The organism is Halobacillus aidingensis (genome assembly GCF_900104185.1).
Taxonomy (GTDB): domain Bacteria; phylum Bacillota; class Bacilli; order Bacillales; family Halobacillaceae; genus Halobacillus; species Halobacillus aidingensis.
The window spans coordinates 173,015-224,655 of record NZ_FNIZ01000004.1 but is presented as its reverse complement, the minus strand read 5'-3'; the positions used below and the strand labels follow the sequence as shown (position 1 = coordinate 224,655).

Genomic DNA, 51,641 nt, shown 5'->3' with positions numbered 1-51,641 from the left:
GCGAGTCGCGCCAAAGAGAGAGCAAGTCGCGCCAAAGGAAGAACGAGTCGCGCCAAAGAGAGAGCGAGTCGTGCCAAAGGGAGAGCAACCCGCCCAAAAGGTCAAGCGCATCACGCCAAAGAACAAGAGAACTACGTCAAACCCTTGCTTTAAGCTTCATCCCATAGTACTCTTGGGGTTCAATGAAGGGAGTGGGAGACCATGACACGAGTGGTCATCTTAGCCGAAAAACCCTCTCAGGCAAAAGCATATGCAGAGGCTTTTACAATACAGGAAAAGACGAAAACATATATTGTTCTAAAACCAGATGATACCTTCCCGAACGGGGCGACGATAACATGGGGCGTCGGTCATTTGGTGGAATTGAAAGAACCGCATGACTATAAACCGGAGTGGAAGAGATGGAAGCTTGATCAACTGCCGATTGTACCTGATCGATTTCTTGAAAAAGTGTCGAAAGGGAAGTGGGAGCAGTTTAAAGAGGTCAAGCGTTTGTTCCAACAAGCAGACGTGCTAGTGAATGCTGCCGATGTCGACCGGGAAGGTTCGAACATTTTCTACAGCATTCTCCGTTTAACAGGCGTGAAAGGGAAGCCGGTTCGCCGCTTGTGGATCAATTCTCTTGAGAAGGATGAAGTGCGTAAAGGATTTAAGAATCTACAAAACAATGAAAAAGATCTGCGGATGTTTGATGAAGCGAAGGCCCGTCAAATTAGTGATTGGATGGTAGGGATCAACGCCAGCCGCCTGTTCACCTTACATTTACAGAAGAAAGGCTTTGGAAGCTATCTGTCCATCGGCCGGGTGCAGTCGCCTACGGTCTACTTGATCTACCAGAGACACAAGGAGATTGAGAACTTTGTGTCCGAGCCTTTCTATCAAATCGAAGGACTTTTTCAATCAGAGACAGGTTCCTATAAGGGTTTAGTGGAAATTAAGGAAAAGGATAAAGCTAAGGTTCAGGCGCTGATGGAGAAGCATGGGCTGAAAGAAAAAGAAGACCATACAGGAATGGTCCAACGGGTCGACAAAAAGACCAAACATCAAAAATCACCGAAACTGCATTCGCTGTCCACGTTGCAAAGTGTTGCGAACAGACGCTGGAAGTACACACCATCGCAGGTGCTGAAGACGATGCAAAAACTCTATGAGAAAAAACTAGTCTCCTATCCGAGGACTGACTGTAATTACATCACGGAAAGCGAATTCTCTTATGTAGTGAACAACTTGAAGTCCTACCAGGATACGCTGAACGTTTCTTTCACACCTATCTCTTTGAAACCTAGAAAGCGGTATGTGGACAGCAAGAAAGTTCAGGAGCACTATGCTATCATCCCGACGAAGTCCATCCCAACGGAAAAGAAGCTGAATGGGCTGAGCCGTGAGGAACGCAACATTTATACAGAGGTCTTGGCTACGACGCTCGCGATGTTCCATAGCGATTACGTGTACGAAGAAACGACCATTTTCACACATGTTCATGACCTGCCTTTCAAATCGACAGGCAGGAGGGAAGTGCATCAAGGATGGAAAGAGCTTTTTCCTAAGCCGTCCAAAGCGAAATACGATAAAGATGCACTTCTTCCGAATGTCCAAAAAGGGGAAGAGGTAGGCGCACGCCTTCATATAAAAGAAAGTATGACGCAGCCGCCGAAACCGTACACCGAAGGACAGCTGATCAACATGATGAAAACGTGTGGAAAGCTAATGGATGACGAGGAAGACGTGGAGATCCTGAAAGAAGTCGAAGGTCTCGGTACTGAAGCCACCCGCTCAAGCATCATTGAAACGATCAAGGCGCAAAAATACATTGAAGTGAAAAAGAACAATGTCTACGTCACGGCCAAAGGAATCACGCTTTGTGAGGCCATTGAAGGGACGCTGTTATCGAGCCCGTCCATGACCGCCAAATGGGAATCGTATTTGAAGAAAATCGGAAGCGGAGAAGGATCGAAACAAACATTCATCAAACAGACGAGTCAGTTTATTGAAAAACTGATCCAAGAGACTCCTGATTCCATTCAACAGGTTCAAATCCGAAATACTGGCGAGAAGAAGAAGTGGAACCAGCCGATCGCCAAATGTCCGGCATGTCAGACGGGCTCCATCATGGACCGTTACAAATTTTATGCTTGTTCCGAATACAAAAATGGATGTAAGGTGAGCTTTCCAAAAAGATTGGCAGGGAAATCGCTGAGTGCAAATATGATTAAAACGCTTTGCGAGAAGAAACGGACGAAGGTGTTGAAAGGGTTTAAAGGAAAGAAAACGTTCAGTACGGCTTTAACACTGGATGAAGATTTCAAAATCAAATTCGATTTTAAGAAGAAAGCGGAAGAAAAAAGTTAGACATGTTATTCGTGCTTGCCTCTCTTTGTGTGAACCCATTAGCATAAGGAGGCAGGCTTTTTTTATTGAGGAAGTGTAGGATATTCATTTAGTTTCACCCCATCTAGGGCAGTCAGTGAGTGCCATTGTGTATCAGAGGAAATGGTGTCATTCATTACAAAACCATACATCAAGGACACTCTTCTCTTTCCGTACATAGGATAAATCAACAAATGGGAAGGGATTTGAGAAAATGTATGTGGGACCCTACACGCATCAATATCCATATTATGTGAATCATCCGGCATATGGCTACAGAAGTTCTGCGGGTTATTGGCCTGGGCCTGTTCCTAACCAAGCATATGGATCTTATTACTATAACAGGTTGATGGCAAAAGATTATGGACCCAGTCCATTCGTCATAGATATCAATGAAGCGACGAAGCAAAATCAAACCTATCGGACGGCTTTATGGACAGGATCAAACTTACAAGTAACCTTAATGAGTATCCCCCCAGGTGGTGATATTGGGTTAGAAGTGCATCCAAATGTCGATCAGTTCCTACGTATTGAACAGGGGCAGGGGATTGTTCAAATGGGCGAGAATAAAAATGATTTAAGTTTTGAAAGAAATGTTTATGATGATGACGCCATCATGATCCCTGCTGGAACATGGCATAATGTAACCAATACAGGTGATACGCCACTTAAACTCTATTCGATATACGCCCCTCCTAATCATCCATTTGGTACGGTTCATGCAACCAAAGCAGAAGCGATGACTGCGGAAGAAGACAACGGTCAAGGAAATGGAAATACCCTTGTTTATGGTAAAACTCCAGACGAATGGGTGAAGTACACGGAATACTTGGTGAATGAAGGGTTAGAAGACGTTAAAAGAGGGATCAATGCTACGCACATCCTTCAAGAGTTCATCTTAATGGGATTGCTTGTAGGGAAGGGATATACTCCTGAAAAAGCCTATGAAACAGTAGAAGAATGGGAAAGGACAGGAAAATCCAAGCTTCTTCAACAAAGTAAAAAGATGCAGTAGTTTAATCTTGGGTAGGTAAAAACACTATCTCCTTACAATGTGGAAGACGTGAAGGGGTAGTGTTTTTTTAATAAAATCAACCATTCTTTGGGGGTCAGATAAATAAAAATAGTAAACAATTTGTCATTTGTGAACAATTTTGTAATTTTTATAAAAACTCAGGAATAAATCATAAAAAGGTGGTAAGATATTTCTCATATCCGATCTTCTTCAAGGATATCCGTTTATTTGAAAGCGTTTTATTAAAATAAGAAGAGGTTGATGAAAAGTTGACATTAACAGTGAAAGAAGCTTCCATCTTTGACCACAAGGGCAACAGGATTATGACAGAAGACCGCGAGATTACGATCATTGCCAAAATGGAAGATCCTAAGATTGCTATATTGGGTAACGTCATCAGTGATGCCGAATGTGACGAGCTTATCCGTCTTTCTAAAAATCGGATGAACCGATCGAAAATCGGGTCGCGTCATGAAGTGAGCAACATTCGGACGAGCAGTAGCACATTTTTGCCTGAGGATGATATTACCACCCGCATTGAAAAGCGGTTGGCGCACATTATGAATGTACCCGTTGAACATGGAGAAGGACTTCACATCTTGAATTATAAACAAGGCCAAGAATATAAAGCGCATTATGACTATTTTAAATCGAAGGTCCAGGCAATGAACAACCCGAGAATCAGCACGCTTGTACTTTACTTGAACGATGTGGAAGAGGGTGGGGAAACGTACTTCCCGAACATGAATTTATCTGTCTCTCCTCAAAAAGGCATGGGGGTCTATTTCGAATATTTTTATTCCGACCCTGTAATCAATGAACGGACCCTGCACGGCGGCTCTCCCGTCTCAATCGGAGAAAAATGGGCAGCGACGATGTGGGTACGGAGAAAACAGTATAGGTAAGGAAAGCGACAGAGAGAAAATGACGTATTTAAACAAAATGAAACACCCAGCACTGCCCCAAGGATGGCAGTGCTGGGTGTTTTCTTATGACAGTAAGGGGAAGACCGCTGTAAGGACCATTACTTCATTCTTGTGTTTTCTACGATTTTATTCGCTCGTTTAAATTCTTGCTGGAACCTTACTTCTTGTGCTTTGGTTAATGTACTTCTTTTTTCTTTGGAAATTTGGGCTTTCGATTTCATTCCTAATCCCTCCTTTACCTGTCATTAGTTTCATTATGAACGGTTTGGGATAAGGTTATTCTATGGCTGGAGGCGTTGGGCCTCCCTCAAAACTCATACCATTGCTTTATTGGTGAAGAAGGCCGACTTGTGGCAGGCATTGGAAGGGTATAGAATATATAGTGTTGATTCGTAGGAAAGTGAGTGATGACGATGGATAGAATCGGTGTGTTGACGAGTGGAGCTGATGCTCCCGGAATGAACGCAGCCATACGATCAGTCGTAAGGTCAGGAATCTATTACGGCGTTGAAATGGTTGGAATCAAGTATGGTTTTCAAGGCCTATTGAATGAAACGTTGGAGAAAATGGATGCATCATCCGTGGGCTCTATTATTCAACGCGGAGGAACGATCCTGCAATCCTACACATGTGATGAAATTCACACGGATGCAGGTCAGGAGAAAGCCATCGAAAAACTGCACAAACAAGGAATCGATTCCTTAGTTGTGATTGGCGGAATAGAAGACTTATCAATTGCTGCTTCATTGCAAAAAAAGAACTTTCCATGTATCGGCATCCCGGCCACGATCGATAATGATATCCCGGGTGTGGCTGAGGCCATCGGCTTTGATACAGGGTTAAATACAATCATTGATTATATTGATCGTATTCGTGATACGGCATCTTCCCATGAAAAATCATCAATCATTGAAGTGATGGGAAGAGATACAGGGAACCTGGCGTTATGGTCGGGGCTTGCCGGTGGAGCAGAGAATATTTTGATTCCTGAGAAAAAAGAGGACATCAACACCATTTTTGAACAGATTAAAAGTGGACCTTCTCGAGACAAAAGGTACAGTATCATCATTGTAGCGGAAGGTAGTGGTGTGAGTGGAATCGATCTCAACACCAAGTTGAAAGAAGAAGCAGGGATTGAATCCCGCGTCACCGTTCTAGGCCATACGCAGCGTGGGGGAGCTCCAACTGCGAGAGACCGAGTGCTGGCCAGTCGGTTAGGTGCATATGCGATTGATCTGCTACTCGCGAAAGAATCTGGCAAGGTCGTCGGTCTTAAAAACAATACGCCTGTGAGCTACATATTTGATGATGTCTTTTCACAAACGTCTCAAATTGATGAAGGTATGTACGAGTTGTCAGGGAGGCTGTCTATTTAAATCGGAATGTGTGCAAGCGTTGTAGACGCTTGCCCTTTCTTTTTTTAATGAAGGAATGGTCATAAAGGGTGAGTGAAACACTTCGACCTTCTATACGTGTTACGATACCCTTAAGAATACATAGGAGGAACGTCCAATGACGAGAAAACTGTACTATGAAGATGTTTATACGATGGATTTTGACTCAAAGGTGGTTAAAACAGATGAAGATGAACGCGGTTTGTATGTAGTGCTCGAAGAAACAGCGTTTTACCCGACAGGCGGAGGCCAGCCGCACGACGAAGGAACTTTGAATGATGTTGAGGTGTTCGGTGTCGAAGAAGTGGACGATGAAGTACGCCATTACATAAAAGAAGATTTGTCCACAGAAGGAAGGGTGCATGGGAAGGTCAATCAAGAGCGACGGCTTGACCACATGCAGCAGCACTGTGGCCAGCATATCATTTCAGCTGTTTTCGACGATCAGTTCGATATCCCGACCACGAGCTTTCATTTAGGAAAAGATACGGTGACGATTGATTTAGATACGGGAAAGCTGTCTGATGAAACGTTGGTAAAAGTGGAGGAACAGGTCAACCAGATCATTCGCTCCAATTACCCGGTTGAAACGAAATGGATGTCTGTTGAGGAAGCGGGAGAGTATCCGCTTCGTAAACCACTCGCCGTTAAGGGTGATGTGCGCCTTGTTATCATCCCAGAGATCGATTACAACGGCTGTGGGGGTACGCACCCTCATTCCACAGGTGAAGTCATGGCTGCCAAGTTTTTAGGATGGACAAAAAACAAGCACCAGGTGCGCTTAGAGTTCGTGTGCGGTAATCGTGTCTTGCAAAAACTCGGTCAGAAGCATCAGGTGTTGACCGAATTGAAGCGGATCGTTCCGAAGCCGGAACAACAGCTTGTCGATGAAGTTGGTGAGCTCATCCATGCAAGTAAGGAAAAGGATAAGAAAATTGCCGAGCTGGAGGGACAACTCCTTCACTATGAAGCGGAGGAAATCCTTTCAGCGTCCAATAGGCAGTCGGTGATCCAGCGTGTCTTTAATGATCGTTCAATAAAAACGCTGCAGTCTCTAGGGAAAGCCATCATCGAAAAAGCTCCAGAAGCATATGTCATTCTGATCAGTGAACAGGAGAAACAGTTACAGTTTGTGCTTGCTCGCGGAGAGGACATCGATAGGAATATGAACGAGGTCGCCAAGCAGGTGATGCCCCTTATCGAAGGAAAGGGCGGAGGAAAACCGAACTTTGTTCAAGGGGGAGGAAAGAGGCTGATGGACGGGCAGTCTTTTGCTGGTCGAATCCATAACCTTTTGTAATTCTTCCTAACAGGATCAAAGAAAGACAATCTGTCGATCACGCAGGTTGTCTTTTTATTTTCCATCCATATGGGCACCCCTCAAATGAATAGACACGTGGCTTCCAAAGGGGGGGAGATGCCTATTTTTCCACTACAAATGTTTGAATTTTAAAAAAGTAAATCCCTATGATGTACAATCCCTATTCACTATCTTGGGATGAAAGCGTATACATAGACGTTTTTATAGGTGCTACAATAAAAATGCGGAAGGGGGACAGAGAGTGGAACTCAATGAAAGAAGCAACAAAATTCTTCAAGAATTGGTTGTCAATCCGAGAATCACAAGTACAACACTCGAAAAGAAGTACGAGTTAACACGGAGGCAACTTGGTTACAGCTTCAATAAAATCAACGATTGGTTAGTGTCTCACAACCTTCCTGAAATTGAGCGTACAAGACAGGGGCAATTCATCATTGATCGGTCGGTCTTCGCTCAAGTGAATGGAGAACAGAAGTCGTCGGTTGGCGTAGCCGTCTTATCTGAAAAACAAAGGATTTATTTCATTATTTTGATGCTTCTGAGCAGAGAAGAGCTATCCCTGAATCATTTTACCTTTGAGTTGGATTTCAGCAAGAATACCATTCTCAATGATTTGAAGCAGGCCCAATCCTTTTTGGAATCGTATGGCGTAACCATCAAATACACAAGGAAACAAGGTTATATGCTGGAGGGGAAAGAGTTCCAGATTCGTCGGGTCCTCATTAAGGTGACTTACGAATTGTTGGTGCATAACGGGGCAAGCAAAGTGGAAGAATTGGCCCTTCTATCTTCAGAACAATTGAGGAGATTCACGCAAAAAATTGAAAAATTTGAAGACCAGCTCAATATTCAGTTCACAGATGAAAAAATGGAAACCATGCCTTACATCCTTGCGTTGATATTAAGAAGGATGGAGAGGGGGTTCGTCATCTCCACCTTCCCTGTGAAGCATGAAGATATATCGAGTACGAACGAATATCAAGTCATTGGGGAAATTTTTGAATCCATTGATATCCCTGAAGAAGAGCGGTTATTCATGACTCTTCATTTATTGACGACAAATGTATATCGTTCAGAAGAACTGTCCGATGTAGGTTCGAGGGGGGACTTGATTCCAGTCATAGAACAAATGCTTCAGCTTTTCGAAAGAAGTGCCTGTATCAACTTCCAAGATCGATCACAGCTGGTCGAAAAGCTTTTTCAACACATTCGCCCGGCTTACTACCGGATCAAATACGGGCTTACAGAAACACAAGTCATTCAAGGTTCCATTACAGAAGAGCTCAAGGAAGTCCATCATCTCGTCAAGCGATCCATTTCTCCACTGAAAGCTTATATTGACGAAGAAATTCCAGATAACGAAGTCACCTATGTGACTATGCTTATTGGAGGATGGATGACGAGACAAGGAGAAAGTATTGAGAAAAAGGTAAAGGCAATAGTCGTTTGCCCTCAAGGAGTTTCGGTATCACGATTACTCTTTAATCAATTGACGGAACTGTTTCCGGAATTTGTTTTTCTGGATTCTTTATCCGTCCGTGAATACATGGAGTATGAATTGGATTACGACTATGTATTCTCCACAACTATGCTGGAAAGTGAAGAAAAAGTGATGGTCTGCAAGGCATTTTTAAATCAGGACGACCGCTTGAGGTTAAGAAAGCAGGTCATGATGGATGTGCAAGGCTACATTCTGAATGACATCCATGTGGATCATCTCATGGATATTATTAAAAATCACACGACAGTCCATGATGAAAAAGCATTGATTGAAGAACTCAACTCTTATGTTCACCGTGATGAAGAGTCATCCATCAAACGTAGCTTAGAGCGCAGATCCCTACATTTAGATGATTTTATCCAAATGGATCACATTACAGTAAGAAGGTCAGTGGACTCTTGGGAAGAAGCTCTTAGAATCGCATCTGAACCTCTCGTACAAAAGAGATACGTAGAAGAAAGGTACGTGGAGACGATGGTCCACCAGATGGTGAGGGATCCTTATATCATTATCGCTCCTCACTTTGCCATTCCCCATGCAGCTCCAGAAGACGGAGTGAATAGAGCAGGGATGAGTCTATTGAAGGTGAAGGAAGGGGTTTCCTTTAATCCGGATGAAAAGGTACACGTTATCGTCGTCATCGCAGCTGAAGATAAGAAAAAGCATATGCATGGATTGATGCAATTGATGAACTTAGCAAGCTCAGAGCTGGATCGGAACCGACTCATGCAAATGGAAGAAACGAAAGAGATCCATGAACTGATCCAGAGTTACTCCGGTGAATGAACGGAGTCAATATCTTATAAATAAGTGGTGAATAAGATGAGCAATATTTACTTTAATGAATCTGTCATTCTACTGAACGTAGAAGCGAAATCCAAAGAAGAAGTATTAGAGAAAATGGGTCAGAATCTAGTGGATTTAGATTTAGTCAAGGAGAGCTTCATTCCCGCAATTATCAAAAGGGAAGAAGAATACGCGACAGGGCTGCCAACTTCAGGTGTAGCGGTGGCTATTCCCCATACGGATGTGGAACATGTTCACCGGAAGACAGTGAGTATAGGAGTGTTGGACAGAGCGGTCGAGTTCGGCGTCATGGGTGATGATGAGGAAACGATTCCAGTCCAAATCGTATTTTTGTTAGCTATGGATGAAGCCCATTCCCAGTTATCTTTGTTGCAGCAGTTGATGGCCGTTTTCCAAAATGAAGAGGTTTTGTTATCCATTCTTGAAGAAAAAAATAAATCGAGCATCAGAGGTCTGTTGGAAGAAAAACTGGACTTTGATGCGCTTGAAGGAGAGAAATAATCATGGCGAAGAAACAAGTATTGGTCGCATGTGGAGCAGGAATCGCAACGTCTACAGTCGTAAACGGAGCAATTGAAGAAATGGCGAAAGAAAACAATTTGGATGTCGACCTTGTCCAAATTAAAATTGCAGAAGTCGGTGGCTATGAAGACACAGCAGACTTACTGGTCACGACAGCTATGACACAGAAGGAATATTCGTTTCCGGTCATCAATGCGAGATCGTTTCTAACAGGAATCGGGACGGATGCTACGAAAAAAGAGATTTTGACAGCGCTTCAAAAATAGGAATCTACTAAAAAAGGAGAGAAATAATCATGGCAAAGAAACAAGTATTGGTCGCATGTGGAGCAGGAATCGCAACATCTACAGTCGTGAATGGAGCGATTGAAGATATGGCAAAAGAAAATAACTTGGACGTCGATCTTGTCCAAATCAAAATCGCAGAAGTGGGCAGTTATGAAGATACAGCTGATTTGCTGGTGACGACAGCTATGACTCAGAAGGATTATCGTTTCCCTGTGATTAACGCGAGATCCTTTTTGACTGGAATTGGAACAGAAGAGACAAAAAAAGAAATTCTACAGGAACTAAAGAAGTAAACGGACGATTGGTCACCTGATAGAACGAGGGAGGATTTTTCATGCAGGGTTTCGTCGACATCGTACAAGGATTCTTAGACTTAGGGGCAACAGTCATTCTGCCTGTCGCCATTTTCTTATTAGGTTTACTGTTCGGACAGAAACCGGGAAAGGCTTTCCGATCCGGCTTAACGATTGGAGTGGCATTTGTAGGGATTTTCTTAGTTGTAGATTTGCTGGTCAATAACTTAGGGCCAGCGGCGCAGGGCATGGTGGATCGATTAGGTGTGGAATTGAACGTCATTGACGTAGGCTGGCCGGCCTCCTCATCAATCGCGTGGGCGTCCGTAGTCGCCGCATTCATCATTCCTTTGGGCCTTATCGTTAATGTCATCATGCTTTTAACGAAAACAACGAAAACGATGAACGTAGATATTTGGAATTTCTGGCACTATACCTTTATGGCCGCCATGGTATATGCGGTTTCGGGAAGTATTATTCAGGGTTTGATTGCAGCGGTCCTTTTCCAAATCGTATGTCTTAAAGTCGCAGATTGGACGGCACCTATGGTCAGTAAATTCTTCGACCTTCCGGGTGTTTCCATCGCCACAGGAAGTACCATTTCTTATGCTCCTGGTATCTTTTTAGTGCAATTACTGAATAAAGTGCCGGTGGTGAAAAATTGGAACGCGGATCCGGAGACGATTCAGAAGCGATTTGGGATTTTCGGAGAATCGATCTTCATCGGATTGTTCTTAGGAGCGACCATCGGAATTCTTGCCGGCTACAGTGTCGGGGAGGTCATTGAAATCGGAATGGCTATGGCAGCGGTTATGGTCCTCATGCCTCGAATGGTCAAAATCCTTATGGAAGGATTAATGCCTGTTTCTGAGTCGGCACGTGAATGGTTATCTAAACGCTTTGGCGATCGGGAAATTTATATCGGGCTTGATGCCGCCGTTGCTCTTGGGCATCCTGCCGTCATCTCTACGGCTCTGATCCTTGTACCGGTTACGGTTGTTCTTGCCGTCGTTCTGCCAGGCAACTCTTTGCTTCCGTTCGGGGACTTGGCTACTATTCCATTTGTAGTCGCTTTCATCGTTGGAGCTGCACGAGGAAATATTGTTCATTCCGTCATTGTAGGGACATTGATGATCGCTTTATCTCTTTATATGGCTACAGACGTGGCACCTGTTTTCACGGAAATGGCTGTGAATGCTGACTTTGAAATGCCGGAAGGGTCTGCAAAGATTTCAAGTATTGACCAGGGTGGAAACTTAGTCAACTGGATCATCTTTAAAGTCTTTAGTTTGTTCAATTAAAGGGAGGGATAATTTTGAAAGCGCTTGTTAAGACAGAACTTGGATACGGTAATTTAGTAGTTCAAGATAAACCAGTACCAGAAGTCGGAAAAGACCAAGTGAAGATCGAAGTTAAATACACGGGCATTTGTGGGTCTGACATCCATACTTATGAAGGCCATTATAAGGTGAAGGTCCCTGTGACACTGGGACATGAATTTTCCGGAGTCGTTGTTGATGTCGGAGAAGGCGTTACAGAGTTTAAAATCGGGGATCGAGTCACTTCTGAAACGACCTTTTATGTATGTGGAGAATGTGAGTATTGCAGAAGCGGGGACTACAACCTGTGTAACCATCGGAAAGGTCTCGGTACCCAGCAGGACGGTGGGTTCGCCAAATATTTGATTGCACGGAAGGAAAGCGTGCACCACCTTCCGTCACAAGTCGATTACCGTTCGGGCGCAATGACGGAGCCGCTTGCCTGTACCTATCATGCTGTTGAAAAAACAGTCATCAATCCTGGAGACCTGGTGGTCGTCATTGGACCGGGACCTATAGGATTGTTTACGGCACAGGTAGCCAAAAGTCGAGGAGCTACCGTGATCATTGCCGGCTTGTCTCATGACCAAATCCGGTTGAGCAAGGCAGAAGAGCTGGGAATTGATTATGCCATCGATATTCAAAAGCGTGATTTACAGGAGTTTGTCCATGGGCTCACAGATGGCTATGGTGCAGATGTCGTGTACGAATGTTCCGGAGCCATACCAGCGGCTGGCCTGGCGTTGGATTTGTTGAAGAAAAAAGGACAGTATGGACAAGTGGGTATATTCGCTAAACCGGAAATCGAGTTTGACTTAGAAAAGATCATCCAAAAAGAAATCCGGGTTGTAGGAAGTCGAAGTCAAAAATCATCGGATTGGGAGCCGTCTTTAGAACTGATGAACAGCGGTCGAGTGAACGCTCGCTCGATGGTAACCCATGAATTTCCGATTACGGAATGGGAACAGGCGTATCAGGCCATCAAAAAAGGGGAAGCAATCAAAGTTCTATTGACGCCTGTCGATTAAGAGTAAAGAAAAGAGGGGTTGTATATGGTCGATGCATTCTTAGAATTTATGCTAGGCCCCATGCGGTCTATCGGAGATGTCTATTTTGAAAACCAAATGATCTTCAACTCTATTATTGTAGGTGGAGCCTGTTTGAAAATCATGAATAAGAGATCCCCCGGTTCCGAACCCGTGGATGATACGGAAAATATGTAGGAAGAAAAAGGTGAGACATATGAAGACCTTGAACCTTTATGGAGCGCAAGATATTCGGTACGAAGAAAAACCGAATCCAGTTGTGAGAAAAGAAGATGAAGTCGTCATCAAAGTGAAAGCTGTTGGTGTTTGTGGTTCTGATGTTTCAAGGTATAAGAAATTGGGACCTTATGTAGAAGGGATGACTTTCGGACACGAGTTTTCCGGTGAGGTTGTCGAAACGGGACCTAATGTCGAAGGCATCAAACCTGGGGACCGTGTAGCAGGTTGTCCGACATTCTATTGTGGAGAATGCCACAGTTGTCTGAAAGGGGATTTGGCCCAATGTGAGAGGTTGACCCTCATTGGAGCGCGTCACCCGGGGGCATATGCTGAGTTCGTAACCCTTCCTGCAAGCCATGTCCTTTCCCTTCCTGATCATGTGGACTATGATGCAGCTGCCATGGTGGAACCGTCATCTGTAGTCGCCCACGGATTTTACCGTACAAGTGTCCAGCCGGGAGCCAAAGTGGCCATCATGGGATGTGGAAGCATAGGACTTCTAGCTGTGCAATGGGCGAAGATTTTCGGAGCTGAACAAGTGATTGCCATAGACATTGATGATCAAAAACTTGAAATAGCAGCAAAAGTCGGAGCAGATGTGCTCATCAATCCAAAAGACGTCCTCCCTCATGAGAGGGGGCTAGAGGTGACAGACCAGTTGGGGGTTGATCTAGCTGTCGAATGTGCTGGCTCTCCTGTTACTTCAGAACAAGTGCTGGCGCTTCCCAAAAAAGGAGGCGAAGTGCTATACATGGGCATCCCTTATGCAAACGTTGATATGGAAAGGTTTTATTTTGAAAGGATTGTCCGTAATGAATTGAAGGTCATTGGGTCCTGGAACGCCATCTCCGCCCCTTTTCCAGGGAAAGAATGGAGTTCAACTTTACACTATATGAGTACAGGACAGCTGAACATTCAGCCACTGATTTCCCATCGATTATCTTTGGAAGAAGGGCCGTCTACTTTCGAGAGCCTGATTAATCAGAACGGTTCTTTCATTAAGGTGATGTTTTACCCCCATTCAGATCAATAGACGTATAGAAAAAAGACCGCTTCCTGCGGTCTTTTTTCTATAGGTATGATGTGATCGTTGGAGCATGAGGGGACAGAGATGAATCATCTGCAGGCAACATCTATGTTATAGAACATTGAACCTGGAAGGATAATAAGATATGATAAATATGAAACTGATTTCATAAAACGATGGAGTGAACAATATGGCCACAATTTCAGATGTAGCCGAAAAGACAGGACTATCCAAAGCGACGGTTTCACGCGTTATCAATAATCATCCTTATATATCCAAGGAAAAACGTGAGCTTGTGTACAAGGCGATGGAGGAGCTTGGTTATCACCCGAATCCCTCTGCTAGAAGATTGCGGGGACAATTGACCAACACAATCGGAGTAATCGTGCCGAGAATTGTGAACCCTTTTTTCTCCTATTTGGTCGACGCTCTTGAGCAGGTAGCTTACGAGAATAATTACCAGGTGCTTATGTTTCAAAGTGATGAAAAAAAAGATAAAGAATTATATTTTCTGAACTTATTAAAGACAAAGCAAGTGGATGGTCTGATTATGACATCCATCGAAAACGACAGGGAAGTAATTGAATCCTATACGAAGTTCGGCCCCATTCTGCTTTGTAATGAATATATGAGCCAATCCGATTTACCTGTGGTACGTGTAGATCAAATGAAAGCGGCCTATTTAGGGACGAAGCATTTGCTCGATCGGGGGTATAGAAGAATCGCTTATTGTACCGGTGGATTGTTCGTCGATGATGGAAAGGATAAAGACCGGAACGTTGGGTTTCAAAAGGCGCTGAACGACTATGATATCCAAATCAATACGAGTTGGGTTTTCATCAATAAGCATACGATTGAGGACGGCAAACAAGTCATGCGTCAGATTGCTGAAATGAGAGACCGACCTGATGCCATCTTCACAGGAAGTGACGAAATTGCTGCGGGTGTACTAAGGGAAGCTAAATCTTTGGGCCTGAACATTCCAGAGGACTTAGCTGTCATAGGATTTGATGACCAACCGATTGCTGAAATGATTGATCCAGCGCTAACAACGATCCGGCAGCCGATTAAGGAAATGGGGAGGGAATCAGTAGATACGCTTTTGCGCTTACTGAAAAATCACCCCTTAGATCAAACCGACCAAGAACTTTCCGTGGAACTAGTCGTTAGGTCTTCCACATAAAAAATATAAAAACGACTGTTGAAACCGTTATCATATATGTGTATAATACGAATTAATAAAGATGCGCATAGTAAGATTTTGTAAACAGGTGGAAGCAGTCGTTTATTTTGGTCGTTTGTGAAACCGATATCATATCTGCCGAATTGTTGGCCTTGATTTTTTAGTTGGATTCACGCAATATTTTTTTACTTATGTATGAAACCGATATCACAAAGGAGTGGATGGTATGAAAAAGAAAGGTGCTGCGTTGGTGTCTGTCTTGTTTGCTGGTGTTCTAGCTGGTTGTTCCTTTGGAGCTGGTTCTTCGTCTGAAAGCTCTGAGGATGCAACGACAATAGAAATCTTCCAAGGGAAAGTTGAGTTCAATGATCAGTTTGAAGAACTTGCAGAGAAGTACGAAGAAGAAAACCCAGAGGTTGACATTAAAATAACGAGTGTCGGTGGAGGGTCTGACTATGCTGGTTCACTGAAGACGAAGTTTGCATCCGGAGATGAGCCGGAAATTTTTAGTATTGCTGGGCCAACGGAGGCTGCCAATTATGAAGAGTATTTAGCGGACCTCTCGGATACGGAACTCGCTGACTTAGCTTTAGAAGGAACATTGAATCCGGTCACGAAAGACGGGGAATTACATGGTCTCCCTTTTAACCAAGAAGGGTATGGGTTGATTTACAACAAAGACATGTTTAAAGAGGCTGGGATCGATCCGTCTGAAATTTTAACTTATGAAGACTTGGAAAAGGCGGTGCAAACCCTGGACAGCCAGAAGGATGAACTGGGGATCGAGACTGTTTTCGCTTTCCCAGCGAAAGAGAAGTGGGTGCCAGGCAATCACTTATCAAATGTCTACCTTGCTCCAGAGTTCAATCATATGGTAATGGAGGCATACAAGGCGGAAGGTGTTCAATTTGAGAGAAATAAAGAATTCAAGCGTATGATCGACTTGCAAAACGATTATTCAATTCAACCAACATTAAGCTTGGACTATTCTCAACAAGTAGAACAATATTTCTCTCTCCAAGAAGTAGCTATTATTCAACAAGGGAATTGGGTCTACCCATCTGTCGAACAGATGGATTCCGATTTTGCGAAAGAAGGAATGGGGATTCTCCCTATCCCTGTAGATGGAGAGGAAGGCAAGCTTCCGGTAGGTGTTCCGAACTACTGGGCGGTCAATAACAACAGTGATGATGAAACGATTCAAGCGGCTAAAGACTTTCTTGATTGGATGTACACTTCCGATGTAGGGAAGGACTACGTGCTTAACGAGTTCAAATTCATACCCGCTTATGAGGGCTATAATACAGACGAAATTTCTGACCCATTGTCCAAAGAGATCTACCAATACGCTTCTGAAGATCAAACGACTGGATGGGTCTTTCTTGGATATCCTGGTACGTGGGGCGATTATGTCGGATCAAACGTTCAGAAATATATTGACGGAGAAATGACATGGGATGAGCTTGTTGAAGATTCGAAGCAAGAGTGGACGAGAATGGACCAATAGAAGGTTATTTAAGAACGGCTAACATTCGGTATTTATCTGAGATGTTAGCCTCTTTTTTTAAAAAGAGGAGGAGGAAATGTATGAGTAATCGGAGTCCTTGGTTTTGGTTGTTCCTTAGTCCTGTGGTTTTAAGTCTTTTATTAGTCGTTGTCGTTCCCTTTGTTTATGGTTTTATCTTCTCTTTTACAGATTGGAATGGTCTTGTAGCGAATTCTTTCGTAGGCTTCCAAAACTATGTGCAGTTATTTCAAGAGGCCGAATTTTTAAATTCGATTTGGTTTACCGTCAAATTTGCGGTCGTCACCGTTCTTTTATTAAATGCCATGGGGTTAGGACTGGCGCTGTTAGTCACAAGGAGTATCCGCTCCAATAACTGGCTTCGAACGATCTTTTTCATGCCGAACTTGATTGGAGGGTTGATTTTAGGCTTCATCTGGCAGTTTATTTTCATTAATGTCTTTTCTGATATCGGAAATAGAATTGGGTCGGAAGCTTTACAAGGATGGCTATCTACGACGAGTACAGGATTTTGGGGCCTTGTTATTTTGACCGCTTGGCAAATGGCGGGCTATATCATGATTATCTATATTGCCTATTTAGAGAATATTCCAAAAGAGTTGATTGAAGCGGCTAAGATCGATGGGGCGAGCAGTGTCCAGCGTTTCAAAAATATCACTTTTCCGTTGGTGGCACCAGCCTTTACTGTAAGTATGTTTTTAACATTATCGATGGGTTTCAAAATTTACGATCAAAACCTTTCTTTAACGAATGGAGGACCTTTCAATTCGACGCAGATGGTGGCGATGGAAATTGTGAGAACAGCTTTTTCAGATAATGAAATGGCCTATGCACAAGCAAAAGCGGTCATTTTCTTCTTGATTGTAGCTGTCATCGCATTGACGCAAGTGTTTTACAACAAGAAACGAGAGGTGGAAATGTAAATGGGAAGAAGTAAAGAGCGTCGGAATTTATTAGGCCTGGAAGTGTTCGGAATCATCCTTGGTTTAGTTTGGCTTGCTCCTTTTTATTTGATGATCGTCAATGCATTCAAGACGAAAAGAGAAATTTTCAGTGGTGTACTGGGCCTGCCTGAAATGTTTACGATAGAGAATTTCATCCAAGCTTTTGAGGAGCTTACTTTCCTGAAATCATTGTTCAATTCGATTCTCATTTCAACATTGAGTATCGCGGTCATCATTTTATTTTCTTCGATGGCTGCCTATGCGTTGAACCGAAACAAAAGTAAGCTGAGTGGCGTATTTTTCTTTGTATTCGTAGCGGCTATGCTAATTCCTTTCCAGTCCGTCATGATCCCTTTGATTTCCATGTTTGGATCCGTGAATATGTTGAATGCGCCCGGTCTTATTTTCATGTACCTAGGCTTTGGATGCAGCCTGTCCATCTTCTTGTACCACGGAGCCTTAACGGGTATACCGAAAGCGTTGGACGAAGCGGCGATTATTGATGGAGCGAATCGTTTCCAATTGTTCTGGTATGTGATTTTCCCTTTGCTGAAACCGATTTCAGTTACGGTCGCTATTTTGAATGTCATCTGGATTTGGAATGATTATTTACTGCCTTCTCTTGTCCTTGGAGAATCGAATGCTACGATTCCGTTGAAGATGTTCTACTTCTTCGGACAGTACACCAAACAGTGGCATCTAGCGTTGGCGGGACTTAGTATTGCGGTCATTCCGGTTATCATTTTTTACTTTTTTGCACAAAAACAAATCATCAACGGTGTTTCGGAAGGCGCTGTGAAATAGATTTAGAGGGGGAGAAGGATGGAGAAGCAATGGTGGAAAGAAGCGGTTGTTTATCAAGTGTATCCGCGAAGTTTTAAGGATGCAGATGGAGATGGAACGGGAGATTTGCTTGGGGTTTTAAGCAAGCTGGATTATTTGCAGGATCTTGGAATCGATGTCATTTGGCTGTCTCCTGTCTATCAATCTCCGAATGATGATAACGGCTATGATATTAGTGATTATCAAAAAATCATGGATGAGTTCGGTACGATGGAAGACTTTGATGAACTTTTGAGAGAAGTTCATAACAGGGGGATGAAGTTGATTATGGATTTAGTCATTAACCATACTTCTGATGAGCATAGATGGTTCCAGGAGTCCAAGTCTTCCAAGCAGAATCCATATCGAGATTACTATATATGGCATCCCGGGAAAGATGGGAAGGAACCAAATAATTGGGCATCGATTTTCGAAGGATCGATTTGGGAGTACGATGAATATACAGAAGAATATTATATGCACGTGTTCTCTAAAAAACAGCCGGACTTGAATTGGGAAAACCCTGAAGTGCGTCAAGAACTGTACAAAATGGTCAACTGGTGGTTGGACAAAGGGATTGATGGTTTTCGAATCGATGCCATTTCCCACATCAAAAAAGTGCCTGGCTACCCGGATTTACCAGAATTGGATGGGCAGACCTTTGTTCCTTCCCATGACGGCCACAGGAATCGTGAAGGCATTCATGTTTTCCTTGAGGAGCTTGTTAAAGAGACATTTTCCCAATATGACATCATGACCGTTGGAGAAGCTAATGGGGTCACTGTGGAAGAGGCTGATCAGTGGGTCGGTGAAAAGGAAGGCAAGTTTGATATGATCTTCCAGTTCGAGCATGTTGGACTTTGGGAGAGAAGCAAGGAAAAGGTGGACATCCATGAATTAAAAGAAATCTTCACCAAATGGCAAACCTCTTTGAACGGGAAAGGATGGAATGCTTTGTTTTTGGAAAATCATGATCTTCCGAGAACCGTCTCCATCCTCGGAGACGATGGGACGTATCGAGTAGAGTCAAGTAAATGTCTGGCTACTCTTTACTTCTTTATGCAAGGAACGCCTTTCATTTATCAAGGGCAGGAAATCGGAATGACGAATGTCCAGTTCCCATCCATTGAAGATTATGATGACGTCGCCATAAAGAATTTTTATAAGAAGGAAACGGAGAGGGGAGTACCTCATGAGGAAGTGATGTCCGTCATATGGAGGACAGGGAGGGATAATTCCCGGACCCCTATGCAATGGTCCGCCGAGGATTCAGCTGGGTTTACTACAGGGACACCGTGGTTAAAAGTGAACCCGAATTTCAGAGAAATCAACGTTGCTGCGGAGCAGAATAATCGCGATTCCATTTACTATTATTATCAAAAAATGATTCAAATACGGAACCAGGAAAAGGCACTTATTTATGGAGACTATACACCTTTTTTAGAGGAACATGATCAGATTTTCAGTTATATTCGTTCGGGTGAAGAAGGGAAGTACATGATTTTAGCTAATTTATCATCTGAAAGGGCCTTTTTTAACTGGCCGGATGAATTTGCAGCGAATCAAGTGCTTTTATGTAATTACACTGGTCCATTGGAGCACTCCCTTTTACAACCGTTTGAGGCAAGGGTGTATAAGATAGGGTAAGGTTTAGATGAATGTTCAAGGTAAGCAAAAGGGGCCCTTCCATTAAATGGGGGGCTTCTTTTTAATGGAAGATATGAAGGTTAGGGATCTTTCTTGGAACGCCTTTCATTAGAAGGCACGCAGTGGATGGTCAATCCATCATCCGCTTAGAACTTATCCCGTTCGGTTACACTAACTTTTAGTAGAACATGTTATGATTAGGACTTGAAAGTTTTTCTGAAATTACTGTAGTGTGAAGGCTATAGCTTGGAGGTTTATATATGGATAATAATGATATACTGATTCGATTACGCTACGCCCTCGATATTAAAGATCAAGATATGATTGAAATTTTTAAGCTGGGCGGCGTCGACATGACGAAAGAAGAAGTTCAAAAGGTTCTCACAAAGTCAGACAGCGAAGATGAAGAATATGACGATGAAGCGTATGAAGACGAAGATCATATCAAATGCACGAACAGCATGCTGGAGTCCTTTTTGAATGGATTCATTACATTCAAGCGAGGGCCTCAGCCGTCTAAGCCTGGTCAACCGAATAAACCCGATCGTTCGATCAAGAATTATTCCAGTGTGAATAATGTCATGTTGAAAAAAGTGAAAATCGCACTGAAGCTGACGAACGAGGATGTCATTGATATTTTAGATGCAGCAGACGTGAAGATCACTAAAGGGGAATTGAGTGGCTTATTGAGAAAAGAAGGTCACAAAAATTATAGACAGTTCGGTGATCAATACGCCAGAAACTTCTTAAAAGGTTTAACGATCAAATATAGGGGTTAAAAAAAGAGGTCAAACCATTCGCTGGTTGACCTCTTTTTTCAGAATCATTGAAAGAGATGGACTAAAACATACGCACATGAACGGGGTCGATGGTACTTGAGAGTGGATATTTCACTCGGAATTTGCGGTTGATGGCATGAATAAGTTCGTGCTTTGCTTCTTCAGAGGCAATTTCGCCTTCTGTTATGTCCTCATGATTCACCCGTACTTCAAAATCAATCTGGTGATGTTTATAATGAATCTTTCCAGATACGACCATGTTCAGATCCTCCTTATGTACTTACTTTTCAAAGAATTATTCTGTGTAATAAGCGGTGACAAGCAAGTATCAATTTCCCTGCTGTATTTATCTCTAAACGTTATCCATAGCAGTAATGGAAATTAATTGGTTGAACAACGAGCAGAATGTAGAGTAAGCTGAAAAGAAGGAAAAGAGCCTTTGCTGCCCGAGCAATCATCACCAGTGGGGATTTTAGGGGAGTTTAAAGGAGTAACGATGCGTTAAGGAGTTTATCTATGAAGCAAGTGAAAAGAGTATTACTCATTATAATCGGAAGTATATCCTTGGTCCTGGGCGTGTTAGGAATCGTGCTTCCACTTCTTCCCACGACCCCCTTTTTACTTTTGACAGGAGCTTGTTACGTACGGAGTTCGGATCGTTTGTATAACTGGCTCATGTCGAATAAATGGTTCGGGTCTTATATCAAAAATTACAAAGCTGGCCGCGGAATTCCTGTGCGGGCAAAGGTATCGCTACTCATTATGATCTGGTTTTCCTTTCTGTTTTCAGCATTTTATATCACATCCCATCCGTTGTTGAGAGCTGGTTTCATTTTTGGTGGAGTCTTCTTCACGGTCCTCATTCTAAGAACAAAAACATATCACCCTGAAAAGCAACAGTCTTAAAGGCTTGCTCTGTCTTGATCAATGAAACTATAAAAGCGGATCCTCACCGAAGAAAGGAGAGGATCCGCTTTTTTTACTTTTTATATTGATCTATGGTCTGCTGCAACTTACGGGCTACTGTCTCTAATGAACCGTTCAGCTCCTGATCAGTGAACGACACTTTCGCACGGATTTCGTCCATTTCCAAAGCTTCGGCAAACAATCCTCCGAGTCCACGTGCCCGGCGATCGACTTCAAGCATCACATCGATACGGTCTTCATGTAGGAAGAAAATGGCTTCCAGTTCATCCAAATAGGAACGGTATTCTCCACCAGGGGCGAATTCAAATTCCTGTACATATCCGTAGCGCTTGGAGTATTCCATTTCGACTTTTCTTAAATGAAAACCCAAATGGCTTTCTAAAGCTTGCAGCACTTGGTCGATGTATGGATGTGGGGCGATTTTGATCGGATCGCGGTCCTCCGGGTCCAACGCCATCGGGATGTCGAGGCCTGTTTCGAACCAGATCGGAAGTCTCCCATGCGAAGCGGGGACGTGATAAGGAAGCTGAATAGAGAATGGGATTTCTTTCGTTTCCCCTTCCTTAATGGTCTCCTGATCGGCGATCGGGTACTTTTGCAACGCCACTTTTTCTTTCACTTTCTTATCATCCACTTCACGGATGGCTTCGGTCATGAGAAAGATATGGATGGAGTCGATGGATTGTTCAACGTCTCCTCCCTGGATGACCACTTTTCCGTGGACGGTTTCACCTGGGATGAATTGGTCTTTTTCTAATTGTGTATCAACTTTGGCAGCGCCTACGCCTACACTCGCTAATAATTTTTTGAACATGCGGATCTCCTCCTTCTTTTGATTATACGAAAGAACAGAAGGAAAAGGTTCAACTTTCTAATGAGAAAATCTTTTTATACGAATGCTTAAGCTGCGAGTCAGGTGTGTTTGGTGGAACGGTGTCTTTCGGCCGTTCGCGAACGCGTTTCGTTTGAGTTAGGTGTAGAATCCTTAGATGAATGTCTGGCATACGATTTTTCTTTCACTACATCTGTTTTACTTTGATGGTCATGGTCTCGCGAAACGGATTCGTGACGAGTAGAGTGATCATGGTTCTGATAATGATTTGGGTACATGGATGAGTTTTCCGTCTTATTGGAAAGGAACGTACGGTAAACTTTGTCCTGTAATTTTTCTGTCGCTTCAACGATGACAATGATTTTTCCATCTTTCAAATGGTTCTCGTACTGATGGGCATCTTTCTCGGACATGCCTGCACCAACAAGCGCACCGACGATTCCACCACCACCAGCGCCTACGCCTGCCCCCGTAAGAGCGGCAGCAATGGGGCCTGCGGCAGCAATCTGTCCGATTCCAGGAATGGCGAGAAGTCCTAATCCTGCAATTAATCCACCAATACCGCCTAAGGCCCCTCCAGATAGGGCCCCGAGTCCTGCTCCTTTTCCGGCATTCTTGCCTCGGCCGCCTTTATTGGATGTGACCGATGTATCCATTTCTTCCTCCAGCACGTTCACTTTGCTTTTGTCTCTGGCAAAAACAGAGATGTCGTTCGAGCCATATCCGTGATGCTGTAAATCTGTAATCGCTTTTTCTGCATGTCCAACTTTTGAGAAAACACCGCCTATGATTCTTCTATCCATGATAAGTATCCTCCTTTAATTTCCGTTAGTAAGCTCATACCCGTTCTACCCACCTGTAACCTTTCTCTGGATAAAATAGTCTCTTAGTTGTGTTTCTGAAATAATAGTAGAGAGATTCCGTTTGTGAAGTCCTTGAAAGCGCAAGTTGGTTTTCTTTCTTTCAGTTTGGGTAACATTTAAGATAGGAATAAGAATCAATCAATCGAGAGGTATAGAAAGGATGAAGAAAATGAAAGTACTCGTTGTAGGTGCAAATGGTCAAGTAGGGAAACATCTCGTCAAGTTTATTCAAGAAACGGATGGGATGGAAGCCAAAGCGATGATTCGCAAGGAAGAACAAGCTTCTTACTTCAAGGAACTCGGGGCAGAAACGGTCTTGGTGGATCTTGAGGGTGATACCGAAACAATAGCCGAAGCCTATAATGGTGTGGATGCAGTCGTATTCACGGCTGGTTCCGGACCGAATACAGGACCGGATAAGACCGTTCTGATCGACCTGGATGCCGCAGTGAAAACGATAGAAGCAGCAAAACAAAAAGGTGTGGACCGCTACATCATGATAAGTTCCTTTGATACGACACGTGAAGCGATTCAAGGGGCCCCTTCGTCATTCGCTCCCTATGTCGTAGCGAAACACTATGCGGATGATTGGCTGAGAAGAACGGACTTAAATTATACAATCATTCATCCTGGTATGCTTACCAATGATGAGGGAAGCGGGAACGTCGAGGCTGCTGAAACCGTCGAAAGAGGTGAAATTCCTCGAGAAGATGTAGCACGCGTGATCTTGTCTACATTGGAGAATGAGTCAACGATTGGAAAAGAGTTTCAGGTCGTAGGTGGGACGAAATCGGTAAAAGAAGCGATCAACTCCCTGTAAAATAAATAGATGAGTTAAAAAGCAGCCTGGTATCATGCAGGTTGCTTTTTTATGTGTAAAAAGCGGACCAGGAATGACCCCTAGTTTCAGTGCACAAATCAGCTTCGGGATGTGTCTGTACATGGTTTAGTAAGAGGGAGAAGGGTAAGGTAAATGAGGATCTATTTTTATCGTAAAGCCATTCTTTGTTTCATGTTGTGCAGAAGATAAGATTGAAAGGGGTGTAAGGGATGACTTCTGTCATTGAAACCGATGTTCTGATTATTGGAGCAGGGCCGGCTGGACTGATGGCTGCCAATGAGTTGCAAAAACGGGACATGGATTTTATCTGCCTGGAGCAGAGATCTGGTCCTTCAGAGCTCTCAAAAGCTCTCGGCATCCAGGCGAGGACGCTTGAAATATTTGAACTCTTAGGCGTTCATCAGGAATTTTTGAAAAAAGGCTATCCGGGACCTGGTTCTAAGCTGCATCTCGGTGGGGAAAACCCCTCTGTGGTGGAACTCTATCATATCAATAGTCAATATCCGTATCTACTAATTATTCCTCAGAGTGAGACCGAAAGTATATTAGAAGACCATCTTTCCTCATTAGGAGGGAGTGTCAACAGGGAACACGAAGTGGTGGAGGTGATAGAAGCTGACGAGGGGGCATATGTCACAGCGAAACATAATGGAGAGCTTAAGAGATATGTTGCAAAATACCTTCTTGCTTGTGATGGTGCTCATAGTAAAGTTCGTCAGGATTTGAATGTGCCTTTTGAAGGAGAAGATGAAGGATACACGTTTTTCCTTGGGGACGTTGATGTTCCTGCCCTGAACGAAATTTATATTAACATGCATTTGAATGACCGCGGAGTTGTCGCTTTCTTTCCATATAAGGACGGCAGTTACCGGGTGGTGGGAATGAATCGAGCCAAACAAGGGCTGCCTCATAAAGATGAATTGTCTTTGGAGGATTTGCAAGAAAGTTTGAATACGGTTTTGTCGGACCCTTACCAAGTAGAAAATCCTAAATGGCTCTCTTACTTTGGAACCGCCCATCGGCAGGTCCCCAACTACAGGAAGGGGCATGTGTTCTTCGTTGGGGATGCAGCACATATCCATAATCCGATTGGTGGGCAGGGGATGAATCTTGGTTTGCAGGATGCAGCAAACATCGTCTGGAAGCTGGATGTCGTTCTTAAAGGCTATGCAAAAGATTCTTTCCTCGACAGCTACCATCACGAACGAGCACCGATCGGATTGGATGTACTGAAAGAAACGTCGCGCATGCTTAAAATCATCGACCTTCAAGGTGCCCAAGGGAAAATACGGAACTGGACGGGAAAAGCAGCATTGACGCAGGACTGGGTTCAAAAAAAGATTGCCAATCACCTTTCCAATATTTACAACGAATATGAAGAGACCTCCAAAAACAAAGCCTTGCAAGACTCTTCTCTTTCTAAGGAAGCGATACGAGCAGGTGAGCGGGTGCCTGATCATCTTTTATTCTTTGATGGTTCCACCGATAAAAGTGTGTACCCTTTGATCCGGACGTATGGATACGTCTGCTTCATTTATATAGACGCACAGGATGAGTCATTGATTGATGAAGCGTATGATTTTTCCAAAAAGGTCTACGAAATGTATGACGGACTTATTAAGGTTTTCCTCGTTGCTAAAGGTGGGACGGTGAGAACAAATGGTGATGAGCTTCCAGTTATTTACGACGTGCACCGGCATCTGGGCAATAAGCTTGGCATGAAGAAAGGACATACCCTCTTCATCCGTCCTGATGGTCATGTGGCTTTTCATGATTCATCTTCCGACCTTGAAAAGACTCTGGAAAAAGTAAGACAGTTTTTTAGTTAGTGGAGAGGAAAGCATTATGAAGAAAGCTTCTTCATAATCGTATATGCATTTATAAGAATTTATTAGGAAATCCCATCTGAAGTTCTTAACTGTTGGTGGGATTTTTTGTCTGTTTTTTAACTTCTATGTAACGGTTATGTCATCTCTTTAAATGAGTTTAACAGTTTTATGATAATGGGATATTTCTATCAAACATGTGTTATGATAAGTTTCGTCGTCATTTACATGCATTTGAAAAAATGATAGTATACGAGACTTAATGATGGAAAGACTGATAAAAAATTAGATAAAGGTTAAATCAACGGAGGTTTGATCATGTTTTCAAAATTAAAAATGAAAATGAAAGACCCCGCGGTTAAGAAGAAAAGTATGATTTACGCTGCAGTGATGGCTATCTTCTGGGCGAAGATGTACTTCATTCAAGGTGGTATTTTTACGCTTGATATTGAAAACGCCAATGAAGCGGCTATACTAGCTTTTAACCCATTGAGCAGTATTTTCCTCTTATTCGGAGTGGGGATTATGCTGGCAGGTCGAAAAGGGATGTTGGCCACGTATATATTTGGTTCCCTTCTATTATATGTAAACGTTCTGTTCTACAGAGAATACAGTGACTTCCTGACGATTCCGATGTTAGGGCAAGCCGCGAACTTGGCTGGTATGGGTGGAAGTATCACTAAAATTCTATCTGTGACAGACATTTTCTTGTTCGTCGATGTATTGATTGCTGCGTTCCTACTATTCTATTTAAAACCGGAACGCTTCCAAAGCTTTATGCCTAAACGAAAAGAGGGCTTGATTTTGGCTGTCATCGCGATTCCTCTGTTCCTTGTGAACTTAGGCTGGGCGACGACGGAGCGTACGGAACTGTTGGAGCGCGCCTTTGACCGCAACATGCTCGTGAAATATATCGGTGTTCTCAACTTCCACGCTTATGATATCGTCTTGCAAGGTCAGACAGAGGCGAAGAAGACGTTTGCTGATAGTAATGAATTGTCACCTGTCTTGAACTATATTAATGAACAAAAAACAGAACCGAATAGTAAGATGACAGGCGTGGCGGAAGGGAAAAATGTCATTGCTTTGTCTCTTGAGAGTACGCAGACCTTTGTTGTCGATAATACGGTAAACGGGAAAGAGTTGACTCCATATTTTAATGATCTGAAAGAAGAAGGGGCTTACTTCAGCAACTTCTACCATCAGGTCAAACAAGGGCGTACGTCCGACTCTGAGTTCTTACTTGATAATTCATTGTATGGACTGAACCGTGGGGCGGCCTTCTTTACTCATTCAGGAAACGAATATCAAGCGACTCCTGAAGTGCTGGGTGAAAAAGGATACTTCTCCTCAACGATGCACGCCAATGATGAAACATTCTGGAACCGTAACGTCATGTATGATTCTCTTGGTTATGATGAATATTTCTCTAAGAAAGATTATGATGTAACCGAAGAGAAGTCCTATGGCTGGGGCTATTTGGATGAGTATTTCTTCAGTGACTCATTGGATAAAATGGAACAGATGGAGCAGCCTTTCTACAATAAAATGATCACGCTGACGAACCACCATCCGTTCACATTGCCTGAAGATAAGAAATTCATCGAAGAAGGAAATACGTCCAGTGAAACCTTGAACCGTTATTTCCAGACGATTCGCTATCAGGACGAAGCACTGAAACAGTTCGTCGAGGAATTCAAAAAATCCGATCTTTATGATGATACAATTCTCGTCATCTATGGGGACCACTTCGGTATTTCCGAAAACCACAAGCAAGCGATGGGAGAGTATCTCGATAAAGACATCAATGAATACGAACAGTTCCAACTGCAGCGTGTGCCGCTTCTTATCCTAGGAGAAGGCATAGAACCGCAGGAAAACGACACCGTTGGTGGACAAGTTGATTTACGTCCGACACTAATGAACCTTCTCGGCGTCGAAGATGAAAACCCTGTTCAATTCGGACAGGACCTCTTCAGTGAAGATCGTCGCGAAATGATGATCACACGAGATGGAAACTTCGCCAATGAAAAGTATGTCGGTGTAAATGGAAACTGTTATGACAGAGAATCAGGGGAACCCGTAGAAGGAGAGGCATGTGCGCCAGGTTTCAAGCAGGCAGAAGAAGAGCTTGCCTTATCTGATTCTGTGGTTTACGGAGACTTACTTCGTTACCTTGATGAAATCGAAATGATTGAAGAAAAGGATTCTTCAAAAGATAAGAAATAAATCACCAGCTTGCAGAGAAACGACCTGTTTCTCTGCAAGCTTTTTTATTTTAAACAACACTATTCCTCTTACATATAAGCTCCCTATTCTTGAAGACTCAGTTTCGAGACTTTTGGTGAATGGATGGGGGCTGCGGGGAATAGCTCGCTTTCCGCGGGAGCGCGGTGAGCCTCCTCGAGCTTCGCTCTGCGGGGTCTCACCATGCACTTTTTTCCCGCAGGAGTCTCGCCATTCCCCTCCGCCCCTTAACCATTTAATTGTCTCGAAAATACTCCCAAAATAAGCAGCTTTCGAGCGTAATAGAAGTTGGTGAATTCACTCTTAAAACAGGAGCACTTGTATTCTGAAGCTTTCTATAGAGCCCTTTTCAACTAGAAATCTTTAGTTTTGGAAGATGCTCCTACTGTGTATGTGGGTTCGTTTCTCACCTACATCGAATGGGGTGGTTGGGAAGCTGCGAGACTCCCGTGGGAGAAGAAGACAGGCGAGATCCGCAGAGCGGTAGCCCGAGGAAGATCGGCGCTCCTCCACAGGAAAGCGAGTGGCTTCCCAACCACCCCTGACGCTCCACACGGCAAACGAACCCCGAAAAAGTCTCGAAATCGAGTCTTCCACAATTCTGCCAGTTAATTAAATAACGTTCTTAGAAAAATAAGAAGGAGTAGGTCATGGTTAGGCGAATAGGTAAGCGTAGAGCAATTTCTAGTGAGGATCAAAATCTAAGTGAAGCAGGTGGGAATGATGGGGAGAGTTGTGCATTTTGAAGTTCATGTCGATGACATGGAACGAGCTAAGAGTTTTTACAGTGAGGTCTTTGATTGGCAATTCGAAGACTGGAGTGAGTACGCGGGAATGCCTTATTTCGGCGTAGTGACAGGTGGAGAAGATGAGCCTGGGATCAACGGAGCTTTAATGCAACGGAAAAGTGCACCACCAGAATTGAACCAGGCGTTGAATGGCTATGCCTGTACAATGGGAGTGGAAGACTACGATACGGTTGAAGGTAAAATCCTGGAACACGGCGGCAAGGTCGCTTTGCCTAAATACACCCTGCCTGGAATGGCCTGGCAGGGATATTATTTAGATACAGAAGGCAATATATTCGGCGTCCATCAACCTGACGAGAATGCAAAATAGCAATAAAAGAACCCTTTAATCAAGGGTTCTTTTGTGTATATTCTTCATTTTTGGCAGGGAGGTCTTTTTCCATTACAACATTTGTCGTTTTGTAAGATAGGTTCTCGTACAATTTTCTTGCGACCGTGTTATGGCCAAATACGTGAAGGCCTATTCTTTGCACCCCGATTTTTCTGGCTTCCTCTTCTGCCAGGATCATCGCTTTCTTTCCATGTCCTTGACCTTGATAATCATCTGAAACTCGAATGTCATAAATAAAGGCTTTATCAGGGGACTGTTTACAAATCCACAAGGCCCCTACATTTTCATCCTTTTCATTCAGGATGGTATAAAGAAAATGATCCTCTGTATGTCTTCCATCAGGAAGCAGTTCTTCATGGCTTGTTTTAGCTTTTTCAAGTGCTTCTTCTTCTGTCCAATTTCCCGCAGCCACCTTTTCCTTCGCATAGGCAGCAATTGAAAAATCATGGTATTGTACAAACTCTTCTTCGGACATCCTGCGTAAAGTTGTCATTTGATGATCTCCTTTTTACGTTATACTTTTCTATACGGTTAAGAATAGGAAAAGTTCCATTCAGTAACCGAGGATCGGGTAAGTTCTTCATCCTGGAGGATACTACTCTTAAAGAAGTATGGAGGAGGTTGGGTTCAATGAAATTGGTGGATATATACCGTGTTAAAACCTTTGTTGTTCCAGAATATGTGGATGCAGTGGTACAGGGAGTACTAAGCATTGATGACTTGAGAGTAGGAAATTACAAAAACGTGATGTGGCAGTCGAAGAGTGGAGTGGAGCAGTTTGTCCCCGGGGAAGAAGCCGTTCCTACAGAGGGGGAGTCCGGAGAAAAAACGACTCTCACTTCGCTTCGGATTGAATTTTCTATCCCAAGGGATGAATCCTTATTAAGAAGGGTGATTGAGGAAGGGATTTATCCGAACCATCCGTGGGATGAACCAGTCGTACAAGTTTCGGAGGAAAGAGAAGCAAGAAAGCAGGAATAGAAGGTGAGCCTCTGTATGTTTCCACATGTGGAGGCTCATTTTTCATTAGGAGGAGAAAGCTTTACTTGCATTTTCACGCCGATTGATCGTCCAAAAGTAAACAAACAGCGCACCGAAGATTAAGATGCTTTTCGTAATAAGGCTTGCTTCTTCGCTTAATTGGAGGATCTGAACAAGAATTTCAGGCGTTACCAGGATCAAAGCAATGATGATCATCACCCATGTTTTTGCCCAGAGGGATGCTCCGATAAAGAAGCTGATGGTCAATAAGGCAGCAATTACATTGCCCAGTGGTGACAGCACAATAACTGGAGAGTCAATCGCTTGATCAAGAGTAATGACGCTGATGAAAAGTGAAATTTTCAGAAAGCCGAAAATGCCGATCATCACATACTCTTTTCTTTTATCAAATTGGTGTAGGGCCGTATAGCGTAAGAGCGCAGTAAGAGAAAGAAGGTACACAATCATAAGAACAGGATAGCCGATGATTTGGATCAACGACAATTGTGCGCCTCCATGAATGATATCCCCTAATAAAAGGTAGGAAAGGGTCCCGAAAAGAAAGACGGTAAAGGCACTGATAAGCGTACGAAAATCAAATGGCATTTCCTTAGATACTTGCTCCATATATTCTTTTGGGGACTGACCGATGATGTCATTTACATCCTTGCCTTCCTTTTCCGCCTCTGTTAAATGATCGCGAAGTTCTTCAACAATCTCATAGGCTTCGGCTTCCTTTTTTCCACTTGATATCAGGTACAGATGCAGACTTTCCAGGAACTTTTCACTCTTCTTTGTCAATGTTTCCATGGAACTCCTCCTTCATTAATTCGGCAACACTGCTGGAGATGGCATCCCAATGTAATTTGAATGCTTCCAGTTCTTCACGCCCTCCTTCTGTAATCGTGTAATACTTTCGCTTCGGACCACCGGAAGGGAGTTGTTTTTGACTTGTCTCTACAAGACCTTGCTTTTTCATTCGTAAAAGCAGGGGATAGATGCTTCCTTCTTTCACCATGGTGAATCCATAATGGTCGAGTTTTTCAATCATTTCGTAGCCGTAGGTTTCACCTTTAGCGATGATGGAGAGTAGACAACCTTCTAAAATACCTTTTAATATTTGACTAGAAGACAAAGTTTCACCACTTTCTAACCTATATTGCATAACAAGGTAGTGGGGTAAAAAGTAACTTGTAATGCAAGGTAGTTTAACTATACCAGGTTATTCCAATAAAATCCATATATGTATGAAAAATAATAGCAAAAGAAAAAACGTGAAAAAAGCTGCCAACTTGAAACAGTTGCTGGCAGCTTTTGAGTTATTTGCTCAATCCTTCTTTAATTGTATTAATATTAGACTCCATCATAGAAATGTACGTATCGCCTTCTTCACCTGGTTCAGCTAAGGAATCAGTGAAAACATCGCCCATGATGGGAACATCGGTTTCTTCCGAGACGGCTTCCATGCTGCGCGCATCGATACTCGTCTCTAAGAACAACCCTGTGATTTGTTTTTCATTGATGATATCTACAATCCTCGTAATTTGCTCTGGAGTTCCTTGATTTTCCTGGTTGATCTCCCAAATGTATTCCGCTTGGAACCCGTAGGCATCACTGAAGTACTTGAATGCCCCTTCACTTGTTACAAGCACACGTTCTTCTTCAGGAATTTCATTGAATTGTTCGACAGCTTTGTCGTGCAACGCTTGCAGTTCGGCGATGTATTCCTCGGCATTCTCTTCATAAATCTCCTTGTTTTCTGGGTCGACTTTGATGAGGCCATCTCTCGCGTTTTCGGCGTATTTAATTCCATTACGTATATCCAGCCATGCGTGAGGATCTTCTTCGCCTTCGTTACCTTCTGACGTCAAGTACATCGCTTCAACACCATCACTCATAAGGAATACGGGGGCATCTTCACCGTCTTTTCCGGCCGTTTCCATCAACTTGTTGAACCAGGCGTTACCAGCTTCAAGGTTTAAGCCGTTGTAGAACACAGCATCCGCATCCGTGGTCTTTTTCACGTCTTCCGGTAGCGGGTCATACTCGTGCGGATTCGAACCAATAGGGGCTAAGCTGTGAATGTCGACCAGATCACCGCCGACGTTTTTTACAATGTCATACACAATCGAATACGTCGTTACGACTTGGACTTTCCCATCCTCTTGCTCTGTGTTTCCGTTCGCTTCTTCTCCACCACAAGCAGCTAGCATGAGCAGGGTGAAAAGGGTGGCTGCTAACAATAAAAACTTTTTCTTCATCATAAAAATTCCTCCTCTTTTATATATGAAAGTTTTCTATTTAAACAAGGGATGCTTTTTTCTTTCTGACTTTCAACATCTTCCATAACCATCCGTGTTTAGGCGAGAACAGGAAGACAAGGACAAAAATCGCTGTTGCTGCCATAACAATTGTCGCTCCTGAAGCCAGGTTATAGGTGAAGCTGAAGTAGAGACCGATGACAGACGAAAGGACACCGATAGCAGAAGCAAGGAAAATCATTACCCATAAACGGTCCGTCAAAAGGTAGGCAGCCGCTGCCGGGGTGATCAGCATCGCCACAACCAGGACAATTCCAACGGTTTGTAAAGAAGCGACAGTCCCCATCGTAAGCAGGGTCATCAGGAAATAATGAATGAGTCGTACGGGCAACCCGTAAGCCGCTCCCATCGTTTCATCGAAAGAGGTGACCAGGAGCTCCTTATAAAAAAGGTACACAGCGGCTAAAATGACGATTCCGATCCCGAGCGTAATCCACATATCAGAGGCTCTGACCGCGAGAACGTTCCCAAACAGAATATGATAGAGATCCGTGCTGCTTTTTAACATTGTAATGATGATAATTCCTCCAGCGAAGGCCGCCGTGAACATGATGCCGATGGATGTGTCGTGTTTAATCCGGCTGTTCTGAGTGACGAATCCGATGGCAATTGCTGTGAGGACACCACTGAAAACAGCGCCAAAAAAGAAATTGATTCCGAACATATAAGAAATCGCCACCCCAGGTAAGACCGCATGAGAGATGGCGTCCCCCATGAGGGCCATTCCTCTGAGAATGATGAAACAACCGACCACTCCACAAATGATTCCGACCATGATCGACGTTAATAACGCCTTTTGTAAAAATCCATATTGCATAACCGCTTCAATAAAAGCCATGACTTACACTCCTATCTCTTTCATGAAAGCAAACTGTCCTTGGTAGGCTTTTTCGATGATTTCTGTCTGGAAGACTTCCTGGACGGAGCCGAAACCAATCAATTCTTTGTTTAATAGAATGAGTTGATTGAAATAATCGTTAGCTTTGCTCAAGTCGTGATGGACGACAATGACCGTCTTTCCTTGCCAGCACAATTCTTTTAAAATTCGTACAATCGTTTCTTCACTTGACACATCCACTCCTACGAACGGTTCATCAAGAAAGAACAACTCCGCTTTTTGTGCAAGTGCTCTAGCTAAGAAGACGCGTTGCTGTTGACCGCCGGATAATTCGCCGATTTGTCTTTTACTGAAATCTTCCATACCGACCCGGCGGAGACATTCCATGGCCCACTCTTTGTCTTTCTTATTCGGGCGTTTGAATAATTTTAAATTGGGATAGGTGCCGATCAGTACGGCATCAAGGACGGTGATCGGGAAATCCCAATCGATATCATTCCGCTGAGGGACATAAGCGATTTTCTTCCGTACTTCTTTCACCGTTTTTCCTAGAAGTTTGATTTCTCCTTTATCCCGTGGAATCAAGTTCAGCATGGCTTTTAAAAATGTGGATTTACCTGCACCGTTTGGACCGATAATTCCGACGAGATTTCCCGGGTGCACGGTTAAGCTGACTTCTTTCACTGCTTCATTCCCATAGTACGAAACGTGCAGGTTCTTTATGGATAGGGCAGCATTCGCCATCTTTTCTCCTCCTTTGACATGAATATCATCTCTCCTTACTTATAAGGTTTAGATATACTCATGGTTTTGTCGTATTATCACAAAAATTTGTGAGGGTCATTTAATTTTCCCTAGTGCAACTTTTTGGGTAAAAAATAGTCCTTTTACTATATGGGGGATACCAAAGAAAGTTGACAAAAATTGAATATCACTTAAAAAGTTTCCTTGATGCAAAATATATAGATTAAACCAATAAAAGTCAACCATTATCAAAAAAAGGTTTTAAAATTTCTGCTGTGTAACTCTAGGTGAGTGGTGGAGGAGAGGAGCATAGAGTCGCTTCAACCCATTCCCTGTGACCTTTGTTTTTTTCTTTTATGCAAAATGTTATTGTGGTTTTGATTTATCGTAAAAATGCTAAGTACAGAAAGAAGAAAGATAGAGAGGGAAGTATCATGACTCAAGAGAAGTTCTGGAATATCGCAGGCCCCATTTTATTAATAGCTTCGGGATGGTTTATGCTATACGCGGCTTATAAATATAACGAGGAACAACACGAAAAAATGGATTGGGAAAACCAAGAATGGGCAGGGGCTTTATCTCAATGGATCCTTCCTGAAGCCCCTTGGTGGGTATTGAGAGTGGTTTTTGCAGCAATTGGAGTCGCATTGATTTCTATAGCTGTTTATCACTGGATCATTATTTTACTGTAAAGGAGGCATTTTATTGGATGTGTGGATTTTTATAAGTGCAACAATAGTCTTGATTCTCCTCTCTATAGTCGTTTCGAAAAAGTGTGAGAAGAAAGGCTTTAAGAAAAGAGCGCTTCTCTACCCGGCGATTGTTCAAGGAGCGGGCTTGGGAATCATCATTGGAACAATGGCAGGGGGAACATTTTTGGAAACCCTCGTTGTGAGTGTGTTTCTTATTCTGTTTGCGTCTTCTCAATTTATCTATATAAAAAGAGCTGCTGAATCATTCAAGTCCATAAGGGGGGAGGAACAATCATGAAGTACTTGAACCACAATGATGAATGCTCCAATCCCCCCTTTGGACATCATTCTAAATAAGAAAAACCATAATTAATGAAGTGATTGATCATGACCGCCATCTCCCTCGGCGACTGATCCATATCTTTTTCAATCCAATCTTTGATGACATGGATTGCTCCACTGATGACAAAGGAGCTTAAGTACTCCGATTCATGCTTATTCGCCATATGCTCGTCCATCCAATTGTTCCTCATGAACCCCCGTGTCAAGTCCATCATTCGTTTTTCAAAAGTCGGAGCAGCTTCTTTATTGAGCAAGGTCTGGAACATGAGTTTGTTTTCAATGACATATTCTAATATTTTTTCTGTCATTTGAATGGATTCTTCTTCATGTTCGTAGTTATAGCTGTGCAGGTAGCGGTTCATATCTTCTGTGATTTCTTCTTCGATTTTGCTGAGCAGGTCGTAATGGTCGGAGTAATGGGTGTAGAAGGTTGAGCGGTTAATATCAGCAAGCGCACACAATTCTTTTACAGTAATGTCGGAAATCGGCTTTTCTGCAAGAAGGCTGATTAAACTTTCCTTTAGTACTTTCCTTGTATATTTTTTTCTGCGGTCGAGTTTTTCGTTCATAGATCTGGCCCCTTTTTGTTACATTTCTGTGACAATCCAACACAAAATAAAGTTGTGTTGGGAAACTGACGCTAGTTAAGAAACTGTTTGTTGAATATCCAACACGGTGTTAATAAAATGATAGAATGTATGAATGTTATTTGCAAGAGAGGTGAGGCCTTATTGGCTGGGCATCAAGAATAATAAAACATAAGAAAAGCATTGTCATCATTTTTATGATTTTAACCATTCTCAGTACGGTGGCGCAGTTCGGGGTATCGGTCAATTACAACATGGTCGATTACCTGCCGAAAAACTCTCCATCCATGCAGGCGATGGAGTTGATGGAGGAAGAGTTTGATGAGCCGGTGGAAAATACCCGGGTCATGATCCAGGACATCTCTGTTACTGAGGCATTAAGTTATAAAGAAGAACTCGATTCGATCGAGGGTGTCACCAATGTGATGTGGCTCGATGATGTCATCGATTTGAAAGTACCGCTCGAGATGGCAGACTCAAACACCGTCGTAACGTATTACCAGGATCGTTCGGCCCTTTTTTCTGTAACGATTGAGGAAGGTTACGAAGTGGAAGCGACCGATGCCATTTATGATTTGATAGGAGAAGAAAATGCGGTCGCAGGCGAAGCGGTCAACACGGCGGTTTCTCAGAAGATGGCAGGCAGTGAGTCGATGTATGCGGCGGCTTTACTTGTTCCGATCATCATCCTTATTTTGGTTTTGTCCACGACATCATGGATGGAACCGGTCTTCTTTTTGACGGCGATCGGAGTTTCTGTCCTGATCAATTTGGGGACGAATATCTTCATTGGAGAAGTATCCTTTGTCACGCAATCGGTCGCTCCCATTTTACAGCTCGCGGTGTCGCTCGACTATGCGATCTTCTTGCTGCATAGCTTTTCTGATTATCGAAAAGAAGTGTCCGACCCTAAGGAAGCGATGCTCCTTGCGATGAAACGGTCGTTCCCTGCGATCATCGCCAGTGCATCGACGACCTTCTTCGGGTTTACGGCTCTCACGTTCATGGATTTCGGCATCGGGGCAGATTTAGGTCTCAACTTACTTAAAGGAATTCTGCTGAGCTTCCTCAGTGTCATGATTTTCCTTCCAGCGTTGACGCTGATGTTCTATCACTGGATTGACCGCACACAGCACCGTCCGTTCGTTCCGGATTTTAAAGGGATTGGCAAACGTGTCATGAAATTCCGTATTCCGAGTTTGATTTTCGTTATTCTGATCATCGTTCCTGCCTTCTTGGCGCAAAGTGAAACTTCTTTCATTTATGGAACAGGTGAACACCCTGAAAGCACAAGGGCAGGGCAGGATGCGAGAGCGATTCAGGAGGAGTTCGGAAAGAACATGCCGATGGTCCTGCTCGTACCTGAAGGTGACCGGGCCAAGGAGGAGGAGCTTGTGCGGGAGTTAGAAAGCCTGCCGCTTGTCTCCAGTGTCATCTCCTATGTCAATATGGTCAGTCCTGCCATACCGCCCGCTTATTTGGAGGAGTCGATCACGGAATCGTTTTATTCGGAAAACTATGCACGGATCACTCTTTACACCGAAACGGATGCCGAAGGGGAAGAGGCTTTTTCTCTCATAGAGAAAATTAAAGAAACCACCGACAATTATTATGAAGAAGCGCACATGCTCGGTGAGAGTGTCACCCTGTATGATATGAAAAATATCGTTCAGGACGATAACAGGCTCGTCAATATTCTGACAGTCGTGACCGTGGCCCTCGTGCTGCTGCTCACGTTCCGTTCGATTTCCATCCCTGTCGTCCTGCTTGTGACGATTCAGGCATCTGTATGGATCAACTTATCGTTCCCGTACTTTATGGATACATCGCTTGTTTATGTCGGCTATCTCTTAATCAGTACCATCCAGCTGGCGGCTACGGTGGACTACGCGATTTTGTTTACGGAAAACTATAATCATTTGAGAAAAGAAATGCCTGCCCTGAAGGCAATCAAGAAAACGATTGATGATAAAATTTTTGCGATTTTCGTATCAGCGGCCATTTTATCGAGTGTCGGATTCATTTTATGGATTACATCCTCTAATCCGATTGTATCCTCCATCGGATTGTTGTTAGGACGGGGAGCTCTGCTTGCCTTCCTTATGGTTGTGTTTGTGCTTCCGGCCCTGCTTGTCATCTTTGACCGTGTGATTAAAAGAACGACTTGGAAAGCTAACTTTTTTAAGGAGGAGAAGTGATAATGAGATTTAAACGTGCGACAGCGATGTTCACAGCATTTCTTCTCGTCTTGCCGACCGTTCCTGTGTCGGCAGAAGAAAATGGAAAAACTGAACCGGCAACGAAAGGATCCTACTCGAAAAAGCATGAGGTCGTGTACACCACGCTCGATGCTACCGGGGATCAAGAAGAAATGTACGTCGTTAACAATTTTACAATCGACGAGCCTGGTGAAATCGTTGATTATGGACCTTATACGAATGTTCAAAATCTAACAGATGTCACAGAAATAGAGCAGCAGAATGAAAAAATTGAGTTGACTGCAAAAGAAGAGGAGTATTACTATCAAGGGAATTTGGAAGGCAAGCCCCTGCCTTGGAATATCAATGTTTCTTATCAATTAGATGGAGAAGCCATGAAACCTGAAGAGCTAGTCGGAAAAGACGGCAAGCTCAAAGTGAGCATTGATACAACAAAAAACGAAGGGGCCGATGAGAGCTTCTTCAATAACTACTTGATGCAGATCACGATGAAGCTGGACTCTATGATTTACGAAAACATTCAGGCTCCTGAAGGAACGGTCGCGAACGCCGGAAAAAACAGGCAAGTGACCTTCACCGTCATGCCGGAAAAAGAAGGGAGCTTCACTCTGACCGCGGACGTCACCGATTTGGAGATGGAAAGCATTGAATTTGCAGCGATTCCATCCTCTATGTCCATTGACGCGCCGGATATCGGCGGAATGAAGAACGACATGGGCTCGTTATCCAATGCCACCGCCGAAATTAACAATGGTGTCGGAGAACTCAAAAATGGAATCGCTGAACTGAATGATGGCGCAGCAAGCCTTTATGATGGATCAGAACAATACAATAACGGCATCCAGGGGTTGAGTAATGGTTCCTCAGAGCTTGTTGAAGGATCAGCTTCAATCAAAAATGCGCTGCAACAGATGAACGAGGCTGTCGCTTCAGGATCTGGCGAAGTGAACGTGAGCGATTTTGCCAAAATGGAAGAGGGGCTGGGCCAACTGGCTGGAGGTCTGAGTGAAGTCGAAAAAGGCCTGACAAACTTGAAGGAACAGTATGGTCAGGCTCATCAGGCATTGAGTCAGTCGATCGAGGCCATCCCTCAGTATGAGATTACGGAACAGGAAATCCAGGCATTACATGAAAGTGGGGCCAACCCGGAAGTCGTCAACAAGCTGGTAGAAACGTACGAGGCCGCTCAGACGGCTAAAGGAACGTATGCCAATGTGAAAGAAGCGTATCAGGCGGTCGGACCGGCATTGGAACAGAGTGCCGGGTCATTGAATGAAATGAGTACAAACCTAAATACGATGTCAGACCAAATCGGTAGCAGCATGGAAAATATGGATATCGGCGAATCTGTCAAACAGTTGCAAGAAGGCTTGCAGTCTCTTTCATCGAAGTATGGGGAGTTTCATTCTGGACTCAAGGAATACACAAGTGGTGTTGACCGGCTGGCAGGATCCTATGCAGACATCCACAGCGGTATTGGAAGTCTAACGAACGGAACCGCTGAGCTCGAGAGTGGAGCCGCAGAACTTCATGACGGCACATCCCAATTAGCAGCCAACACCAGCGATTTACCTGGACAGATGGACTCAGAGATTGAACAAATGGTTGAAGAATACGATAAATCCGATTTTGAACCAACTTCCTTCGTTTCAGAGAAGAATAAAAAGGTTGGATCGGTGCAGTTTGTCATTAAAACAGAAAGCATTAAAAAGGACGAAGAACAAGAAGAGGCTCCAGAGAAAGAAGAGGAAAAAAGCTTCTGGGATCGCTTGTTGGATTTGTTCAGATAACGGGAAACCTTCTCTTAACTTTTGTTGAGAGAAGGTTTTTTTAGTTCCCCAAAGAGGAACACACCCCCGTGCTGAAGAGAATGTTATCGCGCCAAAGCGGGTGTGAGACGCGCCAAAGGAGGGGGAAACACCCCCAAAGGAATCGAGCACCGCACCATAGGAAGTGATGTATGAATTCTCTACTGCACGCTCAAATTAAGGGTAGGATTTGTAGATCAGGCAAAAGAAAAAGGGGTTTAATCATGACCAATAAAAAGATTGATTTAACTGCATCTGAATTAGGAAGCTTATGGACGACCTATTTGTATGATAGTATGAGTCTTCAATTCGTGAAATATATGTACGAAAAAGTGCGGGATGAGGATGTCAAACCGATTATTAAAAAGGCGGTAAAAATTTCAGAACAACATGTTTATAAGATTGAGTCCATATTCAAGAAGGAAAACTTACCTATTCCTTATGGATTCTCGGAGAAGGATGTAGAACTTCAAGCACCTGACCTTTATACAGATACTTTTAAACTGACCTTTATGTTACACATGGGACGGGTTGGGATGGTCGTTCATACGGGTAATTTGGCTGTGGCTTCAAGAAGGGATATCCAGGATTTCTACGGGCATGCCCTGCATCAGGTGCAGGATTTATATCGATCGGCTTCAGAAACGGCGTTAGAGAAAGGTTTGTTTTTAAAAAGGCCCTATATTCCCTACCCGAAACAGTTCTCTTTCGTTAATGATGTCGGATACTTGAAAGGGATAAATCCACTGAAAAATCACCGGATCCTTAACGCGATTGAGATTACCCATTTAAGTTTGAATATCGAAACAAACCAAATTGGAATTATGCTCATTTCAAGCTTTATGCAGTCGTCGCAATCTCACCAGGTCAGCCAATACATGAAACGCGGAAAAGAAATATCTAAAAAACATATCGATATTCTTTCGAAGACGTTAATGAAAGACGATATTCCCTCCCCGATTTCTCCAAATCATGCGATTACAGATAGTACGACACCTGTTTTTTCTGATAAATTGATGATGTTCCAAGTGAGCCTTCTTAACTCTGCAGGGTTCGGGAATTACGCTACGGCAGCCGCTGCCAGTCAGAGGAGCGACCTCACTTTGAATTATGAACGGTTATCTGCAGAAGTCGGCCAGTATGCGCAGGACGGAGCGGAAATTATGATCAAGAATAAATGGCTGGAAGAGCCTCCTGCAGCTCCTGATCGGGACCAGTTGGGCAAAGGGTTGAAAAGAAAATAATGAAATTTTGGTCAAACCTGTTTTCCAAAGTGCATTCTACTTAAGCTTCTTTGGAAAACAGGTTATTTTATATTCAAATAAATGTTTGATTATTATCATTGACGAAGTTAGAAAAGAGGGCATACACTATAATTAAACATTAAAACGAATATTTGAATGAAGGTGAATATATTGAGTGAAAATGTTGTGAAGAAAGCACCGAAAGATACGTGCGATACTTTTTGTTATGACGAAGAACTTGTCCAAAGAGTCCAGCCGAAGATGGATGAAGTCCTTGGAGTGGAGCTGATTTTCAAAGCCCTTTCCGATGCCACACGATTAAAGATCGCTTATGCCCTGACACTTGAAAACGAGCTCTGTGTATGTGATGTAGCCAACATTATTGGTTCAACGACTGCCACCGCTTCTCATCACCTCCGGTTACTGCGAAATATGAAATTAGCCAAATACCGTAAGGAAGGGAAACTCGTTTTCTATTCTTTGGCTGACGAGCATGTACACCAGTTGGTTTCTATTGCGATTCAACACTCGAATGAAGTATAGAGAGAAACAGAGGTGAGAGGAATGAGTGAGGAGAAAAAAGCGAGCTGCTGTTCAAGTTCGGAAGAGGTTTTAAAAGATGAAGTGGTGTCTTGTTGCTCCAGTACTAAGGAGGAGGAACGAGTGGTGGAAGTCGACTGTTGTTCCAGTTCCAGCGCTAAGCAAGATGATAAGACGGAAACGAATTGTTGCTCGAGCGCCAAGGAGGAAAAGGAGCCTGAAGCGACTCAAGACCATTGTTGTGGAAATGTGCAGGAAGAGATTTCTTGTTGTAGCTCAAGTGGGGATGTTGGAAGGTCTGAAAGCTTAAACGTGGCGAAATTCGAGGTGAAAGGCATGGACTGTCCTTCTTGTGCCGCTACAATTGAAAAAGGGCTTCAGAAGGTTAGCGGCGTTCAATCGGTCAGCGTTCAGTACGGGACAGGGAAGATGACGATAGATGCTGAGAATGAATCTCTTTATGAGCAGATTCCGAAACATATTCGTAAATTGGGCTTTGAAGCGGAACCGGTGGATTCTTCTAAGAATAAACAAACCTATAAAATAGAGGGGATGGATTGTGGTTCTTGTGCTATGACGATTGAAAAGCATTTGAGCAAAAATCCTGCCGTTCAAGACGTTCAAGTCCAATTTTCAACAGGGAAGATGCAGATTCAACATACGACCTCCGCGAAAGAAATTGTAAAGGAAGTAGGCAGAGCCGGATTTCAAGCTTCCTTGGAAGGAAAAGATGACGACCAAAATCAGAAAGCTGCCAAAGGTAAAGGGACATCGACAACGACTTTATCTGGTCTGTTTCTTGGTCTCGGTTTTATTGGATCGTTCACAAATCTTCCGGATGAATTCATTCCTGCCTTTTATGCGGTGGCCATACTGATAGGCGGGTTCAAGCCTGCGAGAAGTGCTTTTTATGCAATCAAGAGCGGCTCCTTGGATATGAACGTCCTCATGGCATCCGCCGCCATCGGGGCTGCCTTGATCGGAGAGTGGTTTGAGGGAGCCATGGTTGTATGGCTGTTCGCATTAGGAAATACACTCCAAAACCGATCGATTGAACGAACACGAGAATCGATCAGAAGTTTGATTAATCTCACACCCAAAGAAGCTAGTGTCAAATCAGGCAACCAACTCGTCCGTAAAGCGGTAGAAGACGTTGGGATTGGTGAGGTCATCGTCGTTAAACCTGGCGAGAAGATTCCCTTGGATGGTGACGTCATGACTGGCACATCCAGTGTCAACCAAGCTCCGATAACGGGAGAATCATTGCCTGTAGATAAACAAACGGGAGATATCGTTTATGCAGGTACAGTAAATGAAAGTGGATCGTTAGAGATTGAAGTGACGAAGCTCGTAGAAGATACAACGATAGCAAAAATTATCCACCTTGTAGAAGAGGCTCAAGAGAAAAGGGCCCCCACCCAGGCTTTCGTGGATCGTTTTGCGCGTGTCTATACGCCGATTGTTTTCACTCTCGCTCTGTTGGTCATGATCATTCCGCCTCTCTTTGGCTTTGGTACGTGGGGAGAGTGGCTGTATAAAGGGCTCGCTTTACTCGTGGTCGCCTGTCCTTGTGCTCTTGTCATTTCTACACCAGTCGCGATTGTTTCAGCTATCGGAAATGCAGCTAAGAATGGTGTCCTCATCAAGGGCGGTACGTTTCTGGAAAAAGCGGGAACTATTAAAGCCATCGCTTTCGATAAGACAGGGACACTTACAGAAGGGCGTCCAAAGGTTTCTGAAGTGCACGCATTAGTTGTGAGCGAAGATGAGTTGATCCGTGTGACGCGGACCATTGAAGAACATTCCACTCACCCGATTGCTCAGGCGATTACGACGTATGCATCAGAACGAAACATGACGGCGATAGAAGGCGAAGACTTCCAAGCAATCCCAGGAAAAGGTGCGAAGGCGAAGTTGGGTGGCGTTGAATATTTTGCTGGAAGTCCGAAGTTGTTTGAAGAGATGCAGGTGCCTTTTTCTGAGATTAAAGGTCGGATTGACCAGTTGCAAAAAGAGGGGCATACCATTGTCATTGTAGGAACTTCAGCCAAAGTTCTAGGCCTCATCGCTGTTGCTGATACCATCCGGGATATCACCGTTCAATCGATTCAAAAGCTGAAGCAGGTTGGTATGCAGGAAATGGTGATGCTCACAGGGGACAACAAAGGAACAGCAGATAAGATTGCCAGGGAAACAGGTGTCGATCGCTATTTCGCTGAGCTCTTACCTGAGGATAAAGTTTCAGCTGTGAAAAAGCTCCAAGCGGAAGGAAAGAATGTCGCCATGGTTGGAGATGGAATCAATGATGCCCCGGCTTTAGCGACCTCAGATCTTGGAATCGCTATGGGAGGAGCAGGGACTGATACAGCTATGGAAACCGCAGATATTGTCCTGATGGCCGATAATTTGGAGAAGCTTCCTCACACGATCCGTTTGAGCAGAAAAGCGATGAAAATTATTAAACAGAATGTGTGGTTCTCCTTAGTGACGAAGCTTGCGGCCTTGATGCTCATTTTTCCGGGAGTCCTGACTTTATGGATGGCTGTGTTAAGTGATACAGGGGCAGCTTTACTTGTTATTCTCAACAGTATGAGACTATTAAGAAATAAATAATATAAAAAAGGTGCGATCATTGGATCACACCTTTTTTGTCCTCTATTTTTTATTAACCGAAGCATCATAGATGGAATCTACAGCTTTCTTCAGTTCTGCGTCGAATTCCTCATCAGACTGATTGGCATTCAAGTCTGCGGCCAGGGCGCGGGAGAAACTTGCGATGACGCCATCGTTTTCCTTAAGCTTTTCGTTCGCTTCTTCACGGGAATAACCACCTGAAAGCGCAACAACACGAACGACTCGGGGATGATCGACGAGTTCTTTGTATGCGTTCGGCTGAGTAGGGATCGTAAGCTTCAGCATGACGTTCTCACTATCAGACAACTCGTTTAAGTGTTTCAAAATCTCATCTTGGAGAAGTTCCTCGCACTTTTCCTTGTCACTGCTGTGAATATCAACTTCTGGTTCAATAATCGGTACAAGGTCTGAAGCGATGATTCTTTTTCCAATGTCGAACTGCTGTTGAACGACTTCTTTGATGCCGCTTGGATTTGGCTCATGGATGACGGAGCGCATCTTTGTGCCGAAAATGTTACGTTCATTGGCACGGCGTAATGTTTCATCAAGATCATCAATCGGTTTCATGAGCTGCACGCCGTTTTCTTTTTCCGCAAGCCCTTTGTCGACTTTAAGGAAAGGGACGACCCCTTTGCTGGCTAAATAATCGGCCGTATATTGACCCTCGATTTCCCGGTCCATCGTTTGCTCAAAGAGAATGGCACCGAGGATATGGTCGGCATCGAAAGAAGGGGAGGTAATGATTCTTGTCCGCATTTGGTGGACAAGGTCGAACATTTCATCCTCACCTGAATAGGAATCTTCTGGAACGCCATAAGCGGCCAGCGCTTTCGGTGTACTTCCACCACTTTGGTCAAGCGCAGCGATAAATCCATTTCCGTTCTTCATTTTTTCAAATTGCTTGTTGTTCATGTTTTCCACTCCTTTTTCGTAGTGTGAAAAATTACCCTTTATACTGTTCCCTTAAATTGGATTTGCATAACCTGAAAATGGGAGAAGAGTTTTACTGTGGATGTGGGGGAAGGTGTTTTAACAGAGCATGAAAAGGAATACTATGTATCAATCGGAGTATAGAGGAGGAACTTTTATGGGGAAGTGGATCATGAACGTTCTGGCGTTCATTCTTGTCGTCACTGTGAATGGACTTGCTAATGCTTTGCCCTTGAATGGTCAGACGACAGGTGAAATATCCAACCGTCTGAACGTGTTATTCACTCCTGCGGGGTATGTGTTCAGTATATGGGGACTTATTTACATTTTACTAGGCATCTGGGTGATTCGACAGTTTCCGAAAAGTAGACGGGACCTGCCCATCTACCAAGAGACAAGTGGTCTCTTCGTCTTAAGCAGCCTGCTGAATAGTCTCTGGATCTTTATGTGGCACTATGAATTTTTCGGAATTTCCGTCTTGGTGATGATTGGATTGTTGCTCACATTGATCCGTTTATATCAGACCTTACAGAAAAATGAGGCTTCTTTTTTCGATCGTCTTCCGTTTTCTGTTTATCTCGGTTGGATCAGCGTCGCCACCATCGCGAACATCAGCTATTATTTAACCTACATCGGCTGGGATGGGTTCGGAATTTCCGCGACTGTATGGACGGTACTGTTGATGATTGTAGGCACACTGCTTGCTATTTACTTCATGAAAAGCCAGGATGATTGGGTGTATCCGCTCGTTTTTGTCTGGGCGTTTATCGGCATCGGGGTGAAAAATCAGGGCAGCGACGTGCCTCTTGTAGTGAACTCCGCTTTTATTCTTGCGGGACTGCTGCTTGTGCTCACCATTTTATATGGATTCAGAAAAAAATAAGAGCCACTTGATGCGTTCATCAAGTGGCTGTTTTTTGTTCACAAAGAAACAGGAAGGGAATCCAGGCCTCTTAAAAGGAAGACGGAACGCCATTCGGGTGGGTTTACATCGAGGTTCAGATCGATATCCGGGAATGTCGTTAGTAATTTTTCCAGCGCAATTTTCCCTTCGAGGCGGGCGAGAGGTGCGCCGAGACAAAAGTGGATCCCGAACCCAAATGCGACATGAGCATTTCTTTCTCTTGTAATATCAAACTGAGAGGCACGTTCAAACTTTTCTTCATCACGGTTGGCTGAACTAATCGACGCGACAATGAAATCCCCACGCCGGATGAGCTGGCCATGGAAATCAATGTCCTCATCTGCCCAGCGAGCGGTCGAAAAATCGACAGGGCTGTAATAGCGAAGTCCTTCTTCGATCGCACCAGGAATGAGGGTACAATCATCTTTTACTTTTTCAAATTGGTCAGGATGTTTAAACAGGGCAAACATGGTGTTCCCGATCAAATTGACCGTCGTTTCGTGGCCGGCGATGATCAAAAGGACGATCATAGAGTAGAGTTCATTCCTTGTCAGCTGCTCCCCGTCTTCTTCAGTTTGGATGAGGTGGGAAACCAAGTCATCCTGAGGTTCTGCTTTTCGTTGTTCAAAAAGCTCTGTCAGGTATGTAGTAAAAGCTTCTACATCAACCATAAAGTCAGGGTCCATTTCGTTGGAGGCAGAGACGATGGTGTTGGACCATTGTCTGAATTTATCCCGGTCCTCTGCGGGGACCCCGAGCATCTCACTGATGACGATAATGGGCAGTGGAAAAGCGTAATCATCAATTAAGTCGACCTTCGTTTCTTTTTGTTTCATTTGGTTTAATAGATCATCCGCAATTTCACAGATTCTTGGTTCCAGCTGCTTAATGGTTTTAGGATTGAAGTAAGGTTGGACAAGTTTGCGCAGGCGTGTATGGTCAGGTGGGTCGACGTCCAGCATCATGTTTTGGAAGATGTTGAAGTCGTCTTTTTCGGTGTCTTTAGAAGCAGAAGAGAATAACTTGCTTTGGTCTTTAATGAAACTGGGTGATTTTAATAGCTCTTTCACGTGATCGTATTTGGTAATCATCCAAGAGTGGTTCGTTCCATCACTGTTCATTGGAAAAATTGGCTGCCCTTCGCGAAGATCTTCGTAAAACGAATAGGCTCCTATTTTAAAATTCGACTGATGAAGTGTTTCCAAATTCCCCATTACATATCTCCTCCTCTGAAATGATCTGTCTATCTTGGATTATATAAGGGATTGAAGATAAATGGAAATAAAAGGAGTACCAGGTCATCCAGATTCTGGATGACCTGGTACTCCTTTTATTGTAAGCGTTATTCCTTACGGTTTTGAGGGAAAGTGATAGGATAAGGATAGGTAGGTTAAGAAAGGTGGAAGCAATGTGAAGAAAATTCGATTAGGGAAAAGTGATTTAGAGGTCGGGGAGATTTCACTCGGCTGTATGAGAATGAGTGAACTGAGCACGAAGGAGGCATCGGAAGTGATCACAAATGCGGTCGAGAATGGGGTCGACTTATTTGATCACGCCGATATCTATGGAAAAGGAGAATCGGAGTCTGTATTTGCTGAAGCACTGAAAACGACCGGCGTGCCACGTGAAGACATCAAGCTTCAAACGAAGTGCGGCATTCGTAAAGGGTTCTTTGATTTTTCTAAAGAGCATATTTTGGAGTCAGTGGACGGAAGTCTTAAGCGGTTGAATACAGAGTATGTGGATAGTTTATTGCTGCACCGTCCAGATGCTTTGATGGAGCCGGAAGAAGTAGCGGAAGCGTTCGCCGCACTGAAAGAAAGCGGAAAGGTTCGTTACTTTGGTGTGAGTAACCAAAACCCGATGCAAATGGAACTCTTGAAGAAGTATGTGGGAGAAAGTTTAATCGTCAACCAGCTGCAACTCAGCCTCGTCCATACGCCGATGATTGATGCTGGATTCAATGTGAACATGCAAAACGATCCTGCCGTCGTCAGGGACAGCAATGTCTTGGAGTATTGCCGACTGCATGATATGACCATTCAAGCATGGTCACCATTCCAGCACGGAATGATCGAAGGTCCTTTTGTAGGCAATGACGCTTTCCCAGAGGTGAATGCCAAGCTTCAGGAACTTGCTGAAAAGTATGAGGTGACGGATTCTGCCATCGCAATAGCCTGGATTCTGCGTCACCCGGCTAACATTCAACCTGTCGTTGGCACAATGAATACTCAGCGAATGCAGGACATTGCCAAAGCTTCTCATATTGTCTTGTCTAGAGAAGAATGGTACGAGCTTTACCGAGCTGCTGGTAACGATTTACCGTAATAATGATTGGAGGAGGGGGCTAATCGGGTTCATGGTTAGCCTCCTCCTCGTATGGAGAACCTTTTCTCATATAAAATAGGTATATTCTAGAATGAGAAAATATCTTTAGCGAATGATAATAAGAGCGATAAATCCGTCTTTTTGATTGAAAATGCTGTAAAAAGAACGGGGATTATGAAAAAATTATGATTAAAAGCGTTTATTTTGTAAGAATGTGTTGTGCTTCACAAGATTATATTTTACTCTAGTAACGTTAGCTATAAAATGGCACTCTTACTGTTTTATAACAGGTAGAGCTTTCGTTGCTTGTACTAGTTATTTACTTATAAAAAATGAGCCCCGGGCTCAAAAAAGGAGAAGTGGATATGGCAGATTCATTCACAACAGAAAAAGACGGGCAGACAAACGTTGCTCGTGACGAGCGTGAACTGCTCGACCAACTACTGGAACCAGAAGTACAGGAATCTTTGACTGTTCTTGTGAAAGAGCTTCCGAAGCTTACCGAATTGGTGAAGATTCTTTCAAGCTCCTACGACACCGTTCAATCGCTTGCGACGGATGAAGTTCTGAAAAAAGACACGGTTGAGTTCATGTCAGAAGTGGCTGAGCCTCTTAAACATTCCGTGAAAGAAGTAACGCAGAACGCAATCGAAGCGAAAGATCATGCGGAAAGCAGCTCAGAAGTTATCGGACTATTCGGCTTGATGAAGATGTTGAAAGACCCTCAAGCTCAAAAAATGTTCCGTTTCGTTAACGCATACTTAAAAGTATCCGCTGAACGCAATCACAAAGAGTAGGAAATGGAGGAATCAACATGTCAAAAGAAATCGTCATTCTAGGCGGCGGTTATGGCGGGCTTCTTGCCGCTTTGTCTGTGCGCCAATACATGGACGCTTCAGAAGCGAACGTCACAATCATTAATAAAACCCCGACACACCAAATCATTACAGAATTGCACCGTTTGGCAGCAGGAAACATTTCTGAGCAGGCGGCAGCTCTTCCTCTTGAGAAGTTATTGAAAGGAAAAGACATCAACCTTAAGGTTGCGACCATCGAGTCCTTTTCTGTCAATGACAAAAAGATCTCACTAGAAGATGGTTCTGAACTGTTCTATGATGCTTTGGTCGTGGCACTAGGTAGTGTAACGAACTACTTCGGCATCCCTGGACTGCAGGAACACAGCATGGTCCTTAAATCTGCGGAAGATGCAAATAAAATCCGTGAACATGTGGAAGCTCGCATTCGTGATTATGCAGCGACGAATAACGAGGCAGATGCCCACATCGTCATCGGCGGCGGTGGCTTGACTGGTGTCGAGCTTGTCGGTGAATCCGGTATTGAAGTGAATCGCGGACGTGCGTCTGTGAACAATTATCTTCAGTCTGTATCCCACAAAGACGTATTTGTTGTCGGTGACAGTGCGGTTTATTTCAAACCAGGTGATGAACGCCCACAACCACCGACAGCACAAATCGCTTGGCAAATGGGTGAGACCGTCGGTTATAACCTATATGCCTACCTTGAAGACAAGAGCTTTGAAGAGTTTGAACCTGTCAACTCAGGTACACTTGCAAGCCTTGGCCGTAAAGACGCGGTAGCTTTCATCGGTGCCAACCAGACACCATTGAAAGGTCTTCCAGCTTCTGTCATGAAAGAAGCAAGTAACGTGCGTTACCTATCCCACATCAAGGGACTATTCGCACTTGCCTATTAAGAATATTCTCTAAGGTGAAACACCCTTAACAAACGCCTGCTTCCAGCGCTTCCAAGCGAAAACGAAGCAGGCGTTTGTTGTGCATTTTTTACATTATTTGCCACACCAGGTCATCCAGATATTGGATGACCTGGTGTGGCTATTTTTGGGAATTGATCGCGCAGGTATAAAGGTGAATGGGTGGGTGCAGAATGGGGATAATTGATTTCATGGAGTGGTGGGAAATGTATTTATTATTAGTCATAGTGGTATGGATTCTTTTTGCCTATCGATTTGTTGATTGGAAGCAGGTAGGGAAGCAATACCCGACGATCCTGTTTTTTATTGCTGTGAACATGACCTATAATTTCCTTTATTATAATCACACACTGTGGGCATTCCGCGGGGTGACGATGGAGTGGCTGAACCATTCCATCATCAACATGGCTTTCACTTTTTTCATCTGCCCGATCGGCTTAATTATCTATTTGCAGCGCATTCCCAAAAACCGGAGCAACCAATTCGTCTATATCACGGTTTGGATCGCGTTTTATACGGTAATAGAATGGTTGTTTTCTCTAAAAGGAATGTACGTATATGATCATGGGTGGAACAACTGGCTTAACATTCCGTTGAATGCCGTATTATTCCTCGTCCTTTATCTTCATTACAGAAACCCTGTCCGGGGGCTTCTCGTATCTCTGCCCATTGTTGTCCTTTTCTACGTATTCTTTTCGTTTCCCTTGGACAGTTTAAAATAGAAAGGATGTCATGCAGCCGTGATCATACGTGATGTGTTATCTGTCCCCATGTTTTTGATCCTGCTTTTTTCGAGTTATCTAGTGATGTGGATGTACATCGGCAAGAAAAAGATTAATAAAAAATGACCTGCTCCTTAAAATTAAGAGGCAGGTCACTCTTTTATTTGATTTGCGTCCGTTTCGAAGATGGATGGCTGTCTTCGTATTTTTTAAAAGAAGTTTCCGGTTTAAGCGCAATCGTTTCTTCACCAGCTTGTTTTCCCAGAGATTTATACTTGAGCTGAAACTCATCCTGCACTTCAGGCGGTTCCTCAACGGAAGGTGACTGTTTCATGCCGGCAATCCAAGTGTCGAAGTCGTACATGCCACGGTCGATAATCAATCCCAAATCTTCGAGTGACTGTGTCAATTCGTTCAAGCAATCCAAACCATTCCTTAAAATAATGCCTTTCTCT

General features: G+C 43.6%; 51 protein-coding genes (1 of these 51 cut by a window edge). 37 read left to right on the top strand and 14 right to left on the bottom strand.

Translation table 11 applies throughout. From position 1 onward, the window contains the following. Positions 1–201: 201 nt before the first annotated feature. From BLS23_RS05890 to BLS23_RS05880, 3 genes are all read left to right on the top strand, one after another. The gene (locus BLS23_RS05890; RefSeq protein ID WP_089651613.1) at positions 202–2,349 is read left to right on the top strand and encodes a type IA DNA topoisomerase; all 2,148 of its coding nucleotides are present in this window, start codon (positions 202–204) and stop codon (positions 2,347–2,349) included. A 232-nt stretch (positions 2,350–2,581) separates the two neighbouring features. After that, complete coding sequence (locus BLS23_RS05885) at positions 2,582–3,382, top strand: cupin domain-containing protein (RefSeq protein ID WP_089651612.1); 801 nt, start codon at positions 2,582–2,584, stop codon at positions 3,380–3,382. A 323-nt stretch (positions 3,383–3,705) separates the two neighbouring features. After that, the gene (locus tag BLS23_RS05880; RefSeq protein WP_089651668.1) at positions 3,706–4,287 is read left to right on the top strand and encodes a 2OG-Fe(II) oxygenase; all 582 of its coding nucleotides are present in this window, start codon (positions 3,706–3,708) and stop codon (positions 4,285–4,287) included. Between the two features lie 119 nt (positions 4,288–4,406). On the opposite strand, the gene BLS23_RS21315 is transcribed toward BLS23_RS05880, so the two are convergent. Next, on the bottom strand, positions 4,407–4,529 hold the full coding sequence (locus BLS23_RS21315) for a YfhE family protein (protein ID WP_143015230.1): 123 nt from the start codon (positions 4,527–4,529) through the stop codon (positions 4,407–4,409). 192 nt (positions 4,530–4,721) lie between these two features. On the opposite strand from BLS23_RS21315, the gene BLS23_RS05875 reads away from it, so the two are divergent. The 16 genes from BLS23_RS05875 (at position 4,722) to BLS23_RS05805 (ending at position 20,944) form a co-directional block, all read left to right on the top strand. Next, positions 4,722–5,684 carry an ATP-dependent 6-phosphofructokinase gene (locus BLS23_RS05875; protein WP_089651667.1) on the top strand — a complete coding sequence of 321 codons (963 nt, stop codon included), beginning with the start codon at positions 4,722–4,724 and terminating at the stop codon, positions 5,682–5,684. A 136-nt stretch (positions 5,685–5,820) separates the two neighbouring features. Further along, a complete protein-coding gene (locus tag BLS23_RS05870; RefSeq protein ID WP_089651611.1) occupies positions 5,821–7,002 on the top strand; it encodes an alanyl-tRNA editing protein in 1,182 nt (393 codons plus the stop codon). A gap of 262 nt (positions 7,003–7,264) precedes the next feature. Then, the gene (locus BLS23_RS05865; RefSeq protein WP_089651610.1) at positions 7,265–9,310 is read left to right on the top strand and encodes a BglG family transcription antiterminator; all 2,046 of its coding nucleotides are present in this window, start codon (positions 7,265–7,267) and stop codon (positions 9,308–9,310) included. Between the two features lie 36 nt (positions 9,311–9,346). Further along, positions 9,347–9,832 (top strand): PTS sugar transporter subunit IIA, encoded by a 486-nt coding sequence (locus tag BLS23_RS05860; protein WP_089651609.1) that lies wholly within the window; start codon positions 9,347–9,349, stop codon positions 9,830–9,832. Between the two features lie 2 nt (positions 9,833–9,834). After that, positions 9,835–10,119, top strand: a complete 285-nt coding sequence (locus BLS23_RS05855) for a PTS sugar transporter subunit IIB (RefSeq protein WP_089651608.1) — start codon at positions 9,835–9,837, stop codon at positions 10,117–10,119. Between the two features lie 29 nt (positions 10,120–10,148). Continuing rightward, entirely contained in the window at positions 10,149–10,433 is a 285-nt protein-coding gene (locus BLS23_RS05850) for a PTS sugar transporter subunit IIB (RefSeq protein ID WP_089651607.1), read from the top strand. A gap of 41 nt (positions 10,434–10,474) precedes the next feature. Continuing rightward, on the top strand, positions 10,475–11,734 hold the full coding sequence (locus tag BLS23_RS05845; RefSeq protein WP_089651606.1) for a galactitol-specific PTS transporter subunit IIC: 1,260 nt from the start codon (positions 10,475–10,477) through the stop codon (positions 11,732–11,734). Between the two features lie 14 nt (positions 11,735–11,748). Then, entirely contained in the window at positions 11,749–12,780 is a 1,032-nt protein-coding gene (locus BLS23_RS05840; RefSeq protein ID WP_089651605.1) for a zinc-binding dehydrogenase, read from the top strand. A 24-nt stretch (positions 12,781–12,804) separates the two neighbouring features. Continuing rightward, positions 12,805–12,975, top strand: a complete 171-nt coding sequence (locus BLS23_RS21695; protein WP_167356018.1) for a hypothetical protein — start codon at positions 12,805–12,807, stop codon at positions 12,973–12,975. Positions 12,976–12,994: 19 nt separating this feature from the next. Next, a complete protein-coding gene (locus BLS23_RS05835) occupies positions 12,995–14,050 on the top strand; it encodes a galactitol-1-phosphate 5-dehydrogenase (RefSeq protein WP_089651604.1) in 1,056 nt (351 codons plus the stop codon). Between the two features lie 184 nt (positions 14,051–14,234). Next, positions 14,235–15,227, top strand: a complete 993-nt coding sequence (locus tag BLS23_RS05830) for a LacI family DNA-binding transcriptional regulator (RefSeq protein ID WP_089651603.1) — start codon at positions 14,235–14,237, stop codon at positions 15,225–15,227. A 226-nt stretch (positions 15,228–15,453) separates the two neighbouring features. After that, positions 15,454–16,734, top strand: coding sequence for an ABC transporter substrate-binding protein (locus BLS23_RS05825; RefSeq protein ID WP_089651602.1), 1,281 nt, complete (start codon positions 15,454–15,456; stop codon positions 16,732–16,734). A gap of 80 nt (positions 16,735–16,814) precedes the next feature. After that, positions 16,815–17,675, top strand: coding sequence for a carbohydrate ABC transporter permease (locus BLS23_RS05820; protein ID WP_089651601.1), 861 nt, complete (start codon positions 16,815–16,817; stop codon positions 17,673–17,675). After that, positions 17,676–18,500: a carbohydrate ABC transporter permease gene (locus tag BLS23_RS05815; protein WP_089651600.1), complete on the top strand. Its 825-nt coding sequence runs from the start codon at positions 17,676–17,678 to the stop codon at positions 18,498–18,500. Between the two features lie 18 nt (positions 18,501–18,518). Continuing rightward, a complete protein-coding gene (locus BLS23_RS05810; protein WP_089651599.1) occupies positions 18,519–20,165 on the top strand; it encodes an alpha-glucosidase in 1,647 nt (548 codons plus the stop codon). A 260-nt stretch (positions 20,166–20,425) separates the two neighbouring features. Then, complete coding sequence (locus BLS23_RS05805; RefSeq protein WP_089651598.1) at positions 20,426–20,944, top strand: YehS family protein; 519 nt, start codon at positions 20,426–20,428, stop codon at positions 20,942–20,944. 61 nt (positions 20,945–21,005) lie between these two features. Here BLS23_RS05805 and BLS23_RS05800 read toward each other — a convergent pair whose 3' ends face one another. Next, positions 21,006–21,203, bottom strand: a complete 198-nt coding sequence (locus BLS23_RS05800; RefSeq protein WP_089651597.1) for a hypothetical protein — start codon at positions 21,201–21,203, stop codon at positions 21,006–21,008. Between the two features lie 257 nt (positions 21,204–21,460). Here BLS23_RS05800 and BLS23_RS05795 point away from each other — a divergent pair, with 257 nt between their 5' ends. Further along, the gene (locus BLS23_RS05795) at positions 21,461–21,850 is read left to right on the top strand and encodes a YbaN family protein (protein WP_089651596.1); all 390 of its coding nucleotides are present in this window, start codon (positions 21,461–21,463) and stop codon (positions 21,848–21,850) included. A 73-nt stretch (positions 21,851–21,923) separates the two neighbouring features. Here BLS23_RS05795 and BLS23_RS05790 read toward each other — a convergent pair whose 3' ends face one another. Beyond that, positions 21,924–22,685, bottom strand: coding sequence for a sporulation protein (locus BLS23_RS05790; protein ID WP_089651595.1), 762 nt, complete (start codon positions 22,683–22,685; stop codon positions 21,924–21,926). Between the two features lie 98 nt (positions 22,686–22,783). Further along, positions 22,784–23,506 carry a general stress protein gene (locus BLS23_RS05785; protein WP_143015229.1) on the bottom strand — a complete coding sequence of 241 codons (723 nt, stop codon included), beginning with the start codon at positions 23,504–23,506 and terminating at the stop codon, positions 22,784–22,786. A gap of 229 nt (positions 23,507–23,735) precedes the next feature. On the opposite strand from BLS23_RS05785, the gene BLS23_RS05780 reads away from it, so the two are divergent. The 4 genes from BLS23_RS05780 to BLS23_RS05765 all read left to right on the top strand — a co-directional run bounded on the left by BLS23_RS05780 (position 23,736) and on the right by BLS23_RS05765 (position 29,599). Beyond that, positions 23,736–24,386: an SDR family oxidoreductase gene (locus BLS23_RS05780; RefSeq protein ID WP_089651666.1), complete on the top strand. Its 651-nt coding sequence runs from the start codon at positions 23,736–23,738 to the stop codon at positions 24,384–24,386. Positions 24,387–24,616: 230 nt separating this feature from the next. Then, a complete protein-coding gene (locus BLS23_RS05775) occupies positions 24,617–26,236 on the top strand; it encodes an FAD-dependent monooxygenase (RefSeq protein WP_089651594.1) in 1,620 nt (539 codons plus the stop codon). A gap of 315 nt (positions 26,237–26,551) precedes the next feature. Beyond that, positions 26,552–28,462 carry an LTA synthase family protein gene (locus BLS23_RS05770; RefSeq protein WP_089651593.1) on the top strand — a complete coding sequence of 637 codons (1,911 nt, stop codon included), beginning with the start codon at positions 26,552–26,554 and terminating at the stop codon, positions 28,460–28,462. 741 nt (positions 28,463–29,203) lie between these two features. Continuing rightward, a complete protein-coding gene (locus BLS23_RS05765) occupies positions 29,204–29,599 on the top strand; it encodes a VOC family protein (RefSeq protein ID WP_089651592.1) in 396 nt (131 codons plus the stop codon). Between the two features lie 19 nt (positions 29,600–29,618). On the opposite strand, the gene BLS23_RS05760 is transcribed toward BLS23_RS05765, so the two are convergent. After that, positions 29,619–30,113, bottom strand: a complete 495-nt coding sequence (locus BLS23_RS05760; protein WP_089651591.1) for a GNAT family N-acetyltransferase — start codon at positions 30,111–30,113, stop codon at positions 29,619–29,621. A gap of 137 nt (positions 30,114–30,250) precedes the next feature. Between BLS23_RS05760 and BLS23_RS05755 the strand changes: the two genes are divergently transcribed. After that, positions 30,251–30,601, top strand: a complete 351-nt coding sequence (locus BLS23_RS05755) for a YqfO family protein (RefSeq protein ID WP_089651590.1) — start codon at positions 30,251–30,253, stop codon at positions 30,599–30,601. A 45-nt stretch (positions 30,602–30,646) separates the two neighbouring features. Here BLS23_RS05755 and BLS23_RS05750 read toward each other — a convergent pair whose 3' ends face one another. From BLS23_RS05750 to BLS23_RS05730, 5 genes are all read right to left on the bottom strand, one after another. Further along, positions 30,647–31,411 (bottom strand): DUF1129 family protein, encoded by a 765-nt coding sequence (locus BLS23_RS05750; RefSeq protein ID WP_089651589.1) that lies wholly within the window; start codon positions 31,409–31,411, stop codon positions 30,647–30,649. Beyond that, positions 31,386–31,736: a PadR family transcriptional regulator gene (locus tag BLS23_RS05745; protein WP_089651588.1), complete on the bottom strand. Its 351-nt coding sequence runs from the start codon at positions 31,734–31,736 to the stop codon at positions 31,386–31,388. The genes BLS23_RS05750 and BLS23_RS05745 overlap by 26 nt, the downstream gene beginning before the upstream one ends. 184 nt (positions 31,737–31,920) lie before the next feature. Then, a complete protein-coding gene (locus BLS23_RS05740; RefSeq protein WP_279615116.1) occupies positions 31,921–32,862 on the bottom strand; it encodes a metal ABC transporter solute-binding protein, Zn/Mn family in 942 nt (313 codons plus the stop codon). 40 nt (positions 32,863–32,902) lie between these two features. Further along, on the bottom strand, positions 32,903–33,760 hold the full coding sequence (locus tag BLS23_RS05735) for a metal ABC transporter permease (RefSeq protein WP_089651586.1): 858 nt from the start codon (positions 33,758–33,760) through the stop codon (positions 32,903–32,905). A gap of 3 nt (positions 33,761–33,763) precedes the next feature. Continuing rightward, complete coding sequence (locus tag BLS23_RS05730; protein ID WP_089651585.1) at positions 33,764–34,504, bottom strand: metal ABC transporter ATP-binding protein; 741 nt, start codon at positions 34,502–34,504, stop codon at positions 33,764–33,766. A gap of 434 nt (positions 34,505–34,938) precedes the next feature. Here BLS23_RS05730 and BLS23_RS05725 point away from each other — a divergent pair, with 434 nt between their 5' ends. Then, a complete protein-coding gene (locus tag BLS23_RS05725; RefSeq protein WP_143015228.1) occupies positions 34,939–35,196 on the top strand; it encodes a hypothetical protein in 258 nt (85 codons plus the stop codon). A 13-nt stretch (positions 35,197–35,209) separates the two neighbouring features. Next, positions 35,210–35,494 carry a hypothetical protein gene (locus tag BLS23_RS05720; RefSeq protein WP_089651583.1) on the top strand — a complete coding sequence of 95 codons (285 nt, stop codon included), beginning with the start codon at positions 35,210–35,212 and terminating at the stop codon, positions 35,492–35,494. Positions 35,495–35,540: 46 nt separating this feature from the next. On the opposite strand, the gene BLS23_RS05715 is transcribed toward BLS23_RS05720, so the two are convergent. Continuing rightward, complete coding sequence (locus BLS23_RS05715; protein ID WP_089651582.1) at positions 35,541–36,107, bottom strand: TetR/AcrR family transcriptional regulator; 567 nt, start codon at positions 36,105–36,107, stop codon at positions 35,541–35,543. A 215-nt stretch (positions 36,108–36,322) separates the two neighbouring features. Between BLS23_RS05715 and BLS23_RS05710 the strand changes: the two genes are divergently transcribed. The 5 genes from BLS23_RS05710 to BLS23_RS05690 all read left to right on the top strand — a co-directional run bounded on the left by BLS23_RS05710 (position 36,323) and on the right by BLS23_RS05690 (position 44,549). After that, entirely contained in the window at positions 36,323–38,323 is a 2,001-nt protein-coding gene (locus tag BLS23_RS05710) for an efflux RND transporter permease subunit (protein ID WP_089651581.1), read from the top strand. A gap of 2 nt (positions 38,324–38,325) precedes the next feature. Then, on the top strand, positions 38,326–40,134 hold the full coding sequence (locus tag BLS23_RS05705; protein WP_089651580.1) for a YhgE/Pip domain-containing protein: 1,809 nt from the start codon (positions 38,326–38,328) through the stop codon (positions 40,132–40,134). 242 nt (positions 40,135–40,376) lie between these two features. After that, complete coding sequence (locus tag BLS23_RS05700; protein WP_089651579.1) at positions 40,377–41,396, top strand: DUF3231 family protein; 1,020 nt, start codon at positions 40,377–40,379, stop codon at positions 41,394–41,396. Between the two features lie 156 nt (positions 41,397–41,552). Further along, positions 41,553–41,939: an ArsR/SmtB family transcription factor gene (locus BLS23_RS05695; RefSeq protein ID WP_143015227.1), complete on the top strand. Its 387-nt coding sequence runs from the start codon at positions 41,553–41,555 to the stop codon at positions 41,937–41,939. A 21-nt stretch (positions 41,940–41,960) separates the two neighbouring features. Next, on the top strand, positions 41,961–44,549 hold the full coding sequence (locus tag BLS23_RS05690; RefSeq protein WP_089651577.1) for a heavy metal translocating P-type ATPase: 2,589 nt from the start codon (positions 41,961–41,963) through the stop codon (positions 44,547–44,549). A gap of 42 nt (positions 44,550–44,591) precedes the next feature. On the opposite strand, the gene BLS23_RS05685 is transcribed toward BLS23_RS05690, so the two are convergent. Beyond that, a complete protein-coding gene (locus BLS23_RS05685; RefSeq protein ID WP_089651576.1) occupies positions 44,592–45,482 on the bottom strand; it encodes a fructose bisphosphate aldolase in 891 nt (296 codons plus the stop codon). A gap of 175 nt (positions 45,483–45,657) precedes the next feature. Here BLS23_RS05685 and BLS23_RS05680 point away from each other — a divergent pair, with 175 nt between their 5' ends. Beyond that, a complete protein-coding gene (locus tag BLS23_RS05680) occupies positions 45,658–46,383 on the top strand; it encodes a TspO/MBR family protein (protein WP_089651575.1) in 726 nt (241 codons plus the stop codon). Positions 46,384–46,421: 38 nt separating this feature from the next. Here the strand turns inward: BLS23_RS05680 and BLS23_RS05675 are convergent, their stop codons facing one another. Beyond that, positions 46,422–47,618 (bottom strand): cytochrome P450 family protein, encoded by a 1,197-nt coding sequence (locus tag BLS23_RS05675; RefSeq protein ID WP_089651574.1) that lies wholly within the window; start codon positions 47,616–47,618, stop codon positions 46,422–46,424. A gap of 196 nt (positions 47,619–47,814) precedes the next feature. Between BLS23_RS05675 and BLS23_RS05670 the strand changes: the two genes are divergently transcribed. From BLS23_RS05670 to BLS23_RS05655, 4 genes are all read left to right on the top strand, one after another. Further along, positions 47,815–48,732, top strand: coding sequence for an aldo/keto reductase (locus tag BLS23_RS05670; protein ID WP_089651573.1), 918 nt, complete (start codon positions 47,815–47,817; stop codon positions 48,730–48,732). 365 nt (positions 48,733–49,097) lie between these two features. Further along, the gene (locus tag BLS23_RS05665; protein ID WP_089651572.1) at positions 49,098–49,529 is read left to right on the top strand and encodes a helical membrane plugin domain-containing protein; all 432 of its coding nucleotides are present in this window, start codon (positions 49,098–49,100) and stop codon (positions 49,527–49,529) included. A gap of 17 nt (positions 49,530–49,546) precedes the next feature. Next, complete coding sequence (locus BLS23_RS05660; protein WP_089651571.1) at positions 49,547–50,446, top strand: NAD(P)/FAD-dependent oxidoreductase; 900 nt, start codon at positions 49,547–49,549, stop codon at positions 50,444–50,446. Between the two features lie 191 nt (positions 50,447–50,637). Beyond that, positions 50,638–51,186 carry a CBO0543 family protein gene (locus BLS23_RS05655; RefSeq protein ID WP_089651570.1) on the top strand — a complete coding sequence of 183 codons (549 nt, stop codon included), beginning with the start codon at positions 50,638–50,640 and terminating at the stop codon, positions 51,184–51,186. Between the two features lie 160 nt (positions 51,187–51,346). Here BLS23_RS05655 and BLS23_RS05650 read toward each other — a convergent pair whose 3' ends face one another. After that, positions 51,347–51,641, bottom strand: the 3' portion of a protein-coding gene (locus tag BLS23_RS05650) for a hypothetical protein (RefSeq protein ID WP_089651569.1). It continues 206 nt past the right edge of the window; only the last 295 of its 501 coding nucleotides appear in the window; its start codon lies off the right edge, out of view — the gene reads right to left on this strand; the stop codon is at positions 51,347–51,349.

Excerpts from the sequence above, each read along its gene's own strand:
- BLS23_RS05835 (WP_089651604.1), top strand. The coding sequence starts at position 12,995 with ATGAAGACCTTGAACCTTTATGGAGCGCAAGATATTCGGTACGAAGAA.
- BLS23_RS05885 (WP_089651612.1), top strand. The coding sequence starts at position 2,582 with ATGTATGTGGGACCCTACACGCATCAATATCCATATTATGTGAATCAT.
- BLS23_RS05680 (WP_089651575.1), top strand. The coding sequence starts at position 45,658 with ATGGGGAAGTGGATCATGAACGTTCTGGCGTTCATTCTTGTCGTCACT.
- BLS23_RS05875 (WP_089651667.1), top strand. The coding sequence starts at position 4,722 with ATGGATAGAATCGGTGTGTTGACGAGTGGAGCTGATGCTCCCGGAATG.
- BLS23_RS05870 (WP_089651611.1), top strand. The coding sequence starts at position 5,821 with ATGACGAGAAAACTGTACTATGAAGATGTTTATACGATGGATTTTGAC.
- BLS23_RS05850 (WP_089651607.1), top strand. The coding sequence starts at position 10,149 with ATGGCAAAGAAACAAGTATTGGTCGCATGTGGAGCAGGAATCGCAACA.
- BLS23_RS05675 (WP_089651574.1), bottom strand. The coding sequence starts at position 47,618 with ATGGGGAATTTGGAAACACTTCATCAGTCGAATTTTAAAATAGGAGCC.
- BLS23_RS05740 (WP_279615116.1), bottom strand. The coding sequence starts at position 32,862 with ATGAAGAAAAAGTTTTTATTGTTAGCAGCCACCCTTTTCACCCTGCTC.
- BLS23_RS05660 (WP_089651571.1), top strand. The coding sequence starts at position 49,547 with ATGTCAAAAGAAATCGTCATTCTAGGCGGCGGTTATGGCGGGCTTCTT.
- BLS23_RS05890 (WP_089651613.1), top strand. The coding sequence starts at position 202 with ATGACACGAGTGGTCATCTTAGCCGAAAAACCCTCTCAGGCAAAAGCA.
- BLS23_RS05795 (WP_089651596.1), top strand. The coding sequence starts at position 21,461 with ATGAAGCAAGTGAAAAGAGTATTACTCATTATAATCGGAAGTATATCC.
- BLS23_RS05735 (WP_089651586.1), bottom strand. The coding sequence starts at position 33,760 with ATGGCTTTTATTGAAGCGGTTATGCAATATGGATTTTTACAAAAGGCG.
- BLS23_RS05655 (WP_089651570.1), top strand. The coding sequence starts at position 50,638 with ATGGGGATAATTGATTTCATGGAGTGGTGGGAAATGTATTTATTATTA.
- BLS23_RS21695 (WP_167356018.1), top strand. The coding sequence starts at position 12,805 with ATGGTCGATGCATTCTTAGAATTTATGCTAGGCCCCATGCGGTCTATC.
- BLS23_RS05695 (WP_143015227.1), top strand. The coding sequence starts at position 41,553 with ATGAAGGTGAATATATTGAGTGAAAATGTTGTGAAGAAAGCACCGAAA.
- BLS23_RS05770 (WP_089651593.1), top strand. The coding sequence starts at position 26,552 with ATGTTTTCAAAATTAAAAATGAAAATGAAAGACCCCGCGGTTAAGAAG.
- BLS23_RS05800 (WP_089651597.1), bottom strand. The coding sequence starts at position 21,203 with ATGGTCGTATCTGGAAAGATTCATTATAAACATCACCAGATTGATTTT.
- BLS23_RS05785 (WP_143015229.1), bottom strand. The coding sequence starts at position 23,506 with ATGGATAGAAGAATCATAGGCGGTGTTTTCTCAAAAGTTGGACATGCA.
- BLS23_RS05760 (WP_089651591.1), bottom strand. The coding sequence starts at position 30,113 with ATGACAACTTTACGCAGGATGTCCGAAGAAGAGTTTGTACAATACCAT.
- BLS23_RS05705 (WP_089651580.1), top strand. The coding sequence starts at position 38,326 with ATGAGATTTAAACGTGCGACAGCGATGTTCACAGCATTTCTTCTCGTC.
- BLS23_RS05710 (WP_089651581.1), top strand. The coding sequence starts at position 36,323 with ATGATTTTAACCATTCTCAGTACGGTGGCGCAGTTCGGGGTATCGGTC.
- BLS23_RS05725 (WP_143015228.1), top strand. The coding sequence starts at position 34,939 with ATGACTCAAGAGAAGTTCTGGAATATCGCAGGCCCCATTTTATTAATA.
- BLS23_RS05755 (WP_089651590.1), top strand. The coding sequence starts at position 30,251 with ATGAAATTGGTGGATATATACCGTGTTAAAACCTTTGTTGTTCCAGAA.
- BLS23_RS05815 (WP_089651600.1), top strand. The coding sequence starts at position 17,676 with ATGGGAAGAAGTAAAGAGCGTCGGAATTTATTAGGCCTGGAAGTGTTC.
- BLS23_RS05730 (WP_089651585.1), bottom strand. The coding sequence starts at position 34,504 with ATGGCGAATGCTGCCCTATCCATAAAGAACCTGCACGTTTCGTACTAT.
- BLS23_RS05805 (WP_089651598.1), top strand. The coding sequence starts at position 20,426 with ATGGATAATAATGATATACTGATTCGATTACGCTACGCCCTCGATATT.
- BLS23_RS05845 (WP_089651606.1), top strand. The coding sequence starts at position 10,475 with ATGCAGGGTTTCGTCGACATCGTACAAGGATTCTTAGACTTAGGGGCA.
- BLS23_RS05820 (WP_089651601.1), top strand. The coding sequence starts at position 16,815 with ATGAGTAATCGGAGTCCTTGGTTTTGGTTGTTCCTTAGTCCTGTGGTT.
- BLS23_RS05790 (WP_089651595.1), bottom strand. The coding sequence starts at position 22,685 with ATGTTCAAAAAATTATTAGCGAGTGTAGGCGTAGGCGCTGCCAAAGTT.
- BLS23_RS05685 (WP_089651576.1), bottom strand. The coding sequence starts at position 45,482 with ATGAACAACAAGCAATTTGAAAAAATGAAGAACGGAAATGGATTTATC.
- BLS23_RS05830 (WP_089651603.1), top strand. The coding sequence starts at position 14,235 with ATGGCCACAATTTCAGATGTAGCCGAAAAGACAGGACTATCCAAAGCG.
- BLS23_RS05855 (WP_089651608.1), top strand. The coding sequence starts at position 9,835 with ATGGCGAAGAAACAAGTATTGGTCGCATGTGGAGCAGGAATCGCAACG.
- BLS23_RS05880 (WP_089651668.1), top strand. The coding sequence starts at position 3,706 with ATGACAGAAGACCGCGAGATTACGATCATTGCCAAAATGGAAGATCCT.
- BLS23_RS05825 (WP_089651602.1), top strand. The coding sequence starts at position 15,454 with ATGAAAAAGAAAGGTGCTGCGTTGGTGTCTGTCTTGTTTGCTGGTGTT.
- BLS23_RS05750 (WP_089651589.1), bottom strand. The coding sequence starts at position 31,411 with ATGGAAACATTGACAAAGAAGAGTGAAAAGTTCCTGGAAAGTCTGCAT.
- BLS23_RS05700 (WP_089651579.1), top strand. The coding sequence starts at position 40,377 with ATGACCAATAAAAAGATTGATTTAACTGCATCTGAATTAGGAAGCTTA.
- BLS23_RS05810 (WP_089651599.1), top strand. The coding sequence starts at position 18,519 with ATGGAGAAGCAATGGTGGAAAGAAGCGGTTGTTTATCAAGTGTATCCG.
- BLS23_RS05780 (WP_089651666.1), top strand. The coding sequence starts at position 23,736 with ATGAAAGTACTCGTTGTAGGTGCAAATGGTCAAGTAGGGAAACATCTC.
- BLS23_RS05690 (WP_089651577.1), top strand. The coding sequence starts at position 41,961 with ATGAGTGAGGAGAAAAAAGCGAGCTGCTGTTCAAGTTCGGAAGAGGTT.
- BLS23_RS05775 (WP_089651594.1), top strand. The coding sequence starts at position 24,617 with ATGACTTCTGTCATTGAAACCGATGTTCTGATTATTGGAGCAGGGCCG.
- BLS23_RS05860 (WP_089651609.1), top strand. The coding sequence starts at position 9,347 with ATGAGCAATATTTACTTTAATGAATCTGTCATTCTACTGAACGTAGAA.
- BLS23_RS05765 (WP_089651592.1), top strand. The coding sequence starts at position 29,204 with ATGGGGAGAGTTGTGCATTTTGAAGTTCATGTCGATGACATGGAACGA.
- BLS23_RS05715 (WP_089651582.1), bottom strand. The coding sequence starts at position 36,107 with ATGAACGAAAAACTCGACCGCAGAAAAAAATATACAAGGAAAGTACTA.
- BLS23_RS05665 (WP_089651572.1), top strand. The coding sequence starts at position 49,098 with ATGGCAGATTCATTCACAACAGAAAAAGACGGGCAGACAAACGTTGCT.
- BLS23_RS21315 (WP_143015230.1), bottom strand. The coding sequence starts at position 4,529 with ATGAAATCGAAAGCCCAAATTTCCAAAGAAAAAAGAAGTACATTAACC.